We start from the raw sequence: 56,474 nt of genomic DNA, 5'->3' as shown, positions 1-56,474 counted from the left end.
GACGCGGGCCGCGAGCTGGAACCAGGCGACGACGAGCAGGACGATCGTGCCGACGGCTGCGAGACGCAGCGCACGACGCGTCAGGAGCGCCGCGTCATCGGGGTTCACCGTCGTGTCGCGTCGGACGGCGGGCCGGACGACACTCAGGTACGTCCAGAGGCCGCCGATGGCGCAGGCCAGGCCCATGAAATAGGCGAACTTAGTGAGGATCCGCCACACCGGCGGGATGACATCGGGGAGGGCCGTAGCCGTGACAACCATGCTCATAGTGAGGTGAGCCTAACCTTACTTAGAATGCTGGTGTCGATTTGGCCCACATGAAATGACGAAAATCCGTCCGGCGGTCCGTCATCGCTCCTGCCGCGACATCCCCGAAGCGCACCAGGACGCACGAATGGGGCGCCCGCCGGCGATCACCGCAACCGATGCGCCGCGGACGTCACCTCATCCGTCAGCCGCGCGAGCGCGCGAGTCTCGAGGCGCCAGCACTGCCAGAACAGGGGCACGTCGAGGTCGCCGACGCCCGGCACGCGCCTGAGGTGATCGTCCTCGTCCGCGAGCCCCTCCGGCACCATGCCCCATCCGAGGCCGGCCCGCACCGCCGCGGCGAAACCCTCGGCGGACGGGACGACGTGCTCGACGCGCGGCTCGAGGCCGACATCGGCGAGGATGCGACGCTGCAGGTCGTCGCGGTCGTTGAAGCGCAGCGTCGGCAGCTCGGCGAGGCGCCCCGAACAGCGCTCCCACAGGTCGCGACGCACGAGCGGTACGTAGCGCATGACGCCCAGCTCACTGACCGAACATCCTTGCACCGCAGCAGAACTCGCCGTCACCGCACCCAGGACGGCACCCTCGCGCAGCAGCCGCGCCGAGTGATCCTGATCCTCGACGAAGACCCGCAGCCGCGCGTCACCCCACTCGGCCACCGTGGTGAGCACCTCGACGAACCATGTCGCGAGCGAGTCGGCGTTGACGGCGACCGGCAGGTCGACGACGGCACCCGGCAGCGTCCGACCCGGCGCCGCCGAACCGAGCGCGCGCTGCAACTCGGCGTCGACGAGAGCTCGCTGCCGCGCTCCGCGCAGCAGGACCTCCCCGACGGCGGTGGCGCGCACGGGCGAGGTGCGCACGAGGACGACCTGCCCGACTGCCTGTTCGAGCGCCTTGATGCGCTGCGAGATCGCCGACGGCGACACCCGCAGCGCGGCCGACGCCCCGTCGAACGTCCCCTCGTCGACGCAGGCCAGGAGCGCCTCGAGCCACTCGCCACGCAGTTTCATGGGGCCACCCTAGTGAAGCAGCACTGAAGTACCCACAGTTTCATGAACTGTCCTTCATCCACGCACACCCCTAACGTCACTGCCATGACGCACCTGCTCACCGGCTTCCTCACCGGCCTCGGCCTCATCGTCGCCATCGGATCGCAGAACGCCTTCGTCCTGCGTCAGGGGTTGCTGCGTCACCACGTCGGGCTCGTCGTCGTCATCTGCGCGCTCGGCGACATCGTCCTCGAACTCGCCGGTGTGCTCGGCATGGGTGCCGTCGTCTCCGCGCATCCGGACGCGCTGCGCGTGATCAAGTGGCTGGGTGCGGCCTATCTCGTCTGGTTCGGGCTCAACTCGTTCAAGAACGCGCGCCACGCGAGCAGCCTCAGCCCAGCCGACGCGCCCCCGATGAGCCGGCGTGCGGCCGCCGCCACCGTCGCGGGCCTGACGTTCCTGAACCCGCATGTCTATCTCGACACGGTCGTCATGCTCGGTACCGTCGCGAACTCCCATGGCGCGCACGGGCGTTGGTGGTTCTACGTCGGGTCGATCAGCGCGAGCGTGCTGTGGTTCGTCGCGCTCGGGCTCGGCGCGCGTCTGCTGACGCCCCTCGTCCGCAACGCCCGCACCTGGCAGGTCATCGACACGGTCGTCGGCGTCATGATGTTCGTCTTCGCCGCACTGCTCGTGACGCCGTCCTGACCGCCCCACCGCGCCGCACGAGCGTCCGAAGGCGCCGTACTGTAGCCCGGCGCGTAGAGATCGCGGCAAGATGCGAGCACCGGACTAGGTAGAAACCCGTTCATCTGTCACGCTGGTGCCGTGACTTTCTCTGTGTGGTTCGATGGCGACGAAACCCTGTGGGACAGGCGGGGCCACATGCTCACCGGCCTCCTCGACGAACCCTCCCACGTCGACGACGCCACGCGCGCGCCCGAGCTGTTCCCCGACGTCCTGCCCGCCATGGTCGACCTGGCAGAGCGCGGCAGCGTCAACCTCATCGACTACGCACCCATGCCCGCCGGCCATGAGCACGTCCTGCCCCCGTTCGCCGCCCACGTCGACGCGCCCGGAGCACCGTCGGACCTGCCGCCCGAGCTGCACGACACCGAAGCCGACCTCAACTGGCTCGCCACGTTCGAGCGCATCGACGCCGTCATCGCCGAGAGCGGCTCCACCCCCGACGACGTCGTGCTCATCAGCAACACCGTCGGACCCTTCGCGAAGGCGGCCGAGCGCGGCTGGCTGACGGTGTGGCTCAACCGCGACCGCGTCGCCAACCTCTCGGAGACGATGCCCAGCGCCGAGATCCACTCGCTGCTCGACCTGCCCGAGGCCCTCGACGCCATCGATGAGGCCCGCGCCATCATCGCGGGGCTCATGCCGAGCAGCGAGGCGACCCTCGCGACGGCGCTCGACGGGGTCACCCCCGCCTGAGGCGACGGGGCACAAGGACACCACGCGTCAGGGTGTTTCGCTCACAAAAACACCCGTTGACTACAGTTGATGGCCGCACCGATCGGTGCGGCCATTGCCGTCCCCGCGCACTGGTGACCGCCTACCGAAGGACGACCCACCATGGTCGACTCCCCCGCCAGCCACGGCGCGTCATCCGCGACGCCTGAGCCCGGCGCTGCGAACTCGCCCGACGTCGACGCACCGCGCGTCGCCCTCTCCGGTGGCCGCACCCGCCCGTCGCTCGACGACCGCGGTTTCCTCGGCCACCCCTCCGGCCTGGGCACGCTGTTCAACGCCGAACTGTGGGAACGCTTCAGCTACTACGGCATGCGCGCCATCCTCGCGTACTACCTCTACACGGCCGTCAGCGACGGTGGGCTCGGCATCGACCAGCCGACAGCCCTGTCGATCGTCGCGACGTACGGTGCGTCGGTCTACCTGCTCAGCGTCGTCGGCGCGTGGCTCGCCGACCGCGTCATCGGCGCCTTCCGCGCGACGCTGTACGGCGCCGTCATCATCATGCTCGGCCACGTCTTCCTCGCGATGCCGATCGCGGCGATGTCGTGGGTCGGCATCGCCACCGTCGCGCTCGGAACGGGTCTGCAGAAGGCGTCCATCTCGGCGGTCGTCGGGCAGCTGTACGACCGCGAGGACGGCCGTCGCGACGCCGGTTTCTCGATCTTCTACATGTCGGTGAACATCGGCTCGTTCTGCGCGCCGTTCGTCGTGACGTTCCTCAAGGACCGGTGGGGTTTCCACGCCGGATTCTCCGCCGCGGCTGTCGGCATGGCCTTCGGGTTGATCGGCCTGTTCGTGTTCCGCAAGCACCTGCACGGCGCAGGAACGAACCCGACGAGCCCGCTCACCGCGGCCGAACGCGGCACCGTCATGCGACGCGTGGGGCTCGGCGTCGTCGGCGTCGCGGCCGTCGCCGCGATCTGCTTCGCCCTGTCGGGGACGACGGCGAACGGCGTCATCAACACCGTCACGGTGATGTCCGTCATCGCCGCGGTCGGCATGTTCGCGATGATGTTCAAGAGCCCCAAGGTGAACGCCGTCGAACGCCGCCATCTGCAGGCGTACGTGCCGTTGTGGATCGGCGCCGCGCTGTTCTGGATGATCTTCGAGCAGGCCGCGAGCAAGATGGCCGCGTTCGCCGCCGAGCGCACCGACCTCGGCTCGATCTTCGGCATCAAGGTGAACGCCGAGTTCTTCCAGAGCGTCAACCCGCTGTTCGTCGTGGCCCTCGCGCCCGTCTTCGCCGCGATCTGGCTGCGCCGCGCCGGCAAGTTCCCGAGCACCGGCGCGAAGTTCGCGTTCGGCGTGCTCATGGCCGGCCTGTCGTTCGTGCTGCTCGCGTTCTACTCGCACCTGTGGCCGCACGGCCCGACGGCGCCGATGTGGGCGCTCGCGAGCGTCTTCGTCGTACAGACGATCGGCGAACTGTGCCTGTCGCCCGTCGGCATCTCCGCGACGACGAAGCTCGCACCCGCCGCGTTCACGACCCAGGCGATGGCGCTGTGGTACCTCACGTCCGCCGTCGGCCAGTCGGCCGCCGCGCAGGCCATCCGTCTCATGGAGGGCCTCAGCGACACGACGTTCTTCCTGACGCTCGGCCTCATCACCGCCGGCTTCTCGCTCGTCCTCATGGCCCTCGTGCCGTGGATCGGGCGCCACATGCGCGACGTCGAAGCCGTCAAGACGGCGTGAACAATGCGTCGTGACGACGCGCTGAGCTGACGCCTCATTGAGGTGACGCCGCGAGACGCGCAGGAGGGGCAGGTGGATGTCCACCTGCCTTTCCTGCAAGTTACGTCCACATCTGCGAATCTGGCTCTTCAGAGTTGAGTGTGGGCGCGCCGGTTGGGTCGGGTAGCTGGGGAAAGGTGGGGACGCCACGAAACGTCGTCCCGCACCAGCCGGGTCAGCTGCGCCAGGGCGTACACGAACACCAGGTCGAAGAACAGCTCTAGGTTGCCCACCTACCCGCTGCCGCTGTCCCGCGCGTCGGCCTCGCTGCCCGGCTCAGAGTCCTCACACCCGAGAAATCACCCCCTACGAGCCCGGCTATTCCCACCCCCGAACCGACGGTGCTGCTGTGGTGGACCACGTGAGGGCGGGCACAGGTTCAGGAGGAGGTTACAGGCAGGTCCTTGGGAAACTTGCGCTGTTCGGCAGTTCGGCCGTTCGGGTGGCGGCTACCTCTCGGACGTTCCCACATCGACGAGCTGGCTCGGCCTGATCTCCTGCCCCGGCGCACCACTCCGGGGAGTGCTGCTCTTAGCGCTGATCGGAGCGCTGCCCGGACTGACCGGGCTGCGCGCCTGGGCAGGATCACAGCATTTCTAGTGGCCGCGGTCCGCTCGGCGGCGGAAACGCTCGATCCAGAGCATCCAGGTCTTCGCGGGTCAGCTCCACGTCCAGTGCTGTGGCGTTGTCGCGCACATGCTGCGGGCTGCTCGCCTTGGGGATCGTGCAGAGCGAGTCGCGGCGCAGCACCCAGGCGATGGCCGCCGCCGCGGCGCTGACGCCGTGACGGGCCGCGACGTCGTTCAGCGTCGCGTCCTGAAGGATGCGGCCCTGCTCGATCGGCGAGTACGCCATGACCGGCAGCTGGTGGTCGGCGCACCACGGCAGCAGGTCGTACTCCGGTCCTCGCCGCGACAGGTTGTACAGCACCTGATCCGTGGCCAGCCCGCTGCTGCCCGGCACGTCCCGCAGGTCGGCGAGGGCCCGGTGGTCGAAGTTGCTGACGCCCCAATATCGGATTTTCCCGTCCTCGACGAGCTGTTGGAAGGCCGCGACCGTGTCCTGCAGCGGGTACCCGCCCTGCCAGTGCAGCAGGTAGAGGTCGATCCGATCGGTGCCCAGGCGTTTCAAGCTGCGTTCGCAGGCCGCGATCGTGCCGGAACGGGAGGCGTGGGACGGCATGACCTTGCTGACCACGAACGCCTCGTCGCGGCGACCCGCCAATGCTTCACCAAGCACCTCCTCCGCGCCGCCGTCGGCGTACATCTCGGCGGTGTCGACCAGCGTCATGCCCAGCTCGAGGCCGGCGTGCAGCGCGGCGACCTCGTCGCGGCGGCGGCCGGGGTCCTCACCCCAGCCCCAGGTGCCCTGGCCCAGCACAGGGATGAACTCCCCGCTCGGCAGCGTTATTCGCCGCATCCGCGATCACTTCCCTTCTGGTTGTGCTGAGGTGGGACGTGCGCTGAGATCCTCGAAGGGCCAGCGCGTCCCCGGCCAGTGCTTGCGGTACCGAGGTGCGGGTGTCGAGCCGGTCATTAGCCCCGCCTGCGCCATGTGGCGTACCGGGCTGCTCACGAGCGGTTTCCGGCGCCGGTGGGCTGGTCGGCCTGACTGAACAGTACCGGAATGGCGGAACAGAAGGCCCGGAAGTCATCGGGTGAGCGGCTGGTGGCCAGGTTCCCGTCTCGGGCCACCCCCATGGTCCACCAGGTTCGCCCGGTCGAGGCCGCGGTGGCGGTAGTCGTTGCGTTGCACCACTCGTCCGGGGCTGGACTGGCGGTATTCGGCGCCGACCACCGCGTCAGCGTCCGCAAAGAGGAGGGCGTTGAGCATGGTCTGCAACAGGCTGCGCATCATGTCCGGTGAGGCCTCGGTGAGCAGCTCGCGAAGAATCGCAGATGGGTACGGTGCTCTGACAGCTGCCGACCGTCACGTCACCACCAGGCGTGGAAGTGGTGGACGGGGCCGTGGCCGTCGCCCCGCCCGACGTCGAGGTCGCCACTCGCAGCGAGCGCCTCCGTCACGTAATCCTTGGCCTCCCGCGTCGCCTGCGCCCACGAATCGCGTTGCTGCCGGAGTGCCGTCATCGCCGCCGACAGGGTGCATCCGGTGCCGTGCGTGTTGCGCGTGTCGATGCGCGGCGCGCTCAACCGGGCGGGCTCGTCGCTCTCGGCGGGGACGAGGAGGACGTCGTCGCTCTTCGCGCCGCCGCCATGGCCGCCCTTGAGCAGCACACCAGACCCGAGGGTGACGAGGGCGCGCGCGACGTCATCGCTCGCCTCGCGTGGCGTGTCGTCGAGATCGAGCAGGACGGCGGCCTCCGCGAGGTTCGGCGTGATGACGTCGACCTCCGGCACGAGACGCTCGCGCAGAGCGGTCACGGCGTCCTCGTCGATGAGCCGGTCACCGCTCGAGGCGACCATGACAGGGTCGAGAACGCGCGGCACCCCGCGCAGCGCCGGGTGGTCGGCGAGCACGTCAGCGACGGTCTCGATGACGGCCGCCGAACCCAGCATGCCGATCTTCAGCGCGTCGATGCGGACGTCGTCCACCAGGTTCTCGAGCTGCGTGCGTACCTGCTGCGGCGTCATCTGCGTCACCGCCGCGACGCCCCGCGTGTTCTGCGCGACGACGGCCGTCACAACAGCGCACCCATGCGTGCGCAGGGCGCCGAAAGCCTTGAGATCAGCCATGATTCCCGCACCGCCGCTGGGGTCGGTGCCGGCGATCGTCAGGACGTTGGGGATGCTCATGTCAGATCATTCCTCCTCTTGTCAGGTTGCGGCACGAAGCCGTCGTCGACCCGCGCCACCTCGAGGTGCAGATCCTCGCCGACGGTGAGGGCAGCCCCGGCCCGGAGATCGTCGACGTAGACCCGGGCCGTGGGGGTGCTCATGTCAGAGCCTCTCGGCTCGCGTCAGCGGAACGTGGTCGTGCCCACCGGCCGTAGCAGCCCTGGGGCATCCCTCGCCGGGGTGTCATGCCGGGCCCGCGTGGTCGGGCCGCTCGAGCTCGAGTGCGCCTCGGCCGCCGTCGACCGGGCGGACTTCGGCGAGAGCCTCGTCGAGTTCGCTCCGCAGCGCCTGGGTGGCGGCGAGCGGATCGGGCTGCCCGCAGATCGCCGACACGACGGCGACGCCATGCGCGCCGGCGGCCACGAGCGCGCGCAGGTCCGGCAGCTTCACCCCGCCGATGACGATGTTGGCGAACCCGCCGGCCCGTGCCGCGTCCGTGATGGCGCCGACGCCGTCAAGCCCGAGCGGTTGCGCTGCGTCCGGCTTCGTCGGCGTCTCACGGAACGGCCCGATGCCCAGCAGGTCGACGGTGCCGCGCGGCAACCTCGTTGCAGCAGCGACCTGTTCGAGGTTCGACACCGACCAGCCGAGGTGGAAGCCTTCACCGACGACACGGTCGGCGAGGCGCCGCGCCACGACAGGATCGAGGTCACTCTGGCCGAGGTGCACGCCGTCAGCCCCGACGGCGAGCGCCACGTCGAGACGGTCGTCGACGACGACGCGGACGCGCCGTGCTGTCGTCGAGGACGAGATCGGGGTCGCCGCCGCGGCCATCTGCTGGCCGGCACCCGTGGGCGAGTCTCGCTCGACGCGCGGGGCGGGGCACTCTTCGTCATGTAGGCCAGCCGATCGGCCACCAGCGGCCCGCGGCGTCGGCGTCTGCGCGACGGCGCGACGCGCACCCAAGGCCGCAACGGCGTCGATGACCCGCGTTGTGAGAGAGCACAATTCGCGGGTCGAAGCGTCGTGGTCGCGGATCTGGATCATGTCGACACCACCGCGCGCAGCAGCCTCGGCCGTCTCGACGACACCGTCGGGCCCGCCACACAGCGCCGTATCGGTGACGAGGTACAGCTCGACGCCGCGCCCGTCCGACATCACGACGCCACTCGCAGATCGAGCGTCGCTGCGACGCTATCGCCCTCGAGGCGCGCCAGGGCGTCGAGGAGTTCGACCGCGAACGAACCCGGGCCGCTCGCCCAGTGCGCGGCGTCCTCGGCGGCGAGCGTCATCGTCGCGGTCGCGGCGGCGGCAGCGAGCTGCGCCGACCCGGCGACCGGTAGGTAGGCCGCGACGAGCGCTCCGAGCGCGCACCCGACGCCCGTCACCTTCGTCATGATGGCGTCGCCGTTGCCGATGCGCACCGTCGGTGCGCCCGGCGCGACGACGGCATCGACGACACCGCTGACGGCGACAGCCCCGCCCGTGCGCTCCGCGAGTCGCGACGCTGCCGCGAGCGCCGCGTCGACGTCGTCACCGGCGTCGACCCCGCGTCCCGCACCCTGTTCGCCGGCCAACCCGAGCACCTCGGAGGCATTGCCGCGGATGACGGCCGGGGCGTGTTCGAGCAGGTCGCGAGCGAGCTGAGTGCGCACCGGCAGGGTGCCGACCGCGACCGGGTCGAGGCACCACGGGCGCCCGGCCTCGGCGCGCGCGGCAGCCGTCGCGCGCATCGCCTCGGCTGTCGCCGCCGTCACGGTGCCGACGTTGACGAGCAACCCGTCCGCGATACCGGCGAAGATCGGGCCCTCCTCGAGCGAGTCGACCATGGCCGGCGACGCTCCGACAGCGAGCAGCACGTTCGCCGTGAAACCGGTGACGACGGCGTTCGTCATGCACTGCGTGAGCGGTGCGGCGTCACGCACGGCGTCGATGACGCGCCCGATCGCTTCGGGGGTGATGGCGAGCGCCTGAGCTGACGCGTCCGTGCCTGCCTCGTGCGCGGCGTCGGGGGACTGTGCGTCGGGGCGGCTCCTGTCGCCGCTTCTCTGGCTAACGCTGCGTGTCGCGTCGCTCGACGCGCCTGGGGTGTGGTCGGGCTCGTTCGTGGGCGCAGTCATCGTGCGTCTCCTTCCTCCGCCGGCATGATCCGGATCAGGTGTAGGCACCCTCGTGAAGAGGATGCTGGCGGTCGGCTTGCGCCCCTCAGCCGTGATGGCTCCCGCGGGACGACCCCAGCTTCGCAGATGACGTACCCCGCGTGGGCTTCGTGTCCCACGGACGCAGGTGCGGAACGTCGATGGCGTGTGGACGTGTTCGCCCGGCCAGCCCCACCGCCGTACCCATACCTCCCCCTCGCGCGTCACGACGCCGAGCGAGAAACCCACCGCGCCCATCACAGTCCGTCGCGCAGCACGCGTCAGCACCGACGAGTCCGACGCGTCGTCACCCCAGGAAGTTCGCGTGGGGCCTGGCGGCAACGGTCACCTGCGCCGCCCCCAACGGGTGGGTCACGTAGCCTGGTGGCAGATCAGCCACCCCGCGCGCGAGGAGTCAGACATGCCCCAGGCCCAGATCGGCATCTTCGTCGATGGTGCGACGTCGAGCGAGTACGTCGAGTTCGAGGTCGAGCCCGGCTCGCTGACGAAGCTGTCGCAGCTGCTGCCGCTGTTCGAGGCCGAGCAGGACGACGTGGGCGTCAACTTCGTCGTCGGCGTGCGGCCGTCGCTGATGCAGCAGATCGCCGCCGATCACGCCCCCGAGAACGTTCATGACTTCGACACCGACGTCGTCGGAACCGACGGCTACGTCATCCCGGGCACGCAGCGCGACCTCGTCTTCTGGGTGTTCGGCGGCGCGCGCGACAAGGTGTTCGACGCGACGCGTCACCTCATCTCGTTGACGCGCCAGGTCGTGCCCGGCACACGCGTCGTCGACGAGACGGAGGGCTGGGTCTACCAGACGAACCGCGACCTCACGGGTTTCATCGACGGCACCGAGAACCCGACGACGATCGAGCAGTACGACGAGGCCATCGTCGCCGACGGCAAGCCGGGCGCCGGCTCGAGCGTGCTGCTGCTGCAGAAGTGGCCGCACAAGCAGGCGAAGTGGGAGGCCCTCTCCACGGAGGAGCAGGAGAAGGTCATCGGCCGCTCCAAGGTCGACTCGATCGAGATGGACCCCAAGCCCGAGACATCGCACGCCGAACGCACCGACCAGGACGACTTCGGCCACATCGTGCGCCGCAACATGCCGTTCGGTGACGTCGGCGAGCACGGCACGATGTTCGTCGGCTTCGCGTGCGAGCAGAAGCGCCTGCACGACATGCTCGAATCGATGGCCGGCGTCGGTGACCACCCGCGCGACGAACTGACGAAGTACTCGAACGCCGAGACCGGCTCGTACTACGTCATCCCGCCGGTCGACGCGTTCAAGGGCTGACGGCGAGCCCTCGACGTCGCGCCCGAGAGCGGGCGGCTGATCGAAGACAGGCGCAAGATGGCGACTAACTCACGAGTAGGCAGACAACTACGCGCCTACTCGTGAGTTACCCGCCACGCTGCCACCTGCAGCAGGCCCTGATCTGCGAACCCGACGCGTGGCGTATCCCGGCACCCCTGGCAGACCCCACCCGAAATCCACGCGACACGGTACGTCGAGCACGCCTACGCTCGGACGATGACGAACCCCGCCGACCTCGAACCGATCCCGGTGCCGCGCCTCGAGCGTGACGGTGTGGTGCTGCGCGCCCACACGATCGACGACGCCGACGAGGTGACGCGACGTGGCGCCGACCCGCTCGTCCAGCGGTGGACGACGACGCCCGCGAACTACACGCGCGACATGGCGCTCGAGTTCGTCACGCGCATGACGGGGCCGAGCCGCGACGCGATCTGGTGGGCCATCGAGGTCGACGGCCGCATGGCAGGTTCGATCGACCTGACGACGTGGGGGCGCGGTTTCTCCTACGGCGCGGCGAGCGTCGGTTTCGCGCTCAGCCCCTGGGCGCGCGGGCGGGGCGTGATGACGCGCGCCGTGGCGGCGGCTGTCGAGTATGGCTTTGACTCGCTGGGCCTCGAGACCATCATCTGGGAGGCGTACGCGGGCAACGTCGGCAGCTGGAGAGCAGCCTGGGGCAACGGCTTCCACGAGTTCACCTACATCTCCAGCCTGCTCGTGGGCAAGGACCGCCTCGAGGACGCCTGGCACGCCGTCCTTCGGGCCGACGAACCGCGTGAGCCGCAGGGCGATTGGCACCTGGCGATCGAGAACTCCACCACGCCTCGACACCAGCGAGGCCTCTGAAGGGCCAGCCCCGCCCCCGCCAGGCGCGGCCTGCTCCCCGACGTGACACACCTGCGATTTTCGTCCACATTCGGCATTCGCCAGTGCCCGACGACGATCGCAGCGTCGCGCCCGCCGGGCGTCATGGCTATCGGGCGAGCTCACCGGCACGTCACGCGGAGACGAAAGCGCCGATGACGTCGCGCACCTGCCGCCCCGCGACGAACAACCGCGGCGAATGTGGACGAAAATCGCAGATGCGGACGCGTATCGCAGCTGGTCACAACCAGCGGCCGACCTGTTCGTGCTGCGGGCCGGGGAGACGTCGGACGGGGGTCTTCCAGTCGACGCCGTACTGCTTGCCGACCCACCACCACAGCCACGCCGTGATGCCGAAGATCAGCGGCAGCGAGAACAGCAGCGCAGCAGGGTTGACGGCGCCCTGCTCGAGCGAGTTCGGCGTCAGTGGCGCGAGCAAGAACGACATCGTGTTGTTCGCCGCATGCACGAGGATCGCCAGTTCGAGGCCGCCGGAGCGCCACACCAGCGCTCCCATGCACAACGCGAAGCAGGCGATGTCGATCTGGCCGACCCAGTCATACCCGTGGCCGAGCATGAACAGCGGCACGGGCAGGATGATGCCCCACAGCGGCGACTTCAGCCACGTCCCGAGCGCCTGCTGCGGCATGCCGCGAAACAGGTACTCCTCGCCCGCGCACTGCAACGGCGTCAGCACGAGGATGATGACGTACGACGCGACGAGTGACGCCGAGAGAGGCGGCACCGTCAGTTCGTCGCGGCCGAACAGCAGGGGCGGCACGAGGATCACGAGGGCATAGATCGGCACGACGACGCGCGCCGCACGCCCCAGCAGACCCCAGCGGAATCGCCCGAACACCGAGTGGATCGACCCGCGACGCCCGGCGCCCCACCACGACGCGAGCACGACGATGGGGACGAGCGCCGCGAGCGGACCGAGCATCGCCATCAGGTCGGCCGGGTTGCCACCGTCCTCGAGGCTCTCGCTCGCAGCGGGCAGGCCGAGGCCCTCCCATGCGAGCGCGACGACGCCCAGCGCGATCATCATGACGATCGTGACACCGAACGCCACACCCAGCGTCGCGAAAGGACGCCACCACTGCGCGACGCGCCAGTCGATGCGTGCCATGCGGTGATACGGCAACGGCTTCGGTTGCTCGAATGCCCACGCCGGGGGTGGCTTGCGCGGACCGGCTTGCGCTGCAACGGGATACGCAGCGCCGGGCGACGCCGGCGCCAACAACACCCCAGGCGGATACTGAGGCTGCGGAGCTGACGGCTGGGACCAACTAGCCGGCGCAGGCGCACCCGAAGCTGCGGGCCGGGGAGCTGACGGCGGGGGCCACCCGCCCGGGGCGAACGATCCCACACCGGGGGCGTTCGGCGCCGGAGGAGGCGACGACATCGATCCTGTGGGCGGTTGTGACCAACCGTGCGGCATGGGTGCGCCTTCGTGCCATGCGTTGGGCAGCTGCCCCGTCGGTGCCGCGGCGTCGCTCGCGGAAGCTGCCGACGTGTGCGCCCGGGAATCCGGCGCGGGCGAACCCGGAACCGACGCCGGGGTCTCGCGCGGTCGCGGCGGAACGTAGCGCCAGGCGTCGTCGTCCGGATGGGTGCGTTCGTCGGTCACGATGCCTACTGTGTCACGCGTCGATGAGGGTGCGCTGAGCACCATGACATGACGCGGTGAGCCGGCACTAGGCCTTACGACACGAGATGGCACGGGTCGTGCGGTGTCCTCGTATGGCTCGGGTGACCCGTCCGCCGCCGTTCACACGCTGCACACCGTCTTCTGGGCACAGCCGATCGATGACGGCCTGCGTCACGACGCCGGCGAATGCCGCGCCCATGAACACGAGGAGCGCGACGTCAGGCCGCGCGTCGACAGCGCGACGGAGCCACCCGGGACAGCCACGCGACCTGCCGGCAGCGCCCAGGAACACGAGAAGCGCGCCGTCCGGCCACGCGTCGTCAACGCGACGGGGCCATTCGCGGGAGCCCTGTCGGCGGTGCCCGTCAACAACGCGGACAGCGCGCCGTCCGGCCACGCGTCATGCAAGCCCGCCGTCGGACGATCTGGTCGTGCGCAGCGAGCGACTGCTTTCTGACGCCGCACCACCCCCGTCACCTCGTCCGACGGCTAACAGAGACGGCGCACCTTGAGACACCCGGCCCCACCTGCGAATTTCGTCCACCTTCGCAATTTCCGTCCACCTTCGCGAACCGCGTCCCCATGTGCGCTTCTCGGTCACATCGGCGATTTTCGTCCACGTTCGCGTCGTCGGCCCCCGTCACGAATGTGGACGAAAATCGCGGATGGGTACAGGCCGGCGGCGCCAAGAAGACGAGCGTAGGGGGACACGCCCCGGCGGCCGAGCCGGCCACGCCAGGCCGATTTCACCGCGCGGATGACACCCGGCGGGCGGCGCCGAACGTCAGCCCTGCGAACCGCGCCACAGGCGCATGGCGACGACGAGCGCCCCGCCGAGCGCCGCAGCCATGAGGCACACCGCAACGGGGTGGGCGCCGGCGCTCGCCATGCGGATCAGGACGACGGCCATGACGGCCAGCGAGATGCCGACGCCGAGCGTCACGATGAGTCGTTCCGCGAGTGAGATCTTGCGGTGTTCGTGGTTCATCGTGCACCTTTCTCCTGCCGACCTCGCGTTCAGCCGAACGCCCCCGAGGCCCTGCGCGCCGACCTCCCCCGAGGTCATCATTCTCACCCTATCTGGACGTCTGACTGAATTTCCGGACATCGCCTCGAGACACGCCGACCCCCACCGCCACCCGCCCCGCGAAAACACCGCCGGCTCCGGTCATGGCGGGGCAGAGTCTCACGGGGAGGCACACCCACCCATGAGGGCAGCGCCGGCTCGCCTCACCGGCAACCTCTAGAATCACGGCGTGAACGAACAGCCCGCAGAGGACGACGACGCCCGTGACGACGCGTCCGTCACACCTGAGCAGGAACAGCTGTTCGCCGAGACCGCGATCGATGCCGAGGACATGGCGACGACGTTGCGCGTCATCGGGATGCTGCACGAGTTGCCCGCGGGCCACCCCGACATCGAGACGGTGAAGCGCGCCGCGGGCACGATGTACAAGCGGGTGCGCAAGGCGCGTCGCGCGGAGGCGAGGGCTGCTGAGCTCGGCCCGTTGCGCGAGCAGGACGCGAAGGTGCTGGCGTCGACGGCGACGGGTTCGCCGCTGCGCATCGACGACGAGACGAAGGGAATCCCGTTGACGTCCAACGTCATCGGTGAGGTCGCCGGAGAGCTCAACACGCCGCGCGGGTGCTACATCTGCCACGCCAAGTACACGACCGTCGACGCGTTCTATCACTGGCTGTGCCCGAACTGCGCGGCGATGAGTCACGCGAAGCGTCACCAGCGCGTCGATCTGTGCGGCAAGCGCGCCCTGCTGACGGGCGGTCGCGCCAAGATCGGCATGTACATCGCGCTCATGCTGCTGCGCGACGGCGCGCACCTGACGATCACGACGCGTTTTCCCCGCGACGCCGCGCGTCGTTTCGCGGAGCTCGCCGACTCACCGGAGTGGATCGACCGCCTCAAGATCGTCGGCATCGACCTGCGTGACCCGACGCAGGTCATCGCCCTCGCCGACGAGGTCGCGGCCGACGGCCCGCTCGACATCCTCATCAACAACGCGGCGCAGACGGTGCGTCGCTCGCCGGGAGCGTACTCGAATCTCACTGCGGGAGAAGAGCTTCCGCTGCCGCGCGACGTCAAGCTGCCGCAGATCGTCCAGTTCGACCGCATCAGTGACGCTCACCCCGCGAACCTCGCCGGCACCCTCGCGGCCTATCAGCACACCCACGCCACTGACGAAGCCGAGCCCCAGCCCGACGCCGGACGTGACGTCCATGCGCCCGGCGTCACGCCCGCGGCCGGCCCGCTCAACCCGTCCGACGCTCTCGACCCGTCCCGCAGCGCGGCGGCGATGACGTCGCTCGCTCTGTCGGCGGGGCAGGCGAGCCTCGAGGCGCATCGGGCGGGCACGGCGGTCGACGCGGGTGGCCTGTTGCCCGACGTCGTCGACACGAACAGTTGGAAGCAGAAGGTCGAGGAAGTCGATCCGCTGGAACTCCTCGAAGTGCAACTCTGCAATTCAACAGCGCCGTTCCTGCTCGTCAGCCGTCTGCGCCCGGCGATGCGTGCGGCCGTCGCGCGGGGGGCGCGGCGCGCGTACGTCGTCAACGTCTCGGCGATGGAGGGGCAGTTCTCGCGCCGTTACAAGGGCCCCGGCCACCCGCACACGAACATGGCGAAGGCGGCGCTCAACATGATGACGCGCACGTCGGCGGGTGAGATGTTCGCGACCGACAAGATCCTCATGACGGCCGTCGACACCGGCTGGATCACCGACGAACGCCCGCACCACGAGAAGCTGCGCATCGCCGAGGAGGGCTGGCACGCGCCGCTCGACCTCGTCGACGGCGCCGCCCGCGTCTACGACCCGATCGTCATGGGCGAGAACGGGATCGACCAGTATGGCGTCTTTCTCAAGGACTTCGCCGAGCATCCCTGGTGACGGGCGCGCACCCCCGGCGCTCGGGGGGAGCAATCACCGTCACACCAGATCTCGAACGACCTCGTCGACGCCGGTGCCGCGACCACCCCAGGCCTGCAGGTGGTCGAGGTAGCCCTTCGGGGACGTGCTTGATCCGTTTCCTCTCCGCGCGACCGCCGACCTGACGCGCAGTCTGCAGGCCCTGCTTGCGCTCCTTGCGAGTGCCTGCAGCGCTGGCGACGACGTCGTCGAAGGCGACGAAACCCCCCGCGGCCAGGGCTTCGCGCGCGCTCGCGAGGTAGTGCCGCTCCTGCGCCCAGGCGTGCCGGGCGACGAGCAAGAACGCGGTGACGCTGACGGCGATCTCAAGGGGATCGCCGGGCCGTCGCGACCCTCGGGTACCGGCGAGTTCCACAGGAAGTGCAGCCCCCAACCCAGTGCGAAGAGCCCGTGGAACGTGAGCACGCGCCGCGCCAACGACACCCGACGAACGCGCCGACGAGCAGACCGTGCATCGACCGCCGCAACGTCCGCGAGGCCACGAGCATGATGATGACGACGCCGAGCATCTTCGCCCGTTCCTCGCTCGTGGGGCCCGCGATGGCGGCGCCCCGGTCGGCCCCCTTGCCCTCGGGCAGGGGCTTCGCCGACAAGGCGAACAGGTGGTCGTTCGCATGCATCGCGAGCCAGGCGAAGCCGTTGCGCGTGCTGAGTTTGCCCCCGTCGAAGGCGACAGCCACACCCTGCTCGTCGAGGTTTCGCACGATGCGGTCGGCGGTCGTGTCGAAGTCGACGCTACCGTCGACGACAGCCAGCGTCAGGGTCTGCTCGTCCTTCTCGAAGTAGGCCGAGGAGCGCGAGAAGGACGGTGCCGTCACCCCGCCCTCAGGTGCCCGGAACGTCACGGAGTCCCCGGTCAGCCCCCTCGAGCGTCTTCGTCTCACTCGCCGCGACCGTCTCGACGGGAGTCGGGGTCGCTGCCGAGATCGCTGCCAGCACGGCCCAGGTCGCGCCCAGGAGCGCCGTGATGGCCAGAGCGGGCCCCACCTGCGTGATCTTCATCTGCCCTCCGATGGCATCGCTCGGTCGTCAGGTCGATCGTCGCAGGTGGCCTCCTCCCCTCCACTCCCGCCATGCCCGAGCCGACGCCCCGAGCGCGACGAAGGCGCCCCGCAGGCCGCATGGTCTTCCAGGCAGGGGCGAAACGCTTTGCTAGCGTCATGACATGACTGCCACCCCTGCCAGAGAGGGCTCGTCGACGCCTGCGGGCGCGTCGTCGGCCCCGTCAGGGCGCGGCGGCTCCCGCGGCATCGTTCCGCGCGAGGACGCCTCGTCGCTCGTGTTGCTGTTCGCCGGTGCCTGCGCCGTCACGATCGCGGCGACGCGCGCGTACCTCGTCCTGACAGGCTACCCGCGGGTCGGCGGCGAGGTCTCCCACATCGCGCGCGCCCTCTGGGGCGGGCTGCTGCTGACGATCGCGTGAAGCTCGGTTCGCTCGCGGCGTCGATGTACCTCGCGTCAGCGGCCGTCGGTGTCATCGCAGGCATCCTGTCGCTCATCGCGTTCCGCGCCATGAGCCCGAAGCACCAGAACGTCGAGCGTGCGTTCCGTTACGGCTCCATCGCGATGGTCCTCATGCTCGCCGTCGCCAACTCCCTCGGCGCCTACACGAGCCAGTTCGAGATCCTGCTCGAAGCCGCCCTCCAGGCCCTCGCACTGTTGACACTCAACCTCTGGGCCCGCGCCGAACGCGCGAGACAGGAAGCAGCCCGCCTCCCAGAGACCCCCCATCCCGCAACGAACGCAGAGCACGTCGAAGGAGCACCGTCAGCATGAGCACCCCCACCCGTCACCACCCCGCGGTGGCGAACGACCACGGATGGTTGCCCAAGCTGCTGGGGCTGCTCGTCGCCCTGGGCGGCGTGTGGTCGCTCGTGTCGATCCCGCTGCCGCGCAGCGACTTCGCCGACTGGGTCGACGACCTCTTCGCCGTCGTCGGCGTCCCCGCAGGCCCGAGTCTCTTCCTCGCCCTGTGTCTTCTCATCACCGCCGCAGCCCTGAAGCGCGGGCTGCGCGCCGCGTGGGTCGTCGCCCTCGCCGTGCTCACCCTCCAGTTCGTGGCCTGCGCGATCGTCGCCGTCAGCATCTGCACGGACAGCCTCGACGAGGAAGTCGACGACATCACGATCGCCCTCATCGTCGTGACGACGATTGTCACCGGCGCGTGGCTCGTCCTGCTCGTCATCCGGCGCAAGGACTTCCCGGCCCGCATGCGCTCAGGCTCCCTGCGGCGCGCGATCGTCACGCTGCTAGCCGGTCTGCTCGCCTGCATCGCCGTCATCTTCATGCTCTCCTGGGCGGCCCCCGGCGACCTGCACGGCGGTGAGCACCTGTGGTTCTCGATCCGCAGCGTCACCGGCATCTCCATGCCGCACGGCATCTCCGACGGCGCCAACGGGCCCCACTGGCTCGCCGCGTTCGCCGGCATCCTCGCCGCCGGCGTGCTGCTGCTGACGGTGTGGCGCTACACCGAATCGGCCGAACGCTCCGAGGTGCAGTCGGCCGCCGACGAACTGCACGTGCGCCGCCTGCTCGCGCTGCACGGCAACCAGGATTCGCTCGGCTATTTCGCGACGCGCCGCGACAAGTCCGTCGTCTTCGCCCCCGACGGCGAGGCCGCCGTCAGCTACCGCGTCATCGGCTCCGTCTGCCTCGCCTCTGGCGACCCGCTCGGAGCGCGCGAGTCGTGGCCCGCCGCCATCGGCGCCTGGCAGGCCCTCGCCCGCGAACACGCGTGGCGCTCCGGCGTCCTGTCCGCCTCCGAGACGGGCGCGCGCGCCTACGTCGAGGCCGGGCTCAAGGCCCGCCCCCTCGGCGACGAAGCCGTCGTCGAACTCGACACGTTCAGCCTCGAAGGGCGCGCGATGCGCCCCGTCAAGCGCGCCGTCGCGCGCGTGCGTGAGGCCGGCTGCACCGTCGACGTCGAACGCCACTCGCGCCTCGACGCCAAGACGCTGCACCAGATCACCGAACTGTCCGAGAAGTGGCGTGGCGACGAACCCGACCGCGGCTTCTCGATGGCGCTCAACCGCCTCGAGGACGCGACGGACGGCCGCTGCGTCGCCGTCCTCGTCCGTGACGCACAGCGTCAGATCGTCGCACTGCAGTCGTTCGTGCCGTGGGGCATGCGAGGGCTGTCGCTCGACCTGATGCGCCGTTCCCCGAAGGCGCCGAACGGCGTCAACGAGGCGATGGTCGCGGCGCTCGCCGACGCGGCGTCCGACCTCGGGGTGCGCGACGTGTCGCTCAACTTCGCGATGTTCCGCTCCGTGTTCACCGGTGCCGACAAGGTGGGCGCCGGCATCGGCGTGCGCCTCGCCGACCGCATCCTGTCGATCGGCAACCGCTTCTGGCAGCTCGAATCGCTGTACGAGGCGAACGCCAAGTACCTGCCGCGCTGGGACACCCGGTTCGTCTGCTTCGACTCCGTCGGCAGCCTGCCGCTCATCGGCATCGCCTCCGGCCGCGCCGAGGGCTTCCTGCCCGGCCACGCACCGCGCCCCAGCCACGACGCGGACACGATCGTCCACCTGCCCGACGGCGTCGAAGCGCCGCTGGCGCAGCTCGTCGCCGCGCAGGACGAGGAGCTGCTCACGCCCGCACGACCCGTGCAGCGCCTCACCGAGCAGCAGCGCGTGCGCCACGCCAAGCTCGACGTCCTGCGCGAAGCCGGCATGGAGCCCTACCCCGTCGACGTGCCGTACACGATGACGGTCGATCTTGCCCGCAAGGCGATTGCCGACGGCAACGAGGTGGACGCCGGCGTCGTCTCCCTCAGCGGCCGCGTGCGAGCGCTGCGCGACCTCGGCGGCGTCGTGTTCGCCGTCATCGAGGAGCACGACGTGCGCCTGCAGGTCGTGCTCGAGGCGGGCGCTGTCGATCCGCAGTTCATGCGGTTGTGGCGACGCACCGTCGACGTCGGCGACCACGTCTCCGTGACGGGCACGCTCGGCCACAGCTGTCGCGGCGAACCGTCGCTGCTCGCGTCGTCGTGGTGCATGGCGTCGAAGTCGCTGCGCCCCATCCCCAGCGACCACACGGGCTTCACCAACCCCGAGGCACGCGTGCGTCAGCGCTACCTCGACCTCATCGTCAACAAGGATTCGGCAAATCTGCTGCGCGCGCGCTCGCGGGGCGTCAGCGCTCTGCGTCGCGCGTTCGAGAAGCGCGGCTACATGGAGGTCGAGACGCCGATGCTGCAGGCGGTGCACGGTGGCGCGAGCGCGCGACCGTTCCGCACGCACATCAACGCGTACAACGCCGACCTGTACCTGCGCATCGCGCCGGAGCTGTTCCTCAAGGAACTCGCCGTCGGCGGCATGGACCGCATCTTCGAGCTCAACCGCAACTTCCGCAACGAAGGCGCCGACGCGACGCACAACCCGGAGTTCACCTCCGTCGAGGCGTATGCCGCGCACGGCGACTACAACACGATGCGCGTGCTGACGCGCGAGCTCGTCCTCGAGGTCGCCACGGCCATCCACGGCGAGCCCGTCGCCGTCCGCCCCGACGGACACGGCGGCGTCGAGCGCCTGCGCCTCGACCACGAGTGGCCCGTCGTGCCCGTGCACGAGGCGGTCTCGCAGGCGACGGGCACGACGCTGACGTCGAACACGCCGCTCGAGGAGGTGCGCGCCGTGGCCGACGCGCACGACGTGCACTGGGCGGAGACGATGACGGCCGGTGAGGTCGTGCTCGAGCTGTACGACGAGCTCGTCGAGGGCCAGACGACGATGCCGGTGTTCTACACCGACTTCCCACTCGAGACGTCACCGCTGACGCGCACGCACCGCACCGACCCGAAGCTGTCGGAGCGCTGGGATCTCGTCGCGTTCGGCGCCGAGATCGGCACCGCGTACTCGGAGCTCGTCGACCCCGTCGACCAGCGCAACCGCCTCACCGAGCAGTCGTTCAAGGCCGCCGCCGGCGACCCGGAGGCGATGGAGGTCGACGAGAACTTCCTCGCCGCCCTCGAGTACGCCATGCCGCCGACAGGTGGTCTCGGCATCGGCGTCGACCGCCTCATCATGATGCTGACGGGCAACAGCATCCGCGCGACGCTCGCGTTCCCGTTCACGCGACCCAACGAGGGGCAGTGATGGCGTAACCGTCGCCTTGTCGCCTTGTTCACAGCGTGGCGCGCATCGGTCGGCCAGGAGCACTCTCCTCGTCGACGGGTGCGCGCCACGCTTCGTCGTGTGGGGTGTGGACGGGTCGGGCTGCGGCGCGGGTACGTTGAGCCGCGGCGGGTCCGGGGCGGCGGGGTTGGGGCGTTGGTGCGGGGGCGTCGGGTCTGGCGAAGAGCCAGCCTGAAGGGCCGATGCGGATAACGGTGCGGTGAACGCCGCGCGTCATTGCGCCGACGCGCAGGTGAATGGGTGACGATGGGGGCATGCGTGACATCTCGGCGACCGACGGGGACGCCGGCCGGCGACCCCCTGCGCCGAGTGACCCCGTTTCACGGGAAACCACGTCGGGCTCCGCCGCACCGGACGAGGCGGCATCGGCCGACGCACCATCCGATACGCGCGGGCCGTCACTGCCCGGATATTCGCTGACGGACGTGCTGTTGCACGGCCCGGTGCTCATCGCGCAGGGGCGTCAGGTGCAGCGCGACGTGCCGCGCCTACCCGGTGCGGCCGGGCGCGAGGGCGTCACGAGCACGATCTGCGAGCACCACGCCGAGCGGGACGGTCACGAGCCGCATCTCGTCGTGCTCGGCGACAGCGTGGCCGACGGTGTCGGCGTCGAACACCATCGCGACTCGATCGCGGGGCGCCTCGCGAGCCGCATGTCGGATCGGCTCGAACGGCCGGTCAGCTGGCACGTGCTCGCCCGCTCGGGCGCCGACGCCCGCGACGTCGCCCACCTCACCCAGCCCGCGAGCGCCCAGGCGCAACTCGCGCGCGCTGACGTCGTCGTCATCAGCGTCGGTGTCAACGACGTGAAGAACCTGCGCACCGAGGAGGCGTGGCGCGTCAGCCTGACGAAGCTGCTGACCCGCGTGACGGCGCTCGCCGGCGACTCCCCCGTCATACTGCTCGGGTTGCCGCCGATCGAGGCACTGCCCGCGATGCCGCAGCAGCTCGGTGACGCCCTCGGCGGGCGTGCACGTCGGTTCGAGGCGATCGCTGCGGCGATCGTCGCGGACTACCCCACCGTCCGCCACGTACCGCTGACGAGTCCGAAATGGGCGCGCGACAAGGCCTTCGCCGACGACGGATTCCACCCCTCGCCGTGGCTGCACAAGAAGCTCGCGAAGGAGATCGACGCGCTGCTCGCGTGATCGGCGTTCGTGCGCGCACGGCGCTATCGGACGCGGGCCGAAGCGACCACGCCCGGCCAGGTGAGTCACTTCGTGCTCGTCGAGTCAGTCACGACTGACGCAGCGAGCACCATGTGACGCAGCCGGCCTGGACCCTTGGGGATGCGGCCCGGGAATGGGCGAGGCCGGGGTCCGCGTTGACGAGTGCGTGAGTGATTTCGACGCCGCCCAGAACACCGACCTGCGATCCCCTGACGAGACCTCCCACTCGGCCGACTCCTTCGCGAAGAAGGCCGCCGACATTCCGCTGTCGATCCTCGACCTCGCGCAGGTCGGCAGCCATCAGAGCGTCGGCGACGCGATCCGCAGCAGCGTCGAGCTCGCGCAGCGGGCTGAGGCGACAGGTCGCTTCGAGCGCATCTGGTTCGCGGAGCACCACAACATGAAGCACATCGCGTCGGCGGCGACGTCGGTGCTGCTCGCGCATGTCGCGTCGCAGACGCAGACGATCCGCGTCGGCTCCGGCGGCGTCATGCTGCCGAACCACTCGCCGCTGACGATCGCCGAGCAGTTCGGCACGCTCGCCGAGCTGCACCCGGGCCGTATCGACCTCGGTCTCGGACGCGCGCCCGGCACGGATCAGCGCACCTGGCAGGCGCTGCGACGTGACCCGCACGCGAGCGACCGCTTCCCGCAGGACGTCGTCGAGCTGCAGGGGCTGCTCTCCGACACGAGTCCGCTCGCGGGCATCGAGGCGATCCCCGGCAAGGGCACGAACGTGCCGCTCTACATCCTCGGCTCGAGCATGTTCGGCGCGAAGCTCGCGGCGGCACTGGGCCTTCCGTACGCGTTCGCGAGCCACTTCGCGCCCGATCAGCTGCAGGCCGCCGTCTACGCCTACCGCTCGGAGTTCAAGCCGAGCGCCCAGCTCGACGCGCCGTACGTCATCGCCGCGCTCAACGTCGTCGCCGCCGACACTGACGACGAAGCGTCCGCGATGTACGAAAAGGTGCTGCGTTCGCGCGTCGAGATGATAGCGACGCGCTTCGGCATGGCCGATCGCGACTTCACCGACGCCGAGCTCGACATGCTGCTCGACTCGCCCGCCGGCCACCAGGCGAAGCACATGCTCACCTACACCGCGATCGGCGGCCCGGAGCGCATCGCCGCGTACCTCGAACAGTTCGCCGAGCACGCCATGGCCGACGAACTCATGATGACGAACTCCGCCCGCGGCCTCGACGCCCAGAAGCGCGCACTCGAGATCGTCGGCGGGATTCGCTGACGAACCCGCCCGGCGAGATCGGTAGCGGACAACGGCTCGGGCCCGACCTTCACGAGATGGCGGGTGACTCACGGGTAGGCAGGCAACTGGCCGCTTACCTGTGAGTTACCCGCCATCCTGCATGGCGACGCCGCGACATCACCCGAACAGGTCGGCGAACGCGCCTCGCTCCTTGGCCGCGAGGAGGTCGGCGTGGTCGCGCTCGACCTGGTCCGTACAGTCCTGCGCGTACGCGGCGAGGGCCTCGTCGAGCTCCTTGGCACCCTTGAGGTAACCCCGAAGCGCTGACGGGTGGAGCGTGCGCGTGTGCCCGCGCGCGAGGATGACGGCGCAGACCTGGCCGAAGTCTTCGAGCATCTGCCCGGCGAGGTCGAGCGGATCGATCGAACCCTTCGCGTTGCGGAACTGCCGCAACGGTGACGCGGGCAGGCGCCCCTCCTGCGTCGAAAGGACGTAGTCGACGGCATCACGCTGCTGTGGCTGCGACAGCGCTGAACGAGCGATATCGGTCGGGGCAACACGTTCGGTGGCAGCGGCCAGTCCGGCATCGGCCGTGAGGGCGGCTGCGTCGGCCGAGGGGTCGAGAGCGGTGACCATGCCGTCATCGTCGCGCTGCCGCGCCACGGCCATCGGGCCTGACTCGGAACGCTTGGACTGACGACCCGATGCCCGCAGGGTCGCCGCGAATGGCCGCTATCGGTGGCAGATGCCAGGATGGCGAGCATGACTTCCGTCGTCTTCGTCTGCTGGGGAAACATCTGCCGCTCACCGATGGCCGAGCGCGTCGCCGCGAAATATTTCGCCGAGCACGGGCTCGGTGGCGTCGAGCTGACGAGCGCCGCCACGTCGCGCGAGGAGATCGGCAACCCCATCGACCCGCGCGCCGTCCGTGAACTCGAGAAGGCCGGGTACGACGCGTCGAACCACGCGGCGCACCAGATCACGCGCGACGAGATCGACGCCTGTGACCTCGTCGTCGCGATGGAGGACATCCACCTCGAGCGCATGCGCGACATCTACGGTGGCGAGCTGCCCGACCACGTCGTCCTGCTCACCGACCACGACCCGCAGGCGAACCCCGGCGACGGCGTGCCCGACCCCTGGTACGGCGGCCAGGACGGCTTCGTCACGACCCTCGCGACGATGGAACGCGCCATGCCCGGCCTCGCCGACGCGGTTCGCGCGATCAAGCAGAGCTGACGGCGCTCAGCGCACGAGGTCGGTCTGCACGAGCGGCCCGGTGGGGGTGCTGCCCGGCGTGCCCGACGACGTGCCGTCCAACGTCGCGATGACGCGGCGGGCGTACGTCGGGTCACTCATCGCCTCGACGAGCAGCTCCTGCCACCCGAAGTCGGTCGAGCTCGCCGTCGCCTCGTCGAGACCACCGATGAGCAGCGCACCGGTGGCGTAACGCTTCGTGCCGACGACACGCTGCTCCATCCCGACGGTGAGCCCGCCCGGCAGGCTGCCGGCCTTGAAACCCGTCGCGACGCCACCGCTCACGGGCTGCCATTCGAGGTGGCGGCGCATGACGTCGGCCCCGGCGATCGAGCCGGCGGCGACGCGGTCGTAGAGACGCGCCGTCGACGACGGGTCCTTCGCCACCGCGACCTGCGCGTTGCCCTGGGCCCGCCCGCGCAGCCGCTTGAGCGCCTGCGCGTGGGCAGCGCCGTCAGCCGGGTGGTACCAGCGCTCCGGAGACGTCGTGGATCTCCAGCGACACCGTGTCGCGGTGCGCGGCGAGCACCGCGAGCCCCCCGTCGGCGCCCTGGGGTGACGTCGCTGACGTCGCCACCGACACCGCCGACACCGAAGCGCCCGCAGTAATTGGGGATCCAGCGGGCGACGTAGCGTCCGATCGGGACGCTGGGGCGAGCGCGCCGACGGTGGCGCTCGTCAGGGCTGTGGTCATGGCGTCGCGGCGCTAGAGACCACGCAATGGTCATGTCACGCGAGCTCTTGCGCGGGGGAACTTTCGAGGTCCACGCTGGGTTGTACGAGTCAAGAGATCCATCGACGCAGGGAGACCACGATGTCATTCATGGACAAGATCAGGGCCAAGGCCACCGAACTCGGCCTCGACGAGAAGGCCGCCCTCGCCAAGGAGAAGGCCGCCGCGGCAGCCGACGCCAACCGTGACAAGATCGCCGGCGCCGTCGACAAGGCCGGCGCCACCGTCGATTCGAAGACGGGCGGCAAGTACAGCGACAAGATCAGCAAGGCTCAGGGCGCTGCGCTCAAGGGCGTCGACAAGGTTGCTGAGCAGGGCGCCGGGGCAGGCGCGGCAGCAGGTGCGGGCGCCGGCACGACGACGGGTTCGTTCGGCGAGACGGCCGTCGGCTCCGAGCGCGCCTACGACGCCGACCTCGCGGCCGGCGCACAGGACAGCGGTGAGACGGCGACGCAGCGCGCCGTCGGCCAGGACGGCATGTCGGCGGCTGGTGACCAGTCGCGCGGTGAGAACCCGGTCGAGCGCGCCATCGGCGCCGACGCACCGTCGTCGTCGCTCGACCCGAACACGTCGTACCAGGGCGAGGGTCTCGAGTCGGCCGGCTCCGAGGGCGACTTCGGTGGCGAGCGCCGCGCCAACACGAACGGCGACGGCGAGACGCCGATGCGTCGCGGCGGAGACGCTCCGCAGAGCTGACGCGAGCGCGCGACGCCCGCGGTGGGCGGCACTGAGCGACATTCCCCAAGGGTGGTGGTGCCGGGTCTCATGGCAACCTGGCCCCACCGCCCCACTCGGATCTGCCCGCGCCGTGGCAACGTCCGTCTGCCGAACGAATGCCCCTTTGGGGGGCACCGCCAAGGGATGAAACCATGGCGGGCATGGACCCCCGGATCAGCCTCGCGCCGCACATGTGGGACGGCCAGCACGAGCTGCGGTGGTCGATCGAGCGCATTGCCGACGAAGCCCTCGACCGCGCGGGCGTCGAACTCGACCCGCGCGGCTACCTCATCGGCATCCCTGACGGCGACGATGCGCTGCCCGTCCTCGTCGAACCACAGCGCGACGCGTTCGACGTCACCCGCCTCGAGAATTTGCACCCGCACTTCACGTCGCTGTTCGAGGAGCGTCGCGCGCGCATGTGCCCGTCGCGCACCGACGATGAGTCGACGGCGACCTGGCACCCCGACCACTACCTCGCCGCTCTGCGCGAGGGGTGCCGCCGAGACGTGATGCGCGAGGCCCTGACGCGTGCGGCGACGTTCGCCGACCGCGTCGTCCACGTCGGCATCAGCATCGTCGTCGGCGATTACCGCGTCTTCCCGGTGCTGGCGGTGCTGCGCGACCCTGCGAGTGAAGTGCCGCGCCTACGCACGACGCTCGCTGACGGCCTCGGCGTGCCCGGCAACTTTCCCGAGGCCGTCATCGACGACGTGCTGCGCGCCGCGAGCCACGAACTCGACCGCGTCCACCCTGGTTCACTCATCGGCCTCGACGCCGGCGCTGTGCTGCGTTCGGCGGCCGACACGTTCATCAACGGGTGCGCCTCACGCGCCGGGCAGAAGTTTCCGCACGGCCTGCGCGACGCGTGCGACGCCGTCAGCGCGCAGACGTACGAGGGCCGCGCGAGCCTCGGCTCCGTCGTCCTCGCCCCCCAGGGGCACCCCGACGTCGCGTGCGAGGTGACGTTCGAGCACGACGTGCCCGTCGGCGTGCCACGCTCGTTCCGCAAGGCCCTCGAGATGACGGGCCCCGGCTTCGAGCTGCTGTGCGACGGGCGCACCGTCTACGGCATCGGGCGCATGCTCGAGGGGTACGCCCCGGCGACGGAGGAGGTCTTCGAGATCAAGGTCGTCGGCAACGGCGCGTGGGAGCTGTGGCACGCCGACACGCCGTTCCTGCGCGTCGACAACGGCGAGCCGAGCCTGCCGCGCGACGTCATCGACGTCGAGACGTTCGCGCACGCCGTCAACCGCGTCTTCCCCGACGCGCTCAGCGAGCACGTCGACGCGCTGTGGGGCATGACGCAGGCCTGCGTCCGGCAGCAGCACGGCACGATGCTCGTCGTCCACCCCGACGCGCGCCGCGAGGGGGAACGCCTGCTGCCGCAGGCCTACACGATCGAGCCCACGCACCTGGGCGCGCACGCGTTCGACGCGCTGACGAAGATCGACGGCGCTGTCCTCGTCAGCCCTGACGGCAAGTGTCACGCCGTCGGCGTCATCCTCGACGGCGCAGCCACCGGCACCGGCGACATCTCACGCGGTGCTCGCTACAACTCCGCCATCCGGTACCTCGCAGGGCGAGGCAAGGGCTCGATGGTCATCATCGTCAGCGAGGACGGGCGCGTCGACATCCTGCCGCACGTGGCGCGGCGCGTGCGGCGCGCGTCGGTCGAACGCGCCGTCGCACAGCTCGTACGAGCCGCCGACGGCACGACCGACTACGAGAAGTTCTCGCGCCTCGACTCGCGTGCCGCAGCGCTCGAGTTCTACTTCGACGCCGAGCAGTGCGAGGCTGTCAACGAGGCCCGCGAGAGCGTCGAACAGCAGCGCTGGGCCGAGGAGCGTGTGCGCATGCAGGTCGTGCCCATCGCGCCGCACCCGGCCATGGACGACTCGTACTTCATCTCACCGGGAGCCGAAGGGCCCCCGGCCCCGCCGAACTGAGCGTGCCGGCCCGCAGCGGCGTCCCCGTTAGGCTCGGGGACATGAACCTCGAGAAAGTCGTCTTCGGCTTCTTCGTGCTGCTGTCGGCCACGATGAACTTCGGTTTCTTCATCGGCGACATGGCCGAGCCGAAACTGCACAACATCAACGAGCTGTACGTCGCGATCTTCGTCAACCTCATCGCACTCGTGCTGAAGTTCGGCGACCGCACGCAGATCGGCGCCGTGCACCTCGCGACGTCGCTCGTCGCCGTCCTGCAGCTCGTCGCGGCGGCCGCGTACTACGTCCTGGCCAGCGGCTATCACAACAGCCCCGGGACGACGGCGAGCATCGTCAGCCTCTCCGGCGGCGCGCTGCTCGCGAACATCGTCTCGGTCGTCCTGCTCGTCTCGGAGACGATCTCCTACCGTCGCCGCTGAGCCATGAACAACCTGCTCGCCTTCCTCGTCCGACGCCCGACGCGGCACACTACGCGCGTGCGGCGCGCCGTGGAGATCCCCGACGAGGCGCCGTCGACGGACGCGATCTTCATCGTCATCCGACGCATGCGCGCGCCGCTGATCTTCATCATCACGGTGTTCGCGATCTCCGTGCTCGGCCTGACGCTCGTGCCCGGCCGTGATGAGGGCGGCCACACGACGCACCTGAGCGCGTTCGAGGCGTTCTACTTCATCTCCTACACCGCCTCGACGATCGGGTTCGGCGAGATCTACCCGTTCACGACGCCGCAACGCATGTGGGTGACGGTGTGCATCTTCATGACGGTCGTCGGATGGGCGTACGCGATCGGAACGCTGCTGTCATTGCTGCAGTCGGCCAGTTTTCAGCACGCGCTCGCGATGCAGCGCTTCCGCGCGAAGGTCAAGCGCATCCGTGAGCCGTTCCTCATCGTCTGCGGGTACGGCCAGGCGGGGCGTCAGGTCTGTCGCGAACTCGACTTCCAGGGGCGCCGGTTCGTCGTCATCGACCGGCACGAAGGGCGCCTCGACCGCATCATGACCGACGAGCTGCAGAGCGAGGTGCCCGCGCTCGAGGCGAACGCGAGCCTGCCCGCGGTACTCGGCATGGCGGGCCTCGCCAACCAGCACTGCGACGGCGTGCTCGCCCTGACCGATGACGACACCGACAACCTCGCCATCGTCATGAACGCCACGGTGCTGCGCCCCGGCATGAGCGTCATCGCGCGCTGCACCGACGCGCGCGTCGAGGAAAGCATGCGCGACTTCGCACCGAACGCCGTCATCAACCCGAGCGACCGCTACGGCGCCTACCTCGTGCTCGCGCTGCAACGGCCCGAGACGTACCGGCTCGTCACGTGGCTGATGGACCCGCGCGACCTGCCGCTGCCGCCGCGGTACGAACCGAAATCGGGCGGGACGTGGGTCGTCGCCTCCGATGACGACTTCGGCGCCGAGGTGTCGAACGACCTGCATCGCGCCGGCATGCACGTCGTCATGGCCGACCCGGAAGAGGGCCACCCCGACGTCAGTGGCGCGAGCGGTTTCATCGCCGGTACGCGCAACGACACGACGAACCTCGCCCTCGCCGAGCACGCGAAGCTCGAGCGCAAGGACCTGTTCGTCGGCGTGCGCCAGCAGTCTGACGCGCGCGCGTCGATCATCACGGCGCTCGGCATCGACTCGGTGTTCACGCCCACCGAACTCGTCGCGCAGGAGAGCCTCGCGCGCGTCATCACGCCGCTGTTCTGGAGCTTCGTCGAATACGCGGTGACGCAGCCGGAAGAGTTCGCCGAGCGCCTCCTGATGAACCTGACGAACCGCTGCGGCGACGTCGCGAAGGACCGCGCGATCATCGACCTCTCCGCGGCCGGCTCGCCCGCGCTGCATCGCTGGCTGCTGCACGCCGAACTGACGATCGGACAGCTGCTCGCCAACCCCGACGACCGCGACTCGAAGCTCCCGCTCGTGGCGCTCATGCTCATCCGCAACGGTGAGCACATCTACGCACCCGACGACACGATGACGGTGACACCCGACGACCAGGTGCTCGTCGTCGGCCACCACTGGGGCCTCGAAGCACTCGTGCAGACACAGTTCAGCGACGCCTCCGCCGAATACATCGCCACCGGCGTGCAGGTGCCCGAGACGTGGGTGTGGCGGCGTCTGAACCGGTCGAAGCGGCGCAGTCGCTCGCGTCAGCCGGTGGGGTGACGGGGTTCGGGCTGGTCGTTCGGGGCTGACAGGCTCGGGGTCGCGTCGATCTTCGCCCGAAGACGCGTCGGATGTGACGCGTTTCCGCGCAATCAGGCCGGGTGGTCGGGGGCCTCCCATTCGCGACGCAGCAGCGAGTAGAGGCAGGCGTCGACGAACGCGCCGTCGATGACGCCGTCATCGACGAAGTAGCCTTCTCGCCGGAAACGCAGCTTCTCGAGCACGCGGCCTGATGCGACGTTGCCGGCGAAGACGTCGGCCTGCACGCGGTGGACGTCAGGGAGGCTGAACGCGTGGTCGACGAGTGCACGCACCACCTCCGTGCCGATCCCCTGGCCGGCGACGGCATCGTCGAGTGCGTAGTGGATGCGCGCGACGAGATGCGGTGTCGGAGCGTCGTCCTTCGTCCAGGCGCGGGTGATCGCGAATCCGCAGTCACCGATCACGTGCCCCTCCCGTTCGACGACGAACTGGACCTCGGATCGTTCGTCGCTCGGCTTCGTCATGCGTTCGATGCGCCGCTGGAACTTCTCCCGAAGCTGCGCTGCGGCGAGGCCGCCGTGGCTGAGCCAGCGGTAGACGTTCGGGCGGGTGCGGTAGGTGACGACCGCGTCGATGTCGTCACCCGTCATGACGCGCAGGACCGTGCGCCCGGTGACGAGCGGGTGTCTCGGCGCTGCCGACGGAAGGGTGGTGCGGCGCTGTTCGCGGGGTTCGGTCACCGTCCTGTTGTACCGCGAGACGCTCGCCCGCTCTGCCCGGCCCCAGCCCGTGGGATCGGCTCTGGCGCGCCGCCCGTCGGCGGTGGCGGGCGAACGTGGACGAAAATCGCAGATGTGTACGGGGTGGGCGCCCTGGTGTGGTGGGGCAGGCGCGAAGGCGCATGATGCGCGGGCCGTCGACGAGGGCTGACGCTAGGCTGACGGGCGAAACGAACCGCCACAGAAAGGCATCATCATGTCGCTTTCCGAGAAGCTGCTGCAGCCGGCCGTGCGTCCCGCCGTCGCGAAGGATCTCGCTGCCACGATCGACTCCGAGGTCTCCGGCAAGAAGGGCCTGAGCGGCGCCGCGATCAAGACGGCGTACGCGGGCGCGAAGAAGAAGGTCGACGTTGTGTCGGCGCTCAACGACAACCTCGACCAGATCGTCGCGATCTTCGACCCGTACTGGGACGCCTTCGGTGGCCAGGGCGACTTCGGCGCATACCTCAAGGGTCGCGGCGACGAGGTGAGCGCCGACATCCTCAAGATCGCCGATGCGCGCGCCAACTCGACGTCGCGCGACCAGATCGCGAAGGTCTACGGCACGTTCCGCGGCAAGGCCGCCGACATGATCAAGGACGCGCTGCCCGCCCTCGGCGCGACGCTGCAGAAGCACGCCGCCTGACCGGCCCGCTCGACGCTCCCGTATCTGACGGTGCGGGGGCGTTCGCGTCTCGGGCTTCGGGCGTGCCCCGTTCGAGGTCACTGCGGTGTGGGCGGGCCTGGCAGCGACGGCAGGCGGGCTCGAGACCGTCGAGCAGCAACTGTCTGACGGCGGGGATGCCCTCCCATCAACCGCCGGCGTCAACGGTCGGGATGCTTTCGTCAGGCTCATCCTCGGGTGCGCTGACGTCGAGCCACTGACGCTGCCAGTCGGTGAGGTCGGCGTCGTCGGTGTCATCACGACTGACGTTGTCAGCATCATCTCCGCCATCGGTGGCTCTGCCGGCAGGCGACTCGTTGCTCACTGCCGTTCTCGCCCAGGCAAACCCGCCGTCAGCAGGCGCCACCGTCGCCACGTGCGCGTCATCGACGTCGGCGGCCTCACCGCTCAAGCGCGCGAGCACATCCGAACGCGCCTCGACCCGCCGCGCAGATCCGCACCGCTGACGATGCAGCGGGCGGCGAGAGCGTCGAGGGCCTCATCGATGGTCGGGGCGACGACGGCGTCGTCGATGACGCTCTGCCGGATGAACCCGGCGTCCGCCAGACCCTGCACCGCGTCGAGCAGCGGGCGCCAGAACCCTTTTACGTCAAGGAAACCCACCGGCTTGTCGTGGTAACCGATGGTGCGCCACGTCCAGACCTCGAAGATCTCCTCGAGCGTGCCGAGGCCGCCGGGCAGCGTGAGAAAGGCGTCGGCGCGCGTGGCCATGCCGGCCTTGCGCGTGTGCATCGTGTCGACCTCGTGGAACTCCGTGAGGTCGTGCCGCCCCCATTCGCGCTCGACCATGAGCGACGGAATGAACCCGACGACCTCGCCCCCGGCGTCGAGCGCGCCCTGGCTCACCGCGCCCATGAGGCCGCCGCCGCCCGCGCCGTACACGAGCGTCAGACCCCGTTCGGCGATGACTCGCCCCGCGTCGTACGCCGCGTCCATGAGCGCCGGGTGGGCGCCCGGCGTCGACCCGCAGAACACGGCGACGCTGCGCATCGTTCCGGCGTTCGCGCCCGCTGAAGTCGACGACGCCGCGGTCGGCGTCGCCGCGATGCGGCCCGATGTGGCGGCGCTCATCCTGTCGCCATGCACGGCGTCCGCGGCCGTCGCGTCGCCAGAGGCCGTCGAACCGCTGACGGGTTCGTTCGCGCGCTCGCCGTGGCCCTCTCTCGCGCCGGTTTCACTCATGCCCTCACCCTAGAGCCGGGCGGTGACAGCGCACCCTGCCTGCTGGGCGAGCGTCCGAGTGGACTCCGCGCCCCGCGTCCTGACACCGTGACGGCGTGCCTTCCTCCCGCCCCATCGACGACCTGTTCACGTTCACCCTGCGCGCCGGAAGCATGTTGCTGCGCAACGGATCTCCGTCGGCCAACGTCACCCAGGCCATGCTGACGATCACCCGCGTCAACGGTTTCGCGACCACGACGGCGAACGTCACGATGGGTCAGATCACGCTCAGCTACACGCCCGCGGACGACGCGACACCCGTCACGCGCGTTCAGACCGTCGGCGCGGCCGGCCTCGACGTGCACGTGCTGACGGTGCTCGAACACATCGTCGAGGATGTCGTCACCTCACGCATCGACATCCGTGAAGCGCTGCGACGTCTCGACGAGCTGGAGGCCGAACCGCCGCAGACGCGCACTCTCAAGACGCTCGGCACAGCGGCGATGGGCTTCGGGTTCGCGTGGCTGCTCGGCGGGTCGCTGGGCGTCTGCCTCATCGCGACGGTGTGCGCCGTCATCATCGACGTCGTCAGCGCCTGGCTCGCACGCGTGCAGCTGCCGTCGTACTACGGACGCGCGATCGCCGCCGGGCTCGCCGTCGCGACAGGTGCGGTGCTCGTCGCAGTGTTCCCGATCGGCTCGCCGGGCGTCATCATCACCGCCGCGCTCGTGACGCAGCTGGCCGGCAGCGCCTCCGTCAGCGCTATCCAGGACCTGTTGACGGGCTGGTACCTGACGGCCTGCGGGCGCCTCATCGAATCGACGATCCTGACGCTCGGGCTCGTCGTCGGCGCCATCGGCGCGGTGTACGGCGTGGCGCACGTCGGCGTGCATCTCGACATCGAGAAGACCGGCAACGGCAACCCCGTCGCGTGGCAGACGACGCTCGCCGCCGCGCTCATCGCCATCGGATTCGCGCTGCTCAGCCACGCACGCTGGCGCCACCTGCCGCTGTTCGCGCTGCTCGGCGCCGCGGCGCGCGCCATCTACCTGCTGCTCAGCGCCGCCGGGATCTCCAACTTCACCGCGACGAGCGTCGCCGCGATGGGGCTCGGCATCGTCAGCGTCGTCATGGCACGCCCGACGCACCTGCCGACGTCCGGCGCCCTCGACGTCGCCATCTCGCCGCTCGTGCCGGGCATGGTGCTCTACAAGGGGTTCGCGGCGCTCGCGACGCACTCGGGTAGCGCCGGCGCGTACCTGTTCGAAGCGATGGCCGTCGCCCTTGCCATCGGCACCGGCGCCGTCCTCGGGCAGTTCATCGCGAGTCGCTCCCTGTGGAGCGCCCGCAGCGTCCAGTACAAGCACGCGTCGCAGCACGGCGACGCCGACCTCGACGACACCGAGTTCGCCGCCAAGGGCCTGTCGACACCCGACTTCCGCCGTCCGTTCATCGACCACGGCGGTGAAGCGCCTCGGGGGTGACGGGCTGGCCGCTGTTGCCTGCGAGTGACGAGTTGGACGCCGCGGCCTGGGTGTGACGGTGGGGCGCCATGGCAGGGGGACGGCGGGCTGGGCGTCGTCGGCTGCGCGTGCGGGTTGGTGAGGCGGAGTTACCCGCCATCCGGCCGTTGCCCGCTGGTGCTGGTGCTGGTGCTGGTGCGTCAGGCGAGCATCTTCTCGAGGGTGTTGAGGTTGCGCGTGGTGGTCGTCGACTTCCAGCGCGGGCGGGCGAGCACCTTTGCGACGGGCGACGTCGTCGTGGCGCCCTTGAGGGTGCGCCAGTAGAGGTCGTCACCGGCGGCCAGGACGTGTTCGTCGCTGGGGTTGGCGTCGATGGCGGCCTGAGCGTCGTCGTAGGCGGGCGCGCCCCCGAGCACGACGTAGCGGTGGTGCGCGTCGTCGGGCGTGAACGGCCAGGCGTCGACGATGTTCGCGAGCTCGTCCGCGTCACGCACGAGAACGTAGGCGTCGTAGTCAAACTCGTCGCACAGGACACGCTCGGCGAGTGTCTTGAGGTCGTCGGCGGGGCCGTCGAATGCGAGACGGACGTTGCCCGTCGCGAGCCACGTCGTCACCTCGCGGGCACCCGCCTCCGTCAGCACTTCGCGCAAACGCGGCATGGGCACGCGCACGCCCCCGACGTTGATGCCGCGCAGGAACATGACGTAGGTGCTCACAGCTCGATCCTGCCACCCGACGTCGCGTCCGCCGCCGAAGCCGAGGGCTCGGGGTGAAGGCGGGCGAAAATCGCACATGTGGACAGGAATCGCCGTTGTGGACGCCGTTCGCCGATGGGGACAGGAATCAAGGGTGGACGGAAGTGCTCAGGCGTCGTTGCGGTGAGCCTCGGTCGAGGTAGCCGTCGTGTCGTCGGCATCGTCGGGAACATCGGGGTCGTCGTGTTCGGCGAGCCCCTGCTCGGCGGCCTCGACGATCTCTTCGTCCGAGCCACCCGTGAAGCCGTGACGGGCGAACGCCGCGACGAGCACGATCGCTGCCACCGCGAGCGAGAACCACAGGTTCTGCGATTGGCCGTCGTCGAACGCCATCATGACGAGGATGAGCAGGATGAACGCGATCGTCGCGTACGTCAGCCACGGAAACAGCCACATGCGCACCCGGACCGTCGTGCCTGCCGCGTCCATCGCGCGGCGCGAGCGCAGCTGCGTGAACGAGATGCACAGGTACACGAACAGTGCCGCGCATCCGGCCGTCGACAGCAGGTAGGCGAAGATCTTGTCGGGCAGCACGTAGTTGAGGGCGACGCAGAAGAAGCCGACGACGACGCTCGCGAGGATCGCCGCGACGGGCACGCCGCGCTTGTTCGTCCGCCCGAACGACTTCGGCGCGTCACCACGCTGGCCCAGGCTGAACGCCATGCGGCTCGCGGTGTAGAGCGCCGAGTTGAGGCAGCTCGCGACGGCCGTCAGGATCGCGAGGTCGAGGACGGTCGTCAGTCGGCCGAGCCCGATCGTCTCGAGCGTGTACTGGTACGAACCCTTGGACGCGAGGTCGGGGCTCGTCCAGTCGACGAGGCACACGACGACCATGATCGAACCCAGGTAGAAGATCGAGATGCGCCAGATGACGCTGTTGACGGCCTTGCGGATGCCGCCGACGGGGTTGTTGGACTCGGCCGCGGCGATCGTCACGATCTCGGTGCCGAGGTACGTCGTCGTGGTCGTCAGCATCGCGGCGAAGATGCCGCCGACGCCGCCACCGAAGAACCCGTGGTCGGTGAGGCCGTGCACGCCGGAGACGTCGCTCGTCGGCAGGATGCCGAGGATCGCCAGTACGCCGAGCGCGATGAACCCGATGATGATGACGACCTTGATGAGCGCGAACCAGAACTCGAACTCGCCGTAGTTGCCGACGCTGACGAGGTTCGTCGCCGTCAGGATCGCCGTGATGAGGAACGCGAACACCCATTGCGGCCAGTCGATCCAGTTGTGCAGGATCGTCGCGCCGGCGGTCGCCTCGACGGGGATGATGAGCGCCCACGCCCACCAGTACAGCCAGCCGATCGAGAACCCGGCCCACTTGCCGAGCGCGCGGTCGGCGTAGACGCTGAACGAACCCGTATCCGGGTTGACGGTCGCCATCTCGCCGAGCATGCGCATGACGAGGACGACGACGAGGCCGGCCGCCGCATAGCTGATGATGGCGCTCGGGCCGGCCAGCTGGATCGCGTTCGCCGAGCCGACGAACAGGCCGGCGCCGATGACGCCGGCGATCGAGATCATCGTGACGTGACGCGGTTTCAGCCCCGATTCGAGGGCGCCCAGCGGGGCGTCGTCGGTGGGCGGCTGGGCGGACGATTTCGACGGTTCGGGCGAGACGGGCGAGGCCTGTCTGTCGCCACCGGCTTGAGTCGACATGTCAACACCGTCCCCTGTTCGACGGGTGATTGCCACTCGGACGGTCGGCGAGTCCGGGATGTGACGCACGTCCGACCCGGGACGAGCGGGGTGAGAACGAGCGAAATGGTCGAACACGAGCGCTGTGCCGCTCGCATTCGAACATTTCGCTCGGTGTCTTCGGGGTGCCCCCAGCCAGATGGACCTACGGGACCGATCTACGGCGTCAGTTCAGGCGGTCGAGCCAGGTGCCGTCGCGCAGGTCGGTGATGGCGTCGACGACGTCGGTGGCGCCCGCGTCATGCATCTCGGCGGCGGAGAAACCGCCGGTGCGCAGCCCCATCGTCGACATGCCGGCCTTCTTGGCGGCCTCGACGTCCCACGTCGCGTCGCCGATGAGGACGCCCTTCGAGCCGCCTGCCTCCTTCAGCGCGACCTCGAGGATGTCGGGTTCGGGCTTGCTGTTGTCGGCGTCGTCGGAGGAGGTGACGGCGTCGAAGTCGTCGCGCGTCAGCCCGACCTTCTCGAGCGCAGCGTCAGTGAACTCCTCCTTGCCGCTGCTCGCGAGCGCCACCTTGTAGCCCTTGCTGCGCGCGGCGCGCACGGCGTCGGCAGCGCCGTCAAATCCGCGCACCTCGGGCAGGAGCTTCTCGTACTCCTCCTCCCACGCGTCGCGCAGGTCGCCGCCGTGCTTGCTCTCGACGTCGTCGCCGACGAGGTTCGGGACGAGCTGGTCGCCGCCCATGCCGATCGAGCGGTGCACGCGCCACAGCGGCGGATACAGGTCGAAGCGCGCGAACGCACGCGCCCACGCGATGGCATGGTGGTACGTCGAGTCGATGAGGGTGCCGTCGACGTCGAACAGGACGGTGTCGACGGCCCCGGAAGCCTGCTGCGAATCGTCAGTCATCCCACCATCCTTGCCCGTTCGCGGCACCCGACGCAATGAACGCGGCGCCACCGCGACCGGCGCCGGGCGACGGCCGGTTCAGCGGCGCAACGTGCCGAACACTGTCGCAGCAGTGGCGATGATGCTGAAGAACACCACCATGACCAGCCCCCACGCCATGTAGGACCCGACGTTGACCGCGTCGATGAGACCGATCAACGCGCACAATCCCGCCGCGACGACAGCGCCCCACAGTGCTTTCGGCGGAAGCTTCCCGGCGAGGAACGCCCCGACGAGACCCGCCGCCGCCAATGCGAACAGCAACACGAAGACGCCGTCACCGTTCATTCCCGACGCGGAGATGCCGAACACACTCGCCCAGGGGCCGATGCACCCCAGCATGACGAACAGCTGGGCGAGGAGTGAGGCCGCCAGCGCCGAATTGCCCAGGTGCAACGTGCCGTCGGGCTGACGCAGAGGGGCCGCCCCCTTCGCGGGCGCGCCCTTGGTGTTCCAGTTGGTGGGGGCACCCTGAGCATTCCATGGGTTGCCCGGCGCAGCGCCCGGGCCCCGTCCGTCCGAAGCGCCCCACGGCACCCCTTGCTGACCGTACTGCCCGCCTGCGGACTGGTCGTACTGCCCGCCTCCAGCACCCTGCTGCCCCTGGTACCCGGGCGACGCATGCCACTGACCGCCTGACGAGAAGGGCGCACCAGCCTGCTGGTCGTGGGGAGAGTTCTGGAACCCGTGGTTCGAGAAGGCGTGGCCCTGAAGACCGTACTGCTGACCCTGCTGGTGGGCATCGTGCTGTCCGGGTTGAGGCTGCTGCTGCCCGTATGGTCGGCCGTCCTGCCACGCTGCGGAATGTGGCCCGCTCGCGTCCTGCCATCGCTGTGAATCATGGGACTTGCCCTGCTCTGCGTGGGGCGCGCTCTGCTGTCCGTAGCTCTGGCCCCGAGACGTGTGAGACGGGTACTCGCTCGCCGATTCACCTGTCCTTCCCTGCGGACCGCGCTGCTCGTGCGCCTGGGCGTAGCCGCCGTCGAGTCGTGCATCATTCTGGTCAACCGATCGATCCGACGTGTCGTTGCGGGCGACTTCGCGCTCGGAAGCGCCGTCGATGCGGGACGAGCCGCCCGCCGGGGTGGTGTTGTCGGTCATCGGACTGCCTTTGCTGTCGAGTGAGGTCGGGCGGGGTCGCGAACCACGCCCGACCAGTATGACGCCGCTCACGCTCGCGGGGTGAGAAGCGTCCGCACGTGAAAGTATTCCGGCCGGCTAGGTAGCGGCGCATCGTGCCCGAGAACGCGTCAAGCACGACGCGATTTCGGGCAATGATGCTGCGACGGGGGGTGCGACGCCGGCTGATGCCGTCCGGGGCACGGGCAGTTGCCGCGCCTACGATGAAGACATGATCGACCCGAGCCGCCACGCCGTGCTGTGGCTGCTCATCTTCTTCGTCCTCGCGACGGCCGCGACGCGCACCGCGACGCGCTACATCCGTCACCGCGCCGACCAGGCCGAGGCGTACCTCAAGGAGAACGCCGAGCCGGGCATGTTCCGCAACATCGCCATCGCGGGCATCCACATCCACCATCAGGTGTGGGGCATCCTCATGCTGCTGTTCAGCGGCCTCATGCTCATCACGTACCTGCCCGAGCGCGGCCTGTGGCTCAACCTGCTCGCGGCGATCTTCGGCACGGGAGCCGCCCTCACCCTCGACGAGTTCGCGATGTGGCTGCACCTCGAGGACGTCTACTGGCAGGAGGAGGGACGCCAGTCGATCAGCGCCCTGCTCGTCGCCGTCGCCATCACCGCAGCCCTCGTCCTGGGCGCGAACCCGCTCGACATCGTCCCCGGCAGCGACGGAGTGCCCGGCGTCGTCGTCGCGGTGGGCATCGTCATCAACTTCGGGTTCGTCGTCCTGACGATCCTCAAGGGCAAGCTGCTGACGGGGTTGATCGGCGTGTTCGTGCCCGGTCTCGCCGTCGTGGGTGCCGTGCGCGTCGCGAAACCCGGATCGTGGTGGGCGACCAAGCGATACAAGACGGGCGGGTGGCTCGATCGGCGCTCCCACGCGCGTTTCAACGACGCCTACGACGAACGCTGGAACGCCGTGCGCGACTTCATCGGCGGCCGCCCCTACCCGCGCGAACAGATGCGCGCGACGATGCGCTCACAGATGCAGGCCGCGCGCCGACGCCGTCAGGAACTGCCGCTCGAGCGCGCTCAGGCCCGCGTCGCGCGTGAGATGCGCCGGCATGAGCGGCTGACGGCCGCGCAGGTGCGGCGATCGTCGACGCGGGCGCGCTCGAGACGTCGACGCTGACACGGCGGGGCGACGCTCGACGCCCCACACGGTGCGGAACTGCACCACGTGGGACGTTCGCGCCGACCGATTGCCCCACTCGGCGCGATCTGCGCCGAGTGGGACGTCACGAGGTTCGAACAGTTCCGCCCCGGGCCAGGTGCCTCGTTCGTTTCACTCGCGTACCGTCGAGCCCATGGACGAAACGGTGTTCACCTACGGCAGCCCCCAACTGAAGTTCGGCCCCGGAGCCATCGACGAGATCGCTTGGGACGCATCCAATCTCGGCGCGCGCAGCGTCGCCGTCGTGAGTGATCCGGGCGTCGCGGACGCAGGCATCACGCGACGCGTCGCCGACGTCCTGACGGGCGGTGACATCAGCGTCGACGTCTTCACCGGCGCCCGCGTCGAGCCGAGCGACGCCTCGTTGCAGGAAGCCACCGACTGGGCCCGCAAGAACGGGCCGTGGGACGCGATCGTCGCCGTCGGGGGTGGCTCGAGCATCGACACGGCCAAGGCCATCGCCCTCATGACGACGAACGACGGCGACCTCGTCGACTACATCAACGCGCCCGTCGGTGGCGGCAAGAACCCGACGAAGCCGCTCGTGCCCGTCATCGCCGTGCCGACGACGACCGGCACGGGCAGCGAGTCGACGACGATCTGCGTCCTCGACGTGCTCGAAGCGAATGTCAAGACGGGCATCAGCCATGCGTCGCTGCGCCCGCGGCTCGCCGTCGTCGACCCGCAATTGACGATGACGCAGCCCGCCGGCGTCACCGCGGCCGCGGGCATGGACATCCTCTGCCACGCCCTCGAGAGCTACGCGGCCAAGCCGTACACCGAATTCGCCGCCAAGCGTGCCGAGGAGCGCGTGCCGTACTGCGGCGCCAACCCGATCAGCGACATGTGGTCGCGCGAGGCCGTGCGTTTGCTCGCGACGTCGTTCCGCACCGCCGTCGCGGACGGTGACGACGTGGACGCGCGCGGCGCGATGGCGCTCGCGGCGACGTTCGCGGGCATGGGGTTCGGCAACGCCGGCGTCCACGTGCCGCACGCGTGCGCCTACCCGATCGCCGGCATGGTGCGCGACTTCCGCCCCGACGGCTACGACGCCGACCACCCGATGGTGCCGCACGGCATGGCCGTAGCGATGACGGCGCCCGCCGCGTTCGCGCTGCTCTACCCCGCCGACCCGGGGCGCCACCACGAGTTGGCCGCGTTGCTGGAACCGGACACCGCCGGCAGCGACCTCGGCTGCGATGCGCTGCCCGACGCACTGCGTCGCCTCATGCGCGACATCGGCCTGCCCAACGGCCTTGTTGCACTGGGCTATTCGAGCAGCGACCTGCCGCAGCTCGTCGACGGCGCGATGAAGCAGCAGCGCCTGCTCGCGACGGCGCCCGTCGACATCACCGAGACCGACGTCGAACGCGTGCTGCGAGATTCGATGACGCTCTGGTGACGACACCGCTGCCGTGAGGCGGGCGCTACGGTGGGGCTCGGCATCGCAGGACGTCGACCGCTGCGGGGGGTTCACAGGTGGCCGGGCCTACAAGGCGCCCGCCCGTCCCCCTCTGCGATTCGCGCATCGATTCCGTCGTCACGCCGGGCCCCTGGCATGACGCCGCCCTCGTCCGGCTCGCCGGTTCTGACGACGAGCGTCCGATGGGCTTTCCGGCTCAGTACGCCGAGCGCATCGCGAAGATCGGCGACAAGCCCCTGCGCAGACGGGTGAGGCCCGGTCGCCCGCGTGACGACGGCAGGACGCCGCAGCCCGTCAGCGTCCGGCGACCGTCACAGGTGATGCGCCCAGACGATCGGTCCCGACCGCGAGCGCACTGGCGCCTGACCCGCGACCGACGACGCCGGCAGCGACGCCGGCGTCAGCGTCAACGTCCGAGCTGCAGCGCGATCATCGGCGCGAGGGTGCGGACGACGTCGCGCGGCGGCATGGAGGCGATCGGCTCGATGCCGATGAGGTAGCGCGCGAACACGAGCCCGGAGATGACGGTTCCGACGCCCGCAGCACGGCGGGAGGCGTCGGCGCCTCCGATGTGATCGCGCACGTGCGTCAGCAGCTCGGCGGTGATGAACTCGCTGAACAACCCGCGGATGGCGGGATCGCCGAGCACACCTTCGACCGTCTCCTGCAGCACCGGGCGCGAGCCCGCGCTCTCCCACACGGTGATGATGGCCATCAGGGATTCCTCGGCCACGCGCTGCGGGGGCTTGCCCCGGGCACGGCTGAACACGGACTCGACGGCGAACGTCGGGCTGAACTGCAGCGCCATCGCCTCGGCGAACAGCAGCCGCTTCGTCCCGAAGTGATAATTCACCAACGAGTGGTCCACACCGGCCTCCCGGGCGATCGACCGGGCTGACGTGCCGCGGTATCCGGAGGCCAAGAACTGTGCTCTGGCCTCCTCCAACAGGCGTTCTCGGGCATCACTACCACCTTTGGGACGCCCCCGCGAAGAATTCACCACGGTGGCATCATCGCATCAGGGCGGGCCATGCTGGGGTCAATCGCACGACATCGCAGAGCGGCCACGAGCCACGCGCCCAGGCACCGCTCCCCGGCATCAGGAGCCGTCATGACCGAACCCACGCCGCCCATGCGCGGCGAGCACCACACGCACGCAGACCTCGACGCGGCCCGCGCCGAGGAGGCACAGGCCCGCACCGAGGCGCCCGCGACGACCGGCACGACGCAGAACGGCGTCGAGGCCGACGGCGCCGAACGCGTCGAGGAACCCGAGAAGGAGCAGCCGCCGCTGCTCGTCTTCGTCCTCGCGCTGCCCGTCGTCCTCGGCCTCATGCTGCTCGCGTTCGCGACGCCGGCCGTGCACTCCGGCGCGAAGGATCTACCCCTCGCCGCCAGCGGCCCGCAGCAGGTGACGTCGAAGATCACCTCGACGCTCGAGAAGGAAAAGCCGGGCGCGTTCGACGTCAAGACCTACTCGACGCCCGAGCAGGGCGCCGACGCCGTCAAGAACCGCGACGCCATCGGCGGCATCGCCGTGAAGCCGCAGGGCGCCGTCATCCAGACGGCCGCCGGCGCGGGCTCGCCGTACTCCGCGCTCCTCAAGGGCGTCGGGGCGGGCCTCGAGAAGCAGGGCCAGAAGGTGACCTACCAGGAGCTCGCTCCGCTCCCGGCGAAGGACCCGATGGGCACCGCCATGACGAGCGCCGGACTGCCGCTGATCTTCGGTGGCATGGCGACGTCCGCCGCACTGTTCTTCACCTTCCGCGGCTCGTTCGCTCGACGTGCGCTCGGCGTCGTCGGCGTCGCGACACTCGGCGGCCTGCTCGCCGCGTGGATGCTCACGTCCTGGCTCGACGCCGTCGACTGCTCGTTCTGGAAGCTCGCGCTCGCCTTCGGCCTCGGCATCGCGGCCATCGGCTTCACCGTTCTCGGACTCGCGAAGAACCTCGGCCCGGCCGGCTTCGGGCTCGGCGCCGTCGCGATGCTGTTCATATCCAACCCGATCTCGGGCCTCGCGACCGGCCCGCAGTGGCTGCCGCACCCCTGGGGCACGATCGGGCAGTTCCTGCCCGTCGGTGCGGCCGGCACCGCGCTGCGATCAGTCGCCTACTTCGACGGGCGCGGGGCGTCTCAGGCCTGGATCGTCCTGCTCTGCTGGGCCTTCGGCGGGTTCGTCCTGCTGTCGCTCGGCAAGTGGCGCAAGACAGCGCACTGACGGCCAGCCCGGGCGCGACGAGCGACGCGGCATCATCCGGGCGCGATCCATCATGGCTGGGTCGGCGCCCGCGCCATGTCGTGGCGGGCCTGTCGCGCACGGGGCGAATCGGGCACAGGCGAGTCGGGCGCGGGCATTGCGCAGAACACGGCGGTGCAGGAGTACGTGAGTCGGGCACGGGGCACTCGGGCGGGGCGAGTCGGGCGCAGCCTTGTCACGCACCCGCTTCCGGCCGTCGGCGGGACGGATCGTCGCAGCCAGCACATGTCGGAATAGTTGAACAGTCAACGGTATTGACACCGGCATGAAGATCGACATCTGGAGCGACATCGTCTGCCCGTTCTGCGTCATCGGCAAGCGACACCTCGAGCTGGCGCTCGAGAACTTCGAGCACGCGGACGACGTCGAGATCGTCTGGCACAGCTACGAACTCGACCCGAGCATAGAGCGTGAGCCCGGCCGCACGCTCGTCGACACGATTGCGACGAAGTACGGCATCAGCGCCGAGCAGTCGGCGGCGAGCCAGCGGGACGTCGCAGCGCGCGCGGCCGCCGTCGGCCTGACGTTCAACTGGCAGGACGCGAAGTACGGCAACACGTTCGACGCCCACCGCCTCATCCATCTCGCAGCGCATCACGGACTCGCGACCGCGGCGGAGACGCGCCTCATGCACGCGTACTTCACAGAGGGCGTCTCGATCGGCGACGTCGACGAACTGCAGCGTCTCGGCGAGGAGATCGGGTTGCCCGCCGACGACGTCCGCCGCGTCCTGGCCGGCGACGAGTTCACTCAGGACGTGCGCGCCGACGAAGCGGCGGCGCGTCAGATCGGCATCACCGGTGTGCCGTTCTTCGTCCTCGACGGGCGCCTCGCCGTCTCCGGTGCGCAGCCCGTCGATACGTTCGAGCGCGCCCTGACGCAGGCCTGGCAGGCTCGTACGGCCACCTCGGACCCGACCTTGGACGCGGCGGCAACGCACGGCGCGTCCACGTCATCCGACGACGCCGACCCCGACGACGTCGAGCCCACCGGCCCCGACGCCGACTCAGTCGACCATGGCCGCGCCAGCACCCACAGCCATCCCGGCACCTGCGACACCGACCACTGCGCCATCTGACCGCGGGCCCGTACCCATCTGCGATTTTCGTACCCGTTTACCGGGAGTAAATGTGGACGAACATCGCAGATGGGTACGGCTCCGACGCCCTCATAGCCGCCTCACAGCGACGCCATACGGGGTGGTGAAGTGAGGGCGGGACAGTGGCGTCATGAGCACGCAGGTCACCATGCCGCCGACACCGAACAGACTCGGCGCCTCCGCCGTCGCGGCACCACGCGAACCGCGCGTCATCCCCTCCTGGTGGCGTGACGCGAGCATCGTTGTCGCCTGGGGCCTCGGCCTGTTCGTCGTCGCCCTGTGGGTGACGAACGGCGGGATCGCCGGCCTGACGTCCACGTCGGGCGTCCTCGACGAATCGGGCCGCCTCACGGGTCTGATCGCGAGCTACCTGCTCCTGCTGCAGGTGCTGCTCATGGCGCGAGTTCCGTTCGTGGAGCAGGCCTTCGGGCAGGATGGGCTGACGCGCCTGCACCGCTGGGTCGGCTTCTCGAGTTTCACGCTGATGCTCGCCCACATCGCCCTCATCACGCTCGGCTACGCCGCCGACGCGCACCAGAGCGTCTGGGGGCAGATCGTCGACTTCACCCTCACCTACCCGGCGATGCTGCTCGCCCTGGCCGGAACCGTCGCGCTGTGCCTCGTCGTCGTCACCAGCATCAAACCGCTGCGCCCCGGTAGCGCGACTCGGTCCCCGCGCTCGCGCGCGCTGCGCTACGAGAGCTGGCATCTGCTGCACCTGTACGCCTACCTCGGCGTGGGTCTGGCCCTACCGCACCAGCTGTGGACGGGCCGCGACTTCCTCGCCTCGCCCGTCGCGACGACGTTCTGGTGGGCCCTGTACGCGGCGGTGGCGCTCACCGTCATCGTGTTCCGTGTGCTGCTGCCGCTCGCGCGCACCCAGCGCGCCGGCCTGCGCGTGACGCACATCCAGGAGATCGCGCCCGGCGTCGTCAACGTCAGCGCCGTGGGGCGCGCCACGGCCGCGCTCGACGCGCGCGCCGGCCAGTTCCTGCAGTGGCGCTTCGGCGGGCCGGGCGTGACGCGCGCGAACCCGTACTCGCTGTCCGCCGCGCCTCGCGTGAGGGACGACGGGCAGGTCGAGCTACGCTTCACCGCCGCGATGATCGGTGACGGCTCACGCCGCCTGTCGACGCTGACGCCGGGGACGCGCGTCCTCGTCGAAGGACCGTACGGCCGCATGCACGCAGGTGCGGCTCGCACCCGGGCGTCGCTGCTCATCGGCGCCGGAATCGGCATCACGCCGCTACGCGCCCTGCTCGACGAACTGCCGAGCGACCCCGCGACGGGGCGGCTCGACGCGACCGTCATCCACCGTCACAGCACCGACGACGACCTCGTGCTCGACGACGAGATCGAGGCCATCACCGCCGCGCGCGGTGGCCAGTACATCGTGCTGCGCGGCCACCGCATCCCCGGCCGTGAGAGCTGGCTGCCCGAGGATCACCGTCACCTCAGCGACGCCGACGCCCTCTTGCTCGCCTGCCCGGACGTGCGCGAACGCGACGTCTACGTCTGCGGCGGGGCCGGGTGGATGCGCGCGGTCGAGCGAGCGCTGCGCGAGATCGGCGTGCCGCGCGAGCAGATCCACGTCGAGCACTTCACCTACTGAACCTACTGACTTACTGAGCGAGGACGATCATGAAACGCATCACCTGGTGGGCCATGAGCACGCTGACGCTGCTCGTGCTGCTGTTCAGCTACCGCACGTCGACCGAGGCAGTCGCAGCCGGCGGGGCTGGGGCGTCGAACACCGTTGCGATGCAGCAGAACACCACGACGGGCCAGAGCGAGGCGGGATCGACGCAGACGACGACATCGGGGTCCGGCACCGGTTCGGGTTCGACGCCCGCGGCCTCGGCTTCCACGTCCGGCTCGGCGAAGTCCGCGACCTACACGGGCACGAGCGTCGATACGCGTTGGGGGCCGGTGCAGGTGCGCATCACCGTCGCGAACGGAAAGGTCACCTCGTCGGAGGCCATCGTCTACCCGAGCGAGAACTCGCGCGATCAGGAGATCAACTCCGTGGCCATCCCGACGCTCAACTCCGAGGCGACGGGCACGACGACGAGCTCGATCGACATGGTCTCCGGCGCGACGTACACCTCGACGGGCTACATCCAGAGCCTGCAGTCGGCGCTCGACCAGGCCCACATCTGAGCCCGCGATGATGACGACGGCTTCGACGCGAGAAGAGATCATGATGCCCACCACCCCGGAACCGCCGTGGCGCACCCGAGCGTTCGTCGAACACACGATGGGCATGGCCGTCTCGCTCCATATTCGCGTCGCACACGACGAGTTCGACTCACGCACAGACGAACTGGCCGACGCAGCCCACCGCGCCTTCGCCGCCCTGCACCGCGCCGACGACGTGTTCTCGACCTACCGCGCCGACAGCGACCTCATGCGTATTCGCCGCGGTGAGCTCGACGAGACCGAGGCGGACCCCTGGTACGCAGACGTTCGCGCGTTGTGCGAGGAAGCCGCGACCGTCACGAATGGCCTGTTCACGACCGACCTCGTCGGTCCCGACGGCAGCCGCGGGTACGACCCGACGGGCCTCGTCAAGGGTTTCGCCGTCGAGCGTGCCGCCGACGTCCTGCGCGCCGTCCCCGGAATCGTGTTCTGCCTCAACGCCGGCGGTGACCTGACGTGCGACGCGGGGCCGGGCGCGAGTGCAAGCATCGAGCGCGTGTGGCGCGTTGGCATCAGCGACCCGCGCGACGCGGCGGGCGTCGTCGCGACGATCGAGCTGACGCAGGGCGCGCTGGCGACATCAGGCACCGCGCAGCGCGGCGCCCACATCGTCGACCCGAGGACGAATGTGGACGAAAATCGCAGAAGAGGACAGGAATCGCCGATGGGGCACGGGGGCGAGTGTGCGAGCGTCACCGTCGTCGGCCCGGATCTAATCTGGGCCGACGTGTGGGCCACCGCCTGCTTCCTCGAACCCGACGCCCTCGCCTTCAGTCGCATGGCCGCCAGCTACCGCGTCGCGCACCTGCAGGCCTGACACGCTGCCTCCCACGGGTCTCGAGGCGCGGCCGGCATGCAGATCCGAGACCGCCGCCGGCCCGGCCGCGAACGGACCCCGCCAGGAGGCGTGAGTCGGCGCGGGCGCGGTCCGACCCTCCGGCCGGCATGTCCGCTGCATCCGCGGTACCGCCACGTATTCTGGGGCGGTGAACCCTGAATTGTCCGTCGTTGTCCCCATGTTCAACGAGCAGGACGTGCTGCCCCTGTTCGCCGAGCGTCTGCGCCCCGTCCTCGACGGCATGAATACCTCGTACGAGGTCGTGTGCGTCGACGACGGATCATCTGACGACACCCCCACCATCCTGCAGCGACTGCGCCGCGAGTGGCCGCAGATCCGTGTCGTGCGGTTGCGCGCGAACGCAGGCCACCAGGCCGCCATGAGCGCCGGCCTCGCGCGCTCTCTCGGCTCCTGGATGGTGACGATCGACGCCGACCTCCAGGATCCCCCGGAGGTCATCGCCGAGATGCTCGACGTCGCGAAGCGCGAGCACGTCGACGTCGTCTACGGCGTACGCACCGACCGCACGACGGACACGGCGTTCAAGCGCACCACGGCGGAGGGCTTCTACAAGGTGATGGGCAAGCTCGGGGCGGGTGGCGCGATGAACGCAGCCGACTTCCGCCTCATGAGCCGAGAAACGGTCGACGCCGTCCTCGCGCTGCCCGAGCAGAACCGCGTGCTGCGCCTCGCCGTCCCGCACCTCGGTTTCCCGAGCGCCGAGGTCGGCTACAAGCGTGAGGCCCGCGCCGCAGGCGAGTCGAAGTATCCGCTGTCGAAGATGCTGAAGCTGACGTTCGACAGCATCACAGGCGTATCCAACGCTCCACTCCGGCTGGCGACGTGGTTCGCCGGTCTGGGGTTCGTCACCGCCTTCCTGGTTCTCGTGTTCGCGCTCATCTCCAAACTGACGGGCCACTCGATCACCGGCTGGGCTTCCACCATGGTCGCGATCTGTGGCTTCGGGGCATTCCAGCTGTTGTGCCTCGGAATCCTCGGCGAGTACGTCGGGCGTTTGTACGTGGCGATGCAGGCTCGCCCGACCCACTACATCGCGTACGACAGCCTCGAGACGCCCGAGAGCCGCGTCGGCGACCCCACCCTGTGAGTCATCGCGGGGGGCCGCTCAGCGCGGCCGCCCGCCCAGCGACCTAGGGCACCCGCGAGGCGGATCACCGCAGGCGATAGATCGTGACGGGCCCGGACGTGTGAACGGGCGTCGCGTACTTTGCCAGTTCCGGCGAGACCTTGCTCGCCCGCGCGTCGCCGAACAACCACCGCACGCCCTGCTTCTGCAGCGCCGCGACACCGGCGGCGGTGGGCGCGTGGAAGACGTTCTCGTTCGTCATGTAGAGGGCGCGATTCGGGTACGGCTGCTGGGTCGCCCGCAGGCCGTGCTCCCCTGCGGCCTTCTGCGGCGCATCCATGTATCCCCATGACTCGACGAGCATCCGACGTTCGCTGAAACCGCTCACCCAGAACGCTCGACGGTCGCAGTTCAGCGTCGACACCACGCCGCGGCAGTGGACGTTCGTGGCCACGAGATCGTGGGCTCCTGAGTGATCGCGCAACCAGAAGGCTGCGGACGATTCCGCCGGCAACACGGAGTACGACGCGACACGGCCGCGAGGCGCGTCGAACTGTTCGTGCGTCGCGTCCGCCGTCGCGACGCCCGCCTGGACGACACCGAGACCGAGCAGCACCGCCGCGCCCCACAGGGCCCTGCGACGCATCAGCACGACGAGCGCGACGACGAGCACCGCCATCACGAGCGTCGGCCAGATGATGCCCCCCGGGATGGCGTGAGGAGCGGGCACGTGCTTGCCCGTGACCGCGCGGCTGATCCACACGACCAGGCCGCCCAACGCGAGCCCGATGGCGGTGACGCCCCAGCGTCGCGGGTGCTCCGCCCGAGCCCAAGCCGCGGCGAACCCCCAGCCGGTCAGCGTCGCGAGCAGCGGCAACGCACCGAGCGGAAAGTAGCCCTGAGACAGGCCTGTGTGGTCGATGAGCTGGAACGCCGCGAGCGAACCGGCGAACGAGCCGAGCAGGAACAGCGGAACCGGGTCGCGACGCCACGTCGATCCGAGGGCCACGGACGTCGCCGCGTACGCGTACCCGAGGAGCATCACGGCGAGCACCCCGAGAACGATGACGAAGACGCTGGGCGTCGCGATGTGCGGCGGAATCATCGAGCCGTGGCCAGTGGGGCGTGGCAGGTGGAGGTAGTCACGGTATGCGCTCGCGCGCCGCACGCTCGACAGCAGGCGCACCTCGGAACCTGCGGAACCGCCGGCGAACAGCGGGAGGGCCATGACGATGCCCACCGCACACAGCACACCCACCGTCAGTGCTCCGCGGCGCACGCGACGGTTGCGGATGAACAGGACGAGGACGACCGCGGCGCCCGCTCCGAAGACGGGCAGGATGCTCGACTTCGCTCCCGCACAGACGAACATGGTGATGACGGCGAGGGCGAGCTGCGCGCCCCGTACCCGTTCGCCGCGCAGGATGGGGGCGAAGAGGTACAACGCCCACAGCGTGAAGACGAGACCGAAGACCTGTGACGGGCTCACCCAGATGAACGGCGTGTGGGGCCCGGCCCCGACCCAACCGAGGAACGACACCGACGCGGGGGCGGCGAGCACGATCATCGCGACGTTGCCCGCGACCCACGAGCCGCTGAGACGCGCCGTCACGACGAGCGTCAGCGCCAGCGTCAGCCCGATGATCGGCAGCATCCACAGCCGCAGCGCCACCATCAGCGTCGAGGCGAACGACCCGAGGCTGCCGGAGGCCATGTATGCGTCGCTGAGCCAGTGGTAGTTGAGGTGGCCCGATTTCGCCTGCGGCACCATGGGCACGAGCGCATGCTCGAGCTCCCCGACGAGGCCGAGATGCCAGTACAGATCCTGATACATCGTGCTCGTGCCCGGGGGCATGCTCTGGTGCGCCGCATCCGCGAGGAAGGCGAGGCCGAGCCACACCGTCAGCGCCACCCACAACCAGGCCGAGGCGACGGGTGTGCGGCCGAGATCCTCGACGGAGCCCGTGACGGGCGTCTCGACGCGCGTCGCTCCACCGGCCGTGCGCGCTGGGGGCGCGCTCATCGACGCCGCCGTCGGGGCCGTGTCCGCCGTGACGGCGCCTGCAGCATCGCCCCTGTGACGCCAGAGCAGCGCCGCACCGACGCCAAAGGCGACCACGCCGCCGACGACCGTCAGGCCGGGCTGTGAGATCGCTTGCCACGCGGCCCAGTTCACGAGTTGCAGCATGATGCCGACGACGGCACCGAGGCTCCATCGCAGCGACCCGCGCAGTCGGGACATGGCAGCGACGACGCCGGCGCCGCAGAGCAGCCAGGCGGACGTCCAGACGGCATAGCGCACGGCGTCCCCGAAGGAGGCGTCGAGCGCGACGGGTGCGAAGAAGATGAACAGTAGGCCCACGACAGCGGGCGCACGACGGGCACGTGTGAGCACCCAGCGGAGTTTAGTGGCTCATCCCCCGGTGCGCCCGTACCCATCGGCGATTCTCGTCCACCTTCACCCCCGGTAAACGAGACAAGCACTGGCAGCAAAGAGGGACGAAAATCGCCGATGTGGACAAGAATCGCCGTCGGGTACGGACCATGCGGCCTCGAGCGCTCAGGCGCGGCGACGATGCGACGGTGCAGCGACGGGGCGAGGAGCCTTTCGCGGACGCTCGGTGCCTCCGGCGGCTCTAGGATCGCCGGGTGAGCTCGCCCATCCCGTCCGACCCGTCGCAGCAGACGACGCATGCGCGCGACGTCGCGCCGAGCGTCTCGCAAGGGGCCGCGCCGAGGAGCGCGCAAGGTGCCGCGTCCCCCGCTGACGACCGCATGACGCCCGCGCAGACGCGTCAGTTGCTCGTCTATCTCGCGGCTGCTCACATGGCCGCCGGAGCGGGGGCGCACGAGGCGGAGGAGGACGTCGTGCGCGCCGCCCGCGCCATCGGGCTGCCCGGCGTGCAGATGCAGGCCAACCCGAACGGCGTGACGCTGGGGCTCGGCCATGGTGAGCCGGCGACGTTCGAGTCCGTCGAGGGTTCGTTGCGACTCGATCAGACGGCGCGTGTCGCCGCGATCCAGCACGGTCTGGAGATGGGGTCGCTGACGCCAGCGGACGCCCTCGCCACGCTGCGCGGCCTGAGGAGGCAACGCGCCCGCTTTCCCGTCGTCGGCATGTACCTCGGCGGCCTCGTCGTCGCAGCGGGCATCGCCGGGATCCTCCAACCGACCTGGCCGAGCGTGCTGTTCGCGGCCCTGGCGAGCCCCGTCACCGTCGCCCTGATCCGCCTGACGGGCCGTCGTCTCGTCCCGGCGGCACTGCTGCCGCTGTTCGCCGGGTTCATCGTCGCGGCCGCCGCGTTCGCCGCCTTCGACGCCGGTCTCGTCGCCAGTCCGCTGCGCACGATGCTGCCACCCGTCGCGGTGCTGCTGCCGGGCGCGCTCATCGTCACGGGCCTCAGCGAACTCGTCGCCGGCGCCATGGTCAGCGGCGCCGCACGCCTCGCGCACGGCACGGCGCAACTCGTCATGTTCGCCGCAGGTGTCGCCGGCGCGAGCCTGCTGACGCACGCGCCGAGCAGCGCCTTCGTCAACACCCGCGTCGACGAGCTGGGCCCGCTCGCCGGGTTCATCGGCCTCGGGGCGGTGACGATCGGCATCTGCCTCATGGAGTCGGTGCCGCGGCGCCTCGCACCCTGGGTGCTCGCCGTGACGACGCTGACGTACGCGACGCAGTGGTCGATCCAGAACTGGCTCGCCTACCCCGCCTGGGCCGGCGCGTGCGCGGGCGCGTTCGTCGCCGCCTTCAGCGCATGGGTGATGGCGCTCGCCCGCCCGACGCTGCCGCGCATGGTGTTGTTCCTGCCGAGTTTCTGGCTGCTCGTGCCCGGCTCGCTGGGGCTCGTCAGCGTCACGCAGCTCGCCATCGACCCGCACGAGTCGTGGAAGACGGCGACGAATGCCTCCGGCGCCATCGTCGGGATCGCTCTCGGGCTCGTGTTCGGTACGAGCGCCGCGCGCGGGCTGCGCGTCACGATCCGCCGCGCCCGCCGCGGCCGTGCCAGCCGGCCCGCCTGATCTACGCTGGAGCGATGACGTCGTCCCCGCGCCTGCGCGCCTTTCTCCTCGCCCTGTGCGGTGTCGCACTGGGTATCGCCCTCGCGCGCCTGTCGGGCGGCTCCCTCGCCGTCGTGCTCGCGATCGTCGTCGGCGTCGCGTGCTTCATCGTCATGCAGATGCGGCGCCGGGGCTGACAGCCCTGCCCAGCGCAGGCCATCCGGCACCAATCTGACCGAATCGGTGGCGCCGGACGCGCCGTTGCGGGGAAAATGAAGGAACGCGTGTCTGCCGACGCGCTGACGTTCGACGTCGACGCCCGTCGACCTCGCCGAGAGTCCACGCTGAAAGGTCTGGCATGAGCACCTCACCCACGGAGCGTCGCGACGACGACGACTTCACGTTCCCGACCGCCGCCTGGGTCGCCATCGACGTCACGGCCCTCGGCGTGCTCATCCTCCTGCTGTGGATCTTTCAGCCCGATAAGGGTCTGCTGCCCGAGCCGAGCTGGCTCATCGACCCCCTCGCCGGCTGGCTGCTCGGCAACGTCCTCGGGTTCGCGGCATACAAGACATTCCTCAAGCTGCCGCCGGCCGGCATGGCGGCGATCTGCCTCGTGCTGGTCGCACTCTCGCCCGTCATCTTCCTCAAGTACCCGGCCATGGGTGCGTTCTTCTCCGCGCTGGCCATCGGCATCGGCGCGGGTTCGATCATCCACCGAACGCTGACCGAGCGCCGCACGCACTGACGCGTCTCGACCCCAAGGTCGAGCGCAACACCGCAGCCCCCGTCGACGAGACGGGGGCTGCGGTGTTTCACGTGAAACACGCCGCAGTGTCAGCCTGCGCGCTCCATGCGGCCCCCGACACGACGGGACGGGCAGGCCCCGCCAAGCACGCTGCTCACGTTGCCCGGCGGCCGGGTGCAGGCCGGACGGGCCGGTACGCACGAACCGCCCGGAATCACGAGGATTCTCGAGCGGTTCGTCGATCACGCGTCAGATCGCACGGCGTCCCGGTATCACGGCATCCCGGCGATGGAAGCGCAGTTCGACGTCGCGGGCTTGCCGGCGAGACGGTCGACGACCCAGTTACGTGCAGCCAACTGGTCGGTGATGAACGGGCCGACGTGGTTGAGGATCGACTTGGTGCCGGCGCTCGGGTTGCTCAGCGGCGCGTACGTGACGTTCGAACCCTCACCGCACCAGTCGACGGCGAGCTGGCGGGCCTGGCTGTGCGTGACGAGGTCGTCGGCGGTCGCCGTCGCCACGCGCACGGCGGCCGTGGGCTTGAGACGGCCGATGCGCTGCGCGTCGATGAATTCGGAGAGCGCCGGTTCGCGCGCGACGATCTGCGCGAGCGATTCGCCGGACTTCGTGTACTGCGCCGTCTTCTTGCCACCGAACGCGAAGACGATGTCGGCGGTGCACTGCCCGCTCGTCTTCGCGAGCATCGCCTTGCCGTCGTCGTTGAGGTTGTCGTCGATGATCTTCTGCAGCCCCGGGTATTCGTTGACGGCGCCGTTGATGATGTAGCCGATGACGCCGGCGATCGGGCTGCCGTCGACGCCGGAAAGCACCGAGTTGAGCTCGGCGGGCGGAGCGCCGACGTAGGCGGCCGCCACATTCAGCTCCGGCGCGTACGTGGGCGCGGCCTCGACGGCTGCGCCGGAAGCGCCGCCACCCTGGGAGTAGCCGTACGTCGCGACCTTGGAGTCGGCCTTGACGCTCGCGCCGGGCACCTTGCTCGCGACGCGCGCCGCGTCGAGAACAGCGTGGGCCTGGTCGGCGCGGTTCATGTAGCTGTGGACGCGGTCGTTCATCCCGAGGCCGACGTAGTCGGTGACGACGACGGCGACTCCCTTCGACAGCAGGTTGTTCATGGCGGTCGTCTCGTAGTTGAGGCCGATCGAGCCGGGAATCTCGAGGTTGAGCGCGGTGGTGAGCAGCTTCGACGGCGCGCACTGGTCGCCCTGGCCGATCGTGCCGACGGAGAAGCTGACGACGGGACGCGGGCCCGGGCCCGTCCACTTCGCCCACGGCTCGATGTAGGCGCCGGTGACGGCGGTCGGCTTGTCGTTCGTGTCGCGTGTCGAGTACATGATGCGCGTCGTCTTGCCGTAGACGCCGAGGCCGGTGAAGAACGGCTCACTCTTGATGAGGGTGCCGGGGGTGGTCGGGACGCTGGCGGGCGCGGTGTAGAAGGTGGCGGCGTTGGCCTGGGCGGCGGGCGCTGCGGCCATCGTCGTGACGCAGGCGGTGGAGGTGGCGGCGATCGTGAGAGTGACGGTGGCGAGACGGTTTCGGCGCATGGGGGGTTCCTTCGGGGCGGGAGGGTTTTCCGGGGACCGGCATGGAGCAGCCACGCGATGTGACCTACCGCACAGTAACCTTTTCGCGGGAACCGTTGGGGAAGGACGGCTCGAAAAGTTACGCGAGCGTAACCGAGATGCGGGATCGTGTGGCTCGTGTCACGAATGGACGCCCGGCAGGCCGAAAAGCCCACCCCGGCGCGGCTGGTCGTGCGGTTCCAGAGCCGAAACCGCCTCATGCGCGATCAGATCGCCGAGCCGCCCGGCCGTGCCCCGTCAGGCGCCGAACGCCGATTCCGGTTGACGTTCGTGCTGCGGCACCTCGGCCTCGTCGCCAGCGCCGCGTCCGAGCACCCGGGCGATGTCATGGGCGAGCTGCACCGTCGCGTCGATCTCGACGCGGCGCGTCGACACGCTCTCGATGTTGAAGCCGAACGGCACGTCGAGGTAGCGGCAGAAACGGGCGAGTTCGTGCGCGGCGGCGAGGCAGTGCTCGTAGGACGCCTCGAGGGTGTCGTGGCTGCGGCGCAGTTCGTTGCCAACCCAGCGGGGCACGTCGACGCCGAGCCATTCGAGGAAGTCGAGGGTCTTCTCCGAGCCGCACAGCGACAGCGTGAAGATGAGGCGCGCCGGTCGGATGCCCCGCTCGGCGCACGCGTAGGCGTAGTCGCTGATCGTGTTCTTCGCCTCGCCGGTGTCGTACACGACCTGACTGACGAAGAACGCCGCACCGGACTCCTGTTTGCGCAGCAGTCGTTCGTGCTCGGCGGTCGTGCGTGCGTGGCGTTCTGGGATGACGACCCCGCCGAGCGTCACGTGCTCGTGCTCGGCGACGAGGTCGACGGCGCGCGGCAGGCTCGTCCGCACCGGCTTGTCGGACGAACTGGCGCCGACGAAGACGGTCGCGTCACCCTGACGGCGTGAGGCGAGGAAGTCGCGCAGCTGCGCCTCGTCGTACTTGCCGACGCAGCGGTAGACGATCGCGTTACCACCCCACCCGGCGAGCGGGCCGGCGAGGAAGTCTGCCGGGTCCATCGTCTCGAGGTAGGGGAACGGTCGGTCGTCGTCGGTGCGATCCGACTCGTCGTCGAGGTCG

Annotated in this window: 54 protein-coding genes and 1 pseudogene (2 of these 55 running past the window's edge); 29 read left to right on the top strand and 26 right to left on the bottom strand. The window is 69.8% G+C overall.

Annotated features, from left to right (window positions below; translation table 11 throughout):
* Positions 1-267, bottom strand: the beginning of a protein-coding gene (locus AC1RS9_RS05375; protein WP_492920723.1) for a copper resistance D family protein. It extends 924 nt beyond the left edge of the window; only the first 267 of its 1,191 coding nucleotides appear in the window; its start codon is at positions 265-267; its stop codon lies beyond the left edge, outside the window.
* Positions 268-413: 146 nt separating this feature from the next.
* A complete protein-coding gene (locus tag AC1RS9_RS05370; RefSeq protein WP_074046079.1) occupies positions 414-1,280 on the bottom strand; it encodes an ArgP/LysG family DNA-binding transcriptional regulator in 867 nt (288 codons plus the stop codon).
* An 84-nt stretch (positions 1,281-1,364) separates the two neighbouring features.
* On the opposite strand from AC1RS9_RS05370, the gene AC1RS9_RS05365 reads away from it, so the two are divergent.
* The 3 genes from AC1RS9_RS05365 (at position 1,365) to AC1RS9_RS05355 (ending at position 4,433) form a co-directional block, all read left to right on the top strand.
* Positions 1,365-1,967: a LysE/ArgO family amino acid transporter gene (locus AC1RS9_RS05365; protein WP_492920721.1), complete on the top strand. Its 603-nt coding sequence runs from the start codon at positions 1,365-1,367 to the stop codon at positions 1,965-1,967.
* A gap of 120 nt (positions 1,968-2,087) precedes the next feature.
* Positions 2,088-2,702 carry an HAD family hydrolase gene (locus tag AC1RS9_RS05360; protein ID WP_492920719.1) on the top strand — a complete coding sequence of 205 codons (615 nt, stop codon included), beginning with the start codon at positions 2,088-2,090 and terminating at the stop codon, positions 2,700-2,702.
* Positions 2,703-2,843: 141 nt separating this feature from the next.
* The gene (locus AC1RS9_RS05355; RefSeq protein ID WP_474916382.1) at positions 2,844-4,433 is read left to right on the top strand and encodes a peptide MFS transporter; all 1,590 of its coding nucleotides are present in this window, start codon (positions 2,844-2,846) and stop codon (positions 4,431-4,433) included.
* Positions 4,434-4,561: 128 nt separating this feature from the next.
* On the opposite strand, the gene AC1RS9_RS05350 is transcribed toward AC1RS9_RS05355, so the two are convergent.
* The 7 genes and pseudogenes from AC1RS9_RS05350 to thiM all read right to left on the bottom strand — a co-directional run bounded on the left by AC1RS9_RS05350 (position 4,562) and on the right by thiM (position 9,327).
* Positions 4,562-4,705 carry a low temperature requirement protein A gene (locus AC1RS9_RS05350; protein ID WP_136788643.1) on the bottom strand — a complete coding sequence of 48 codons (144 nt, stop codon included), beginning with the start codon at positions 4,703-4,705 and terminating at the stop codon, positions 4,562-4,564.
* A gap of 352 nt (positions 4,706-5,057) precedes the next feature.
* Complete coding sequence (locus AC1RS9_RS05345) at positions 5,058-5,852, bottom strand: aldo/keto reductase (protein ID WP_492920717.1); 795 nt, start codon at positions 5,850-5,852, stop codon at positions 5,058-5,060.
* Positions 5,853-6,191: 339 nt separating this feature from the next.
* Positions 6,192-6,365, bottom strand: a pseudogene (locus tag AC1RS9_RS05340) (transposase); the annotation flags it as partial.
* Between the two features lie 41 nt (positions 6,366-6,406).
* Positions 6,407-7,225, bottom strand: coding sequence for a bifunctional hydroxymethylpyrimidine kinase/phosphomethylpyrimidine kinase (thiD, locus tag AC1RS9_RS05335; protein ID WP_354945747.1), 819 nt, complete (start codon positions 7,223-7,225; stop codon positions 6,407-6,409).
* Positions 7,222-7,368, bottom strand: coding sequence for a hypothetical protein (locus AC1RS9_RS05330; RefSeq protein ID WP_472607620.1), 147 nt, complete (start codon positions 7,366-7,368; stop codon positions 7,222-7,224). The genes thiD and AC1RS9_RS05330 overlap by 4 nt, the downstream gene beginning before the upstream one ends.
* Positions 7,369-7,450: 82 nt before the next feature.
* Complete coding sequence (locus AC1RS9_RS05325; protein WP_492920787.1) at positions 7,451-8,365, bottom strand: thiamine phosphate synthase; 915 nt, start codon at positions 8,363-8,365, stop codon at positions 7,451-7,453.
* Positions 8,365-9,327: a hydroxyethylthiazole kinase gene (gene thiM / locus AC1RS9_RS05320; protein ID WP_006945058.1), complete on the bottom strand. Its 963-nt coding sequence runs from the start codon at positions 9,325-9,327 to the stop codon at positions 8,365-8,367. Before thiM ends, AC1RS9_RS05325 begins: the two co-directional genes overlap by 1 nt.
* Positions 9,328-9,766: 439 nt before the next feature.
* On the opposite strand from thiM, the gene AC1RS9_RS05315 reads away from it, so the two are divergent.
* Both AC1RS9_RS05315 and AC1RS9_RS05310 read left to right on the top strand, forming a co-directional pair.
* On the top strand, positions 9,767-10,648 hold the full coding sequence (locus tag AC1RS9_RS05315; protein WP_006945140.1) for a Dyp-type peroxidase: 882 nt from the start codon (positions 9,767-9,769) through the stop codon (positions 10,646-10,648).
* 237 nt (positions 10,649-10,885) lie between these two features.
* On the top strand, positions 10,886-11,512 hold the full coding sequence (locus tag AC1RS9_RS05310; RefSeq protein ID WP_006945187.1) for a GNAT family N-acetyltransferase: 627 nt from the start codon (positions 10,886-10,888) through the stop codon (positions 11,510-11,512).
* Between the two features lie 259 nt (positions 11,513-11,771).
* On the opposite strand, the gene AC1RS9_RS05305 is transcribed toward AC1RS9_RS05310, so the two are convergent.
* Together AC1RS9_RS05305 and AC1RS9_RS05300 are read right to left on the bottom strand one after the other, a co-directional pair.
* Positions 11,772-12,659 (bottom strand): CPBP family intramembrane glutamic endopeptidase, encoded by an 888-nt coding sequence (locus AC1RS9_RS05305; RefSeq protein ID WP_050786507.1) that lies wholly within the window; start codon positions 12,657-12,659, stop codon positions 11,772-11,774.
* Between the two features lie 1,306 nt (positions 12,660-13,965).
* Entirely contained in the window at positions 13,966-14,169 is a 204-nt protein-coding gene (locus AC1RS9_RS05300; RefSeq protein ID WP_115296821.1) for a hypothetical protein, read from the bottom strand.
* 268 nt (positions 14,170-14,437) lie between these two features.
* Here AC1RS9_RS05300 and AC1RS9_RS05295 point away from each other — a divergent pair, with 268 nt between their 5' ends.
* Positions 14,438-16,084: an SDR family NAD(P)-dependent oxidoreductase gene (locus tag AC1RS9_RS05295; protein ID WP_006945103.1), complete on the top strand. Its 1,647-nt coding sequence runs from the start codon at positions 14,438-14,440 to the stop codon at positions 16,082-16,084.
* A 344-nt stretch (positions 16,085-16,428) separates the two neighbouring features.
* Here the strand turns inward: AC1RS9_RS05295 and AC1RS9_RS05290 are convergent, their stop codons facing one another.
* Both AC1RS9_RS05290 and AC1RS9_RS05285 read right to left on the bottom strand, forming a co-directional pair.
* Positions 16,429-16,941: a PrsW family glutamic-type intramembrane protease gene (locus tag AC1RS9_RS05290; RefSeq protein ID WP_074040483.1), complete on the bottom strand. Its 513-nt coding sequence runs from the start codon at positions 16,939-16,941 to the stop codon at positions 16,429-16,431.
* 7 nt (positions 16,942-16,948) lie between these two features.
* Positions 16,949-17,125: a hypothetical protein gene (locus tag AC1RS9_RS05285; RefSeq protein WP_160126265.1), complete on the bottom strand. Its 177-nt coding sequence runs from the start codon at positions 17,123-17,125 to the stop codon at positions 16,949-16,951.
* A gap of 163 nt (positions 17,126-17,288) precedes the next feature.
* Between AC1RS9_RS05285 and AC1RS9_RS05280 the strand changes: the two genes are divergently transcribed.
* The 5 genes from AC1RS9_RS05280 to AC1RS9_RS05260 all read left to right on the top strand — a co-directional run bounded on the left by AC1RS9_RS05280 (position 17,289) and on the right by AC1RS9_RS05260 (position 23,673).
* Positions 17,289-17,546 carry a hypothetical protein gene (locus AC1RS9_RS05280; RefSeq protein WP_074040484.1) on the top strand — a complete coding sequence of 86 codons (258 nt, stop codon included), beginning with the start codon at positions 17,289-17,291 and terminating at the stop codon, positions 17,544-17,546.
* On the top strand, positions 17,543-17,899 hold the full coding sequence (locus AC1RS9_RS05275) for a hypothetical protein (RefSeq protein ID WP_006945125.1): 357 nt from the start codon (positions 17,543-17,545) through the stop codon (positions 17,897-17,899). Before AC1RS9_RS05280 ends, AC1RS9_RS05275 begins: the two co-directional genes overlap by 4 nt.
* The gene (gene lysX, locus AC1RS9_RS05270) at positions 17,896-21,222 is read left to right on the top strand and encodes a bifunctional lysylphosphatidylglycerol synthetase/lysine--tRNA ligase LysX (protein WP_492920712.1); all 3,327 of its coding nucleotides are present in this window, start codon (positions 17,896-17,898) and stop codon (positions 21,220-21,222) included. The genes AC1RS9_RS05275 and lysX overlap by 4 nt, the downstream gene beginning before the upstream one ends.
* Positions 21,223-21,515: 293 nt before the next feature.
* On the top strand, positions 21,516-22,409 hold the full coding sequence (locus AC1RS9_RS05265; RefSeq protein ID WP_170957242.1) for an SGNH/GDSL hydrolase family protein: 894 nt from the start codon (positions 21,516-21,518) through the stop codon (positions 22,407-22,409).
* 154 nt (positions 22,410-22,563) lie between these two features.
* Positions 22,564-23,673 (top strand): LLM class flavin-dependent oxidoreductase, encoded by a 1,110-nt coding sequence (locus tag AC1RS9_RS05260; protein ID WP_240742530.1) that lies wholly within the window; start codon positions 22,564-22,566, stop codon positions 23,671-23,673.
* A gap of 138 nt (positions 23,674-23,811) precedes the next feature.
* Here the strand turns inward: AC1RS9_RS05260 and AC1RS9_RS05255 are convergent, their stop codons facing one another.
* Positions 23,812-24,270, bottom strand: a complete 459-nt coding sequence (locus AC1RS9_RS05255) for a DUF2252 family protein (protein WP_170957241.1) — start codon at positions 24,268-24,270, stop codon at positions 23,812-23,814.
* A gap of 126 nt (positions 24,271-24,396) precedes the next feature.
* Between AC1RS9_RS05255 and AC1RS9_RS05250 the strand changes: the two genes are divergently transcribed.
* Positions 24,397-24,873, top strand: a complete 477-nt coding sequence (locus AC1RS9_RS05250; RefSeq protein ID WP_136788636.1) for a low molecular weight protein-tyrosine-phosphatase — start codon at positions 24,397-24,399, stop codon at positions 24,871-24,873.
* 6 nt (positions 24,874-24,879) lie between these two features.
* On the opposite strand, the gene AC1RS9_RS05245 is transcribed toward AC1RS9_RS05250, so the two are convergent.
* Positions 24,880-25,278 carry a hypothetical protein gene (locus tag AC1RS9_RS05245; RefSeq protein WP_136788635.1) on the bottom strand — a complete coding sequence of 133 codons (399 nt, stop codon included), beginning with the start codon at positions 25,276-25,278 and terminating at the stop codon, positions 24,880-24,882.
* 436 nt (positions 25,279-25,714) lie between these two features.
* On the opposite strand from AC1RS9_RS05245, the gene AC1RS9_RS05240 reads away from it, so the two are divergent.
* The 4 genes from AC1RS9_RS05240 (at position 25,715) to AC1RS9_RS05225 (ending at position 30,461) form a co-directional block, all read left to right on the top strand.
* The gene (locus AC1RS9_RS05240; RefSeq protein ID WP_492920708.1) at positions 25,715-26,320 is read left to right on the top strand and encodes an antitoxin; all 606 of its coding nucleotides are present in this window, start codon (positions 25,715-25,717) and stop codon (positions 26,318-26,320) included.
* Between the two features lie 182 nt (positions 26,321-26,502).
* Positions 26,503-28,290 carry a hypothetical protein gene (locus AC1RS9_RS05235; RefSeq protein WP_404602626.1) on the top strand — a complete coding sequence of 596 codons (1,788 nt, stop codon included), beginning with the start codon at positions 26,503-26,505 and terminating at the stop codon, positions 28,288-28,290.
* A 41-nt stretch (positions 28,291-28,331) separates the two neighbouring features.
* Positions 28,332-28,709: a DUF6394 family protein gene (locus tag AC1RS9_RS05230; protein WP_492920706.1), complete on the top strand. Its 378-nt coding sequence runs from the start codon at positions 28,332-28,334 to the stop codon at positions 28,707-28,709.
* A 3-nt stretch (positions 28,710-28,712) separates the two neighbouring features.
* A complete protein-coding gene (locus AC1RS9_RS05225; RefSeq protein WP_492920704.1) occupies positions 28,713-30,461 on the top strand; it encodes an NAD-binding protein in 1,749 nt (582 codons plus the stop codon).
* A gap of 92 nt (positions 30,462-30,553) precedes the next feature.
* Here the strand turns inward: AC1RS9_RS05225 and AC1RS9_RS05220 are convergent, their stop codons facing one another.
* A complete protein-coding gene (locus AC1RS9_RS05220) occupies positions 30,554-31,183 on the bottom strand; it encodes a GNAT family N-acetyltransferase (protein ID WP_144694680.1) in 630 nt (209 codons plus the stop codon).
* Between the two features lie 235 nt (positions 31,184-31,418).
* Here AC1RS9_RS05220 and AC1RS9_RS05215 point away from each other — a divergent pair, with 235 nt between their 5' ends.
* Positions 31,419-31,847, top strand: a complete 429-nt coding sequence (locus AC1RS9_RS05215) for a DUF6918 family protein (RefSeq protein ID WP_474905499.1) — start codon at positions 31,419-31,421, stop codon at positions 31,845-31,847.
* Positions 31,848-32,013: 166 nt separating this feature from the next.
* On the opposite strand, the gene AC1RS9_RS05210 is transcribed toward AC1RS9_RS05215, so the two are convergent.
* Together AC1RS9_RS05210 and AC1RS9_RS05205 are read right to left on the bottom strand one after the other, a co-directional pair.
* Entirely contained in the window at positions 32,014-32,277 is a 264-nt protein-coding gene (locus AC1RS9_RS05210) for a hypothetical protein (protein WP_492920702.1), read from the bottom strand.
* On the bottom strand, positions 32,274-33,068 hold the full coding sequence (locus tag AC1RS9_RS05205; protein WP_492920700.1) for an LOG family protein: 795 nt from the start codon (positions 33,066-33,068) through the stop codon (positions 32,274-32,276). The genes AC1RS9_RS05210 and AC1RS9_RS05205 overlap by 4 nt, the downstream gene beginning before the upstream one ends.
* Before the next feature lie 95 nt (positions 33,069-33,163).
* On the opposite strand from AC1RS9_RS05205, the gene AC1RS9_RS05200 reads away from it, so the two are divergent.
* Positions 33,164-34,531, top strand: coding sequence for a threonine/serine exporter family protein (locus AC1RS9_RS05200; protein ID WP_006945152.1), 1,368 nt, complete (start codon positions 33,164-33,166; stop codon positions 34,529-34,531).
* A 179-nt stretch (positions 34,532-34,710) separates the two neighbouring features.
* Here the strand turns inward: AC1RS9_RS05200 and AC1RS9_RS05195 are convergent, their stop codons facing one another.
* From AC1RS9_RS05195 to AC1RS9_RS05180, 4 genes are all read right to left on the bottom strand, one after another.
* Entirely contained in the window at positions 34,711-35,226 is a 516-nt protein-coding gene (locus tag AC1RS9_RS05195; protein WP_144708298.1) for a DUF1697 domain-containing protein, read from the bottom strand.
* Between the two features lie 147 nt (positions 35,227-35,373).
* On the bottom strand, positions 35,374-36,927 hold the full coding sequence (locus AC1RS9_RS05190) for an amino acid permease (protein WP_449758866.1): 1,554 nt from the start codon (positions 36,925-36,927) through the stop codon (positions 35,374-35,376).
* A 205-nt stretch (positions 36,928-37,132) separates the two neighbouring features.
* Positions 37,133-37,816 carry an HAD family hydrolase gene (locus AC1RS9_RS05185; protein ID WP_449758865.1) on the bottom strand — a complete coding sequence of 228 codons (684 nt, stop codon included), beginning with the start codon at positions 37,814-37,816 and terminating at the stop codon, positions 37,133-37,135.
* A 78-nt stretch (positions 37,817-37,894) separates the two neighbouring features.
* Positions 37,895-38,956 (bottom strand): hypothetical protein, encoded by a 1,062-nt coding sequence (locus AC1RS9_RS05180; RefSeq protein ID WP_449758864.1) that lies wholly within the window; start codon positions 38,954-38,956, stop codon positions 37,895-37,897.
* A gap of 250 nt (positions 38,957-39,206) precedes the next feature.
* Here AC1RS9_RS05180 and AC1RS9_RS05175 point away from each other — a divergent pair, with 250 nt between their 5' ends.
* Both AC1RS9_RS05175 and AC1RS9_RS05170 read left to right on the top strand, forming a co-directional pair.
* Positions 39,207-40,124, top strand: a complete 918-nt coding sequence (locus tag AC1RS9_RS05175) for a hypothetical protein (protein ID WP_131941870.1) — start codon at positions 39,207-39,209, stop codon at positions 40,122-40,124.
* 175 nt (positions 40,125-40,299) lie between these two features.
* Entirely contained in the window at positions 40,300-41,568 is a 1,269-nt protein-coding gene (locus AC1RS9_RS05170; protein ID WP_131941872.1) for a hydroxyacid-oxoacid transhydrogenase, read from the top strand.
* Positions 41,569-41,995: 427 nt separating this feature from the next.
* Here AC1RS9_RS05170 and AC1RS9_RS05165 read toward each other — a convergent pair whose 3' ends face one another.
* A complete protein-coding gene (locus tag AC1RS9_RS05165; protein WP_255569633.1) occupies positions 41,996-42,589 on the bottom strand; it encodes a TetR/AcrR family transcriptional regulator in 594 nt (197 codons plus the stop codon).
* A gap of 111 nt (positions 42,590-42,700) precedes the next feature.
* Between AC1RS9_RS05165 and AC1RS9_RS05160 the strand changes: the two genes are divergently transcribed.
* The 6 genes from AC1RS9_RS05160 to AC1RS9_RS05135 all read left to right on the top strand — a co-directional run bounded on the left by AC1RS9_RS05160 (position 42,701) and on the right by AC1RS9_RS05135 (position 49,090).
* Complete coding sequence (locus AC1RS9_RS05160) at positions 42,701-43,807, top strand: ABC transporter permease (protein ID WP_200829307.1); 1,107 nt, start codon at positions 42,701-42,703, stop codon at positions 43,805-43,807.
* A 304-nt stretch (positions 43,808-44,111) separates the two neighbouring features.
* Positions 44,112-44,924 (top strand): DsbA family oxidoreductase, encoded by an 813-nt coding sequence (locus tag AC1RS9_RS05155; RefSeq protein ID WP_131941876.1) that lies wholly within the window; start codon positions 44,112-44,114, stop codon positions 44,922-44,924.
* A gap of 151 nt (positions 44,925-45,075) precedes the next feature.
* Positions 45,076-46,557: a ferredoxin reductase family protein gene (locus AC1RS9_RS05150; RefSeq protein ID WP_131941878.1), complete on the top strand. Its 1,482-nt coding sequence runs from the start codon at positions 45,076-45,078 to the stop codon at positions 46,555-46,557.
* A gap of 29 nt (positions 46,558-46,586) precedes the next feature.
* Positions 46,587-47,105 (top strand): FMN-binding protein, encoded by a 519-nt coding sequence (locus AC1RS9_RS05145; RefSeq protein ID WP_074040838.1) that lies wholly within the window; start codon positions 46,587-46,589, stop codon positions 47,103-47,105.
* A gap of 40 nt (positions 47,106-47,145) precedes the next feature.
* The gene (locus tag AC1RS9_RS05140; RefSeq protein WP_131941880.1) at positions 47,146-47,961 is read left to right on the top strand and encodes an FAD:protein FMN transferase; all 816 of its coding nucleotides are present in this window, start codon (positions 47,146-47,148) and stop codon (positions 47,959-47,961) included.
* Between the two features lie 169 nt (positions 47,962-48,130).
* A complete protein-coding gene (locus tag AC1RS9_RS05135) occupies positions 48,131-49,090 on the top strand; it encodes a glycosyltransferase family 2 protein (RefSeq protein WP_131941882.1) in 960 nt (319 codons plus the stop codon).
* Positions 49,091-49,154: 64 nt separating this feature from the next.
* On the opposite strand, the gene AC1RS9_RS05130 is transcribed toward AC1RS9_RS05135, so the two are convergent.
* Positions 49,155-51,464 carry a hypothetical protein gene (locus AC1RS9_RS05130; protein ID WP_131941884.1) on the bottom strand — a complete coding sequence of 770 codons (2,310 nt, stop codon included), beginning with the start codon at positions 51,462-51,464 and terminating at the stop codon, positions 49,155-49,157.
* Between the two features lie 254 nt (positions 51,465-51,718).
* Between AC1RS9_RS05130 and AC1RS9_RS05125 the strand changes: the two genes are divergently transcribed.
* The 3 genes from AC1RS9_RS05125 to AC1RS9_RS05115 all read left to right on the top strand — a co-directional run bounded on the left by AC1RS9_RS05125 (position 51,719) and on the right by AC1RS9_RS05115 (position 53,816).
* On the top strand, positions 51,719-53,089 hold the full coding sequence (locus AC1RS9_RS05125) for a threonine/serine exporter family protein (RefSeq protein ID WP_200829308.1): 1,371 nt from the start codon (positions 51,719-51,721) through the stop codon (positions 53,087-53,089).
* A 14-nt stretch (positions 53,090-53,103) separates the two neighbouring features.
* Positions 53,104-53,265: a hypothetical protein gene (locus AC1RS9_RS05120; protein ID WP_156444999.1), complete on the top strand. Its 162-nt coding sequence runs from the start codon at positions 53,104-53,106 to the stop codon at positions 53,263-53,265.
* 161 nt (positions 53,266-53,426) lie between these two features.
* Entirely contained in the window at positions 53,427-53,816 is a 390-nt protein-coding gene (locus AC1RS9_RS05115; protein WP_131941886.1) for a hypothetical protein, read from the top strand.
* A gap of 272 nt (positions 53,817-54,088) precedes the next feature.
* Here the strand turns inward: AC1RS9_RS05115 and AC1RS9_RS05110 are convergent, their stop codons facing one another.
* A complete protein-coding gene (locus AC1RS9_RS05110; protein ID WP_131941888.1) occupies positions 54,089-55,378 on the bottom strand; it encodes a lipase family protein in 1,290 nt (429 codons plus the stop codon).
* A 276-nt stretch (positions 55,379-55,654) separates the two neighbouring features.
* Positions 55,655-56,474, bottom strand: the 3' portion of a protein-coding gene (locus AC1RS9_RS05105; RefSeq protein ID WP_131941890.1) for a 5,10-methylenetetrahydrofolate reductase. The gene runs 173 nt beyond the window's last position; 820 of the gene's 993 nt are visible here — the last part of the coding sequence; its start codon lies off the right edge, out of view; it ends in the stop codon at positions 55,655-55,657.

It is taken from the genome of Dermacoccus sp. MPR-E5 (genome assembly GCF_058809565.1).
Note: the sequence above shows the minus strand (reverse complement) of the source record. Positions and strands in the feature narration are given on the sequence as shown.

Excerpts from the sequence above, each read along its gene's own strand:
- AC1RS9_RS05370 (WP_074046079.1), bottom strand. The coding sequence starts at position 1,280 with ATGAAACTGCGTGGCGAGTGGCTCGAGGCGCTCCTGGCCTGCGTCGAC.
- AC1RS9_RS05365 (WP_492920721.1), top strand. The coding sequence starts at position 1,365 with ATGACGCACCTGCTCACCGGCTTCCTCACCGGCCTCGGCCTCATCGTC.
- AC1RS9_RS05355 (WP_474916382.1), top strand. The coding sequence starts at position 2,844 with ATGGTCGACTCCCCCGCCAGCCACGGCGCGTCATCCGCGACGCCTGAG.
- thiD (WP_354945747.1), bottom strand. The coding sequence starts at position 7,225 with ATGAGCATCCCCAACGTCCTGACGATCGCCGGCACCGACCCCAGCGGC.
- AC1RS9_RS05330 (WP_472607620.1), bottom strand. The coding sequence starts at position 7,368 with ATGAGCACCCCCACGGCCCGGGTCTACGTCGACGATCTCCGGGCCGGG.
- AC1RS9_RS05325 (WP_492920787.1), bottom strand. The coding sequence starts at position 8,365 with ATGTCGGACGGGCGCGGCGTCGAGCTGTACCTCGTCACCGATACGGCG.
- thiM (WP_006945058.1), bottom strand. The coding sequence starts at position 9,327 with ATGACTGCGCCCACGAACGAGCCCGACCACACCCCAGGCGCGTCGAGC.
- AC1RS9_RS05315 (WP_006945140.1), top strand. The coding sequence starts at position 9,767 with ATGCCCCAGGCCCAGATCGGCATCTTCGTCGATGGTGCGACGTCGAGC.
- AC1RS9_RS05310 (WP_006945187.1), top strand. The coding sequence starts at position 10,886 with ATGACGAACCCCGCCGACCTCGAACCGATCCCGGTGCCGCGCCTCGAG.
- AC1RS9_RS05305 (WP_050786507.1), bottom strand. The coding sequence starts at position 12,659 with ATGGCACGCATCGACTGGCGCGTCGCGCAGTGGTGGCGTCCTTTCGCG.
- AC1RS9_RS05300 (WP_115296821.1), bottom strand. The coding sequence starts at position 14,169 with ATGAACCACGAACACCGCAAGATCTCACTCGCGGAACGACTCATCGTG.
- AC1RS9_RS05285 (WP_160126265.1), bottom strand. The coding sequence starts at position 17,125 with ATGAAGATCACGCAGGTGGGGCCCGCTCTGGCCATCACGGCGCTCCTG.
- AC1RS9_RS05280 (WP_074040484.1), top strand. The coding sequence starts at position 17,289 with ATGACTGCCACCCCTGCCAGAGAGGGCTCGTCGACGCCTGCGGGCGCG.
- lysX (WP_492920712.1), top strand. The coding sequence starts at position 17,896 with ATGAGCACCCCCACCCGTCACCACCCCGCGGTGGCGAACGACCACGGA.
- AC1RS9_RS05265 (WP_170957242.1), top strand. The coding sequence starts at position 21,516 with ATGCGTGACATCTCGGCGACCGACGGGGACGCCGGCCGGCGACCCCCT.
- AC1RS9_RS05260 (WP_240742530.1), top strand. The coding sequence starts at position 22,564 with ATGGGCGAGGCCGGGGTCCGCGTTGACGAGTGCGTGAGTGATTTCGAC.
- AC1RS9_RS05255 (WP_170957241.1), bottom strand. The coding sequence starts at position 24,270 with ATGGTCACCGCTCTCGACCCCTCGGCCGACGCAGCCGCCCTCACGGCC.
- AC1RS9_RS05250 (WP_136788636.1), top strand. The coding sequence starts at position 24,397 with ATGACTTCCGTCGTCTTCGTCTGCTGGGGAAACATCTGCCGCTCACCG.
- AC1RS9_RS05240 (WP_492920708.1), top strand. The coding sequence starts at position 25,715 with ATGGACAAGATCAGGGCCAAGGCCACCGAACTCGGCCTCGACGAGAAG.
- AC1RS9_RS05235 (WP_404602626.1), top strand. The coding sequence starts at position 26,503 with ATGGACCCCCGGATCAGCCTCGCGCCGCACATGTGGGACGGCCAGCAC.
- AC1RS9_RS05230 (WP_492920706.1), top strand. The coding sequence starts at position 28,332 with ATGAACCTCGAGAAAGTCGTCTTCGGCTTCTTCGTGCTGCTGTCGGCC.
- AC1RS9_RS05225 (WP_492920704.1), top strand. The coding sequence starts at position 28,713 with ATGAACAACCTGCTCGCCTTCCTCGTCCGACGCCCGACGCGGCACACT.
- AC1RS9_RS05215 (WP_474905499.1), top strand. The coding sequence starts at position 31,419 with ATGTCGCTTTCCGAGAAGCTGCTGCAGCCGGCCGTGCGTCCCGCCGTC.
- AC1RS9_RS05205 (WP_492920700.1), bottom strand. The coding sequence starts at position 33,068 with ATGAGTGAAACCGGCGCGAGAGAGGGCCACGGCGAGCGCGCGAACGAA.
- AC1RS9_RS05190 (WP_449758866.1), bottom strand. The coding sequence starts at position 36,927 with ATGTCGACTCAAGCCGGTGGCGACAGACAGGCCTCGCCCGTCTCGCCC.
- AC1RS9_RS05185 (WP_449758865.1), bottom strand. The coding sequence starts at position 37,816 with ATGACTGACGATTCGCAGCAGGCTTCCGGGGCCGTCGACACCGTCCTG.
- AC1RS9_RS05180 (WP_449758864.1), bottom strand. The coding sequence starts at position 38,956 with ATGACCGACAACACCACCCCGGCGGGCGGCTCGTCCCGCATCGACGGC.
- AC1RS9_RS05175 (WP_131941870.1), top strand. The coding sequence starts at position 39,207 with ATGATCGACCCGAGCCGCCACGCCGTGCTGTGGCTGCTCATCTTCTTC.
- AC1RS9_RS05170 (WP_131941872.1), top strand. The coding sequence starts at position 40,300 with ATGGACGAAACGGTGTTCACCTACGGCAGCCCCCAACTGAAGTTCGGC.
- AC1RS9_RS05160 (WP_200829307.1), top strand. The coding sequence starts at position 42,701 with ATGACCGAACCCACGCCGCCCATGCGCGGCGAGCACCACACGCACGCA.
- AC1RS9_RS05155 (WP_131941876.1), top strand. The coding sequence starts at position 44,112 with ATGAAGATCGACATCTGGAGCGACATCGTCTGCCCGTTCTGCGTCATC.
- AC1RS9_RS05150 (WP_131941878.1), top strand. The coding sequence starts at position 45,076 with ATGAGCACGCAGGTCACCATGCCGCCGACACCGAACAGACTCGGCGCC.
- AC1RS9_RS05145 (WP_074040838.1), top strand. The coding sequence starts at position 46,587 with ATGAAACGCATCACCTGGTGGGCCATGAGCACGCTGACGCTGCTCGTG.
- AC1RS9_RS05140 (WP_131941880.1), top strand. The coding sequence starts at position 47,146 with ATGATGCCCACCACCCCGGAACCGCCGTGGCGCACCCGAGCGTTCGTC.
- AC1RS9_RS05120 (WP_156444999.1), top strand. The coding sequence starts at position 53,104 with ATGACGTCGTCCCCGCGCCTGCGCGCCTTTCTCCTCGCCCTGTGCGGT.
- AC1RS9_RS05115 (WP_131941886.1), top strand. The coding sequence starts at position 53,427 with ATGAGCACCTCACCCACGGAGCGTCGCGACGACGACGACTTCACGTTC.
- AC1RS9_RS05110 (WP_131941888.1), bottom strand. The coding sequence starts at position 55,378 with ATGCGCCGAAACCGTCTCGCCACCGTCACTCTCACGATCGCCGCCACC.